The 57,671-nt window shown below is 62.6% G+C and carries 50 protein-coding genes; 22 read left to right on the plus strand and 28 right to left on the minus strand.

All coding sequences use genetic code 11. From position 1 onward, the window contains the following. Positions 1 to 192 precede the first annotated feature (192 nt). Positions 193 to 627, minus strand: coding sequence for an alternative ribosome rescue aminoacyl-tRNA hydrolase ArfB (arfB, locus tag IB277_RS25345; protein WP_034801693.1), 435 nt, complete (start codon positions 625 to 627; stop codon positions 193 to 195). A gap of 203 nt (positions 628 to 830) precedes the next feature. Further along, positions 831 to 2,441, minus strand: coding sequence for a phosphoenolpyruvate carboxykinase (locus IB277_RS25350; protein WP_060608919.1), 1,611 nt, complete (start codon positions 2,439 to 2,441; stop codon positions 831 to 833). Between the two features lie 324 nt (positions 2,442 to 2,765). Between IB277_RS25350 and chvI the strand changes: the two genes are divergently transcribed. The 12 genes from chvI to trxA all read left to right on the plus strand — a co-directional run bounded on the left by chvI (position 2,766) and on the right by trxA (position 20,525). Beyond that, complete coding sequence (gene chvI / locus IB277_RS25355; RefSeq protein WP_034801691.1) at positions 2,766 to 3,491, plus strand: two-component system response regulator ChvI; 726 nt, start codon at positions 2,766 to 2,768, stop codon at positions 3,489 to 3,491. 239 nt (positions 3,492 to 3,730) lie between these two features. Continuing rightward, positions 3,731 to 5,464 carry a sensor histidine kinase gene (locus IB277_RS25360; RefSeq protein ID WP_246812825.1) on the plus strand — a complete coding sequence of 578 codons (1,734 nt, stop codon included), beginning with the start codon at positions 3,731 to 3,733 and terminating at the stop codon, positions 5,462 to 5,464. Beyond that, positions 5,461 to 5,919: an HPr kinase/phosphorylase gene (locus tag IB277_RS25365; protein WP_110819716.1), complete on the plus strand. Its 459-nt coding sequence runs from the start codon at positions 5,461 to 5,463 to the stop codon at positions 5,917 to 5,919. The genes IB277_RS25360 and IB277_RS25365 overlap by 4 nt, the downstream gene beginning before the upstream one ends. Positions 5,920 to 6,075: 156 nt before the next feature. After that, the gene (locus IB277_RS25370) at positions 6,076 to 6,477 is read left to right on the plus strand and encodes a PTS sugar transporter subunit IIA (protein ID WP_034801684.1); all 402 of its coding nucleotides are present in this window, start codon (positions 6,076 to 6,078) and stop codon (positions 6,475 to 6,477) included. Then, on the plus strand, positions 6,477 to 6,767 hold the full coding sequence (locus IB277_RS25375; protein WP_043624332.1) for an HPr family phosphocarrier protein: 291 nt from the start codon (positions 6,477 to 6,479) through the stop codon (positions 6,765 to 6,767). Before IB277_RS25370 ends, IB277_RS25375 begins: the two co-directional genes overlap by 1 nt. A gap of 166 nt (positions 6,768 to 6,933) precedes the next feature. After that, the gene (ahcY, locus tag IB277_RS25380) at positions 6,934 to 8,334 is read left to right on the plus strand and encodes an adenosylhomocysteinase (RefSeq protein ID WP_110819723.1); all 1,401 of its coding nucleotides are present in this window, start codon (positions 6,934 to 6,936) and stop codon (positions 8,332 to 8,334) included. Positions 8,335 to 8,640: 306 nt separating this feature from the next. Next, positions 8,641 to 11,121, plus strand: a complete 2,481-nt coding sequence (locus tag IB277_RS25385) for a PAS domain-containing sensor histidine kinase (RefSeq protein ID WP_192372013.1) — start codon at positions 8,641 to 8,643, stop codon at positions 11,119 to 11,121. Further along, entirely contained in the window at positions 11,121 to 12,632 is a 1,512-nt protein-coding gene (tsaE, locus tag IB277_RS25390; RefSeq protein WP_110819714.1) for a tRNA (adenosine(37)-N6)-threonylcarbamoyltransferase complex ATPase subunit type 1 TsaE, read from the plus strand. The genes IB277_RS25385 and tsaE overlap by 1 nt, the downstream gene beginning before the upstream one ends. A gap of 10 nt (positions 12,633 to 12,642) precedes the next feature. Beyond that, complete coding sequence (locus tag IB277_RS25395) at positions 12,643 to 13,374, plus strand: nucleotidyltransferase family protein (protein WP_090295144.1); 732 nt, start codon at positions 12,643 to 12,645, stop codon at positions 13,372 to 13,374. Positions 13,375 to 13,376: 2 nt separating this feature from the next. Continuing rightward, positions 13,377 to 16,559, plus strand: a complete 3,183-nt coding sequence (gene addB, locus IB277_RS25400) for a double-strand break repair protein AddB (protein ID WP_252160433.1) — start codon at positions 13,377 to 13,379, stop codon at positions 16,557 to 16,559. Continuing rightward, positions 16,549 to 20,115 (plus strand): double-strand break repair helicase AddA, encoded by a 3,567-nt coding sequence (gene addA, locus IB277_RS25405; protein ID WP_110819712.1) that lies wholly within the window; start codon positions 16,549 to 16,551, stop codon positions 20,113 to 20,115. The genes addB and addA overlap by 11 nt, the downstream gene beginning before the upstream one ends. 86 nt (positions 20,116 to 20,201) lie before the next feature. Beyond that, positions 20,202 to 20,525 (plus strand): thioredoxin, encoded by a 324-nt coding sequence (trxA, locus tag IB277_RS25410; RefSeq protein ID WP_034801674.1) that lies wholly within the window; start codon positions 20,202 to 20,204, stop codon positions 20,523 to 20,525. 93 nt (positions 20,526 to 20,618) lie between these two features. Here trxA and IB277_RS25415 read toward each other — a convergent pair whose 3' ends face one another. From IB277_RS25415 to IB277_RS25435, 5 genes are all read right to left on the minus strand, one after another. Continuing rightward, positions 20,619 to 21,962 (minus strand): folylpolyglutamate synthase/dihydrofolate synthase family protein, encoded by a 1,344-nt coding sequence (locus tag IB277_RS25415; RefSeq protein ID WP_110819711.1) that lies wholly within the window; start codon positions 21,960 to 21,962, stop codon positions 20,619 to 20,621. A gap of 157 nt (positions 21,963 to 22,119) precedes the next feature. Further along, on the minus strand, positions 22,120 to 23,034 hold the full coding sequence (gene accD / locus IB277_RS25420; protein WP_034801670.1) for an acetyl-CoA carboxylase, carboxyltransferase subunit beta: 915 nt from the start codon (positions 23,032 to 23,034) through the stop codon (positions 22,120 to 22,122). 50 nt (positions 23,035 to 23,084) lie between these two features. Further along, entirely contained in the window at positions 23,085 to 23,924 is an 840-nt protein-coding gene (gene trpA / locus IB277_RS25425; protein ID WP_034801668.1) for a tryptophan synthase subunit alpha, read from the minus strand. 4 nt (positions 23,925 to 23,928) lie between these two features. After that, the gene (trpB, locus tag IB277_RS25430; protein ID WP_034801666.1) at positions 23,929 to 25,149 is read right to left on the minus strand and encodes a tryptophan synthase subunit beta; all 1,221 of its coding nucleotides are present in this window, start codon (positions 25,147 to 25,149) and stop codon (positions 23,929 to 23,931) included. Continuing rightward, complete coding sequence (locus tag IB277_RS25435; protein WP_090295148.1) at positions 25,146 to 25,820, minus strand: phosphoribosylanthranilate isomerase; 675 nt, start codon at positions 25,818 to 25,820, stop codon at positions 25,146 to 25,148. Before IB277_RS25435 ends, trpB begins: the two co-directional genes overlap by 4 nt. Positions 25,821 to 25,976: 156 nt before the next feature. Here IB277_RS25435 and IB277_RS25440 point away from each other — a divergent pair, with 156 nt between their 5' ends. Continuing rightward, the gene (locus tag IB277_RS25440; protein ID WP_034801662.1) at positions 25,977 to 26,171 is read left to right on the plus strand and encodes a YqaE/Pmp3 family membrane protein; all 195 of its coding nucleotides are present in this window, start codon (positions 25,977 to 25,979) and stop codon (positions 26,169 to 26,171) included. A gap of 25 nt (positions 26,172 to 26,196) precedes the next feature. On the opposite strand, the gene IB277_RS25445 is transcribed toward IB277_RS25440, so the two are convergent. From IB277_RS25445 to IB277_RS25485, 9 genes are all read right to left on the minus strand, one after another. Then, positions 26,197 to 26,949 carry a M48 family metallopeptidase gene (locus IB277_RS25445; RefSeq protein ID WP_110819710.1) on the minus strand — a complete coding sequence of 251 codons (753 nt, stop codon included), beginning with the start codon at positions 26,947 to 26,949 and terminating at the stop codon, positions 26,197 to 26,199. Between the two features lie 109 nt (positions 26,950 to 27,058). Further along, positions 27,059 to 27,478 carry a DUF2852 domain-containing protein gene (locus IB277_RS25450; protein WP_034801651.1) on the minus strand — a complete coding sequence of 140 codons (420 nt, stop codon included), beginning with the start codon at positions 27,476 to 27,478 and terminating at the stop codon, positions 27,059 to 27,061. A gap of 147 nt (positions 27,479 to 27,625) precedes the next feature. Continuing rightward, entirely contained in the window at positions 27,626 to 28,900 is a 1,275-nt protein-coding gene (gene phaZ, locus IB277_RS25455; RefSeq protein ID WP_090295152.1) for a polyhydroxyalkanoate depolymerase, read from the minus strand. Positions 28,901 to 29,233: 333 nt separating this feature from the next. Continuing rightward, positions 29,234 to 30,256: a zinc-binding alcohol dehydrogenase family protein gene (locus IB277_RS25460; RefSeq protein ID WP_090295153.1), complete on the minus strand. Its 1,023-nt coding sequence runs from the start codon at positions 30,254 to 30,256 to the stop codon at positions 29,234 to 29,236. Between the two features lie 26 nt (positions 30,257 to 30,282). Then, positions 30,283 to 31,260, minus strand: coding sequence for an ABC transporter permease (locus IB277_RS25465; protein WP_034801644.1), 978 nt, complete (start codon positions 31,258 to 31,260; stop codon positions 30,283 to 30,285). Positions 31,261 to 31,299: 39 nt separating this feature from the next. Next, on the minus strand, positions 31,300 to 32,853 hold the full coding sequence (locus IB277_RS25470) for a sugar ABC transporter ATP-binding protein (protein WP_110819709.1): 1,554 nt from the start codon (positions 32,851 to 32,853) through the stop codon (positions 31,300 to 31,302). Positions 32,854 to 32,947: 94 nt separating this feature from the next. Continuing rightward, a complete protein-coding gene (locus IB277_RS25475; RefSeq protein ID WP_090295156.1) occupies positions 32,948 to 33,937 on the minus strand; it encodes an ABC transporter substrate-binding protein in 990 nt (329 codons plus the stop codon). A gap of 167 nt (positions 33,938 to 34,104) precedes the next feature. After that, positions 34,105 to 35,124, minus strand: a complete 1,020-nt coding sequence (locus IB277_RS25480; RefSeq protein ID WP_060608954.1) for an aldo/keto reductase — start codon at positions 35,122 to 35,124, stop codon at positions 34,105 to 34,107. A gap of 31 nt (positions 35,125 to 35,155) precedes the next feature. Then, positions 35,156 to 36,661 (minus strand): UxaA family hydrolase, encoded by a 1,506-nt coding sequence (locus tag IB277_RS25485; RefSeq protein ID WP_090295158.1) that lies wholly within the window; start codon positions 36,659 to 36,661, stop codon positions 35,156 to 35,158. Between the two features lie 218 nt (positions 36,662 to 36,879). On the opposite strand from IB277_RS25485, the gene IB277_RS25490 reads away from it, so the two are divergent. Beyond that, positions 36,880 to 37,758 carry a GntR family transcriptional regulator gene (locus IB277_RS25490; protein WP_034801634.1) on the plus strand — a complete coding sequence of 293 codons (879 nt, stop codon included), beginning with the start codon at positions 36,880 to 36,882 and terminating at the stop codon, positions 37,756 to 37,758. 20 nt (positions 37,759 to 37,778) lie between these two features. Then, a complete protein-coding gene (locus IB277_RS25495; RefSeq protein WP_110819708.1) occupies positions 37,779 to 38,867 on the plus strand; it encodes a mannitol dehydrogenase family protein in 1,089 nt (362 codons plus the stop codon). Here the strand turns inward: IB277_RS25495 and hpaI are convergent. Both hpaI and gabD read right to left on the minus strand, forming a co-directional pair. Next, on the minus strand, positions 38,861 to 39,667 hold the full coding sequence (gene hpaI, locus IB277_RS25500; protein ID WP_060608968.1) for a 4-hydroxy-2-oxoheptanedioate aldolase: 807 nt from the start codon (positions 39,665 to 39,667) through the stop codon (positions 38,861 to 38,863). The genes IB277_RS25495 and hpaI overlap by 7 nt on opposite strands. Positions 39,668 to 39,794: 127 nt before the next feature. Continuing rightward, positions 39,795 to 41,249, minus strand: coding sequence for an NADP-dependent succinate-semialdehyde dehydrogenase (gabD, locus tag IB277_RS25505; RefSeq protein WP_090295162.1), 1,455 nt, complete (start codon positions 41,247 to 41,249; stop codon positions 39,795 to 39,797). Positions 41,250 to 41,495: 246 nt separating this feature from the next. Here gabD and IB277_RS25510 point away from each other — a divergent pair, with 246 nt between their 5' ends. After that, entirely contained in the window at positions 41,496 to 42,092 is a 597-nt protein-coding gene (locus IB277_RS25510) for a nitroreductase family protein (protein ID WP_090295164.1), read from the plus strand. A gap of 64 nt (positions 42,093 to 42,156) precedes the next feature. On the opposite strand, the gene gyrB is transcribed toward IB277_RS25510, so the two are convergent. From gyrB to IB277_RS25535, 5 genes are all read right to left on the minus strand, one after another. Next, positions 42,157 to 44,592, minus strand: a complete 2,436-nt coding sequence (gene gyrB / locus IB277_RS25515; RefSeq protein ID WP_034800121.1) for a DNA topoisomerase (ATP-hydrolyzing) subunit B — start codon at positions 44,590 to 44,592, stop codon at positions 42,157 to 42,159. Positions 44,593 to 44,727: 135 nt separating this feature from the next. Then, positions 44,728 to 45,105, minus strand: a complete 378-nt coding sequence (locus tag IB277_RS25520) for a helix-turn-helix domain-containing protein (protein ID WP_034800122.1) — start codon at positions 45,103 to 45,105, stop codon at positions 44,728 to 44,730. Beyond that, entirely contained in the window at positions 45,102 to 45,671 is a 570-nt protein-coding gene (locus IB277_RS25525; RefSeq protein ID WP_192372014.1) for a Smr/MutS family protein, read from the minus strand. The genes IB277_RS25520 and IB277_RS25525 overlap by 4 nt, the downstream gene beginning before the upstream one ends. Then, positions 45,664 to 46,767: a murein transglycosylase A gene (locus tag IB277_RS25530; protein ID WP_090295165.1), complete on the minus strand. Its 1,104-nt coding sequence runs from the start codon at positions 46,765 to 46,767 to the stop codon at positions 45,664 to 45,666. The genes IB277_RS25525 and IB277_RS25530 overlap by 8 nt, the downstream gene beginning before the upstream one ends. Positions 46,768 to 46,782: 15 nt before the next feature. Next, positions 46,783 to 47,487: a Tim44/TimA family putative adaptor protein gene (locus tag IB277_RS25535; RefSeq protein WP_034800130.1), complete on the minus strand. Its 705-nt coding sequence runs from the start codon at positions 47,485 to 47,487 to the stop codon at positions 46,783 to 46,785. Positions 47,488 to 47,617: 130 nt separating this feature from the next. Here IB277_RS25535 and IB277_RS25540 point away from each other — a divergent pair, with 130 nt between their 5' ends. Together IB277_RS25540 and secB are read left to right on the plus strand one after the other, a co-directional pair. Further along, positions 47,618 to 48,115 (plus strand): FxsA family protein, encoded by a 498-nt coding sequence (locus IB277_RS25540; RefSeq protein WP_090295167.1) that lies wholly within the window; start codon positions 47,618 to 47,620, stop codon positions 48,113 to 48,115. Positions 48,116 to 48,296: 181 nt separating this feature from the next. Continuing rightward, positions 48,297 to 48,794, plus strand: coding sequence for a protein-export chaperone SecB (gene secB, locus IB277_RS25545; protein WP_060521526.1), 498 nt, complete (start codon positions 48,297 to 48,299; stop codon positions 48,792 to 48,794). A gap of 62 nt (positions 48,795 to 48,856) precedes the next feature. Here the strand turns inward: secB and dnaQ are convergent, their stop codons facing one another. From dnaQ to IB277_RS25570, 5 genes are read right to left on the minus strand one after another with little or no spacing between them, the layout of a single operon-like run. Beyond that, the gene (dnaQ, locus tag IB277_RS25550) at positions 48,857 to 49,561 is read right to left on the minus strand and encodes a DNA polymerase III subunit epsilon (protein WP_060521525.1); all 705 of its coding nucleotides are present in this window, start codon (positions 49,559 to 49,561) and stop codon (positions 48,857 to 48,859) included. Further along, positions 49,554 to 50,156: a dephospho-CoA kinase gene (gene coaE / locus IB277_RS25555; RefSeq protein WP_090295168.1), complete on the minus strand. Its 603-nt coding sequence runs from the start codon at positions 50,154 to 50,156 to the stop codon at positions 49,554 to 49,556. Before coaE ends, dnaQ begins: the two co-directional genes overlap by 8 nt. Then, a complete protein-coding gene (locus IB277_RS25560; RefSeq protein ID WP_060583740.1) occupies positions 50,156 to 51,013 on the minus strand; it encodes a shikimate dehydrogenase in 858 nt (285 codons plus the stop codon). The genes coaE and IB277_RS25560 overlap by 1 nt, the downstream gene beginning before the upstream one ends. Continuing rightward, positions 51,006 to 51,605, minus strand: a complete 600-nt coding sequence (locus IB277_RS25565; protein ID WP_060521587.1) for a Maf-like protein — start codon at positions 51,603 to 51,605, stop codon at positions 51,006 to 51,008. The genes IB277_RS25560 and IB277_RS25565 overlap by 8 nt, the downstream gene beginning before the upstream one ends. Before the next feature lie 31 nt (positions 51,606 to 51,636). Next, complete coding sequence (locus tag IB277_RS25570; protein WP_034800138.1) at positions 51,637 to 52,458, minus strand: pyruvate, water dikinase regulatory protein; 822 nt, start codon at positions 52,456 to 52,458, stop codon at positions 51,637 to 51,639. A 407-nt stretch (positions 52,459 to 52,865) separates the two neighbouring features. Here IB277_RS25570 and hemE point away from each other — a divergent pair, with 407 nt between their 5' ends. The 4 genes from hemE to mnmE all read left to right on the plus strand — a co-directional run bounded on the left by hemE (position 52,866) and on the right by mnmE (position 57,594). After that, on the plus strand, positions 52,866 to 53,897 hold the full coding sequence (gene hemE, locus IB277_RS25575; RefSeq protein WP_110819707.1) for a uroporphyrinogen decarboxylase: 1,032 nt from the start codon (positions 52,866 to 52,868) through the stop codon (positions 53,895 to 53,897). Then, positions 53,894 to 54,436 carry a protoporphyrinogen oxidase HemJ gene (gene hemJ, locus IB277_RS25580; RefSeq protein WP_089044253.1) on the plus strand — a complete coding sequence of 181 codons (543 nt, stop codon included), beginning with the start codon at positions 53,894 to 53,896 and terminating at the stop codon, positions 54,434 to 54,436. Before hemE ends, hemJ begins: the two co-directional genes overlap by 4 nt. 194 nt (positions 54,437 to 54,630) lie before the next feature. Beyond that, positions 54,631 to 55,896 (plus strand): transcription termination factor Rho, encoded by a 1,266-nt coding sequence (gene rho, locus IB277_RS25585; RefSeq protein ID WP_089044254.1) that lies wholly within the window; start codon positions 54,631 to 54,633, stop codon positions 55,894 to 55,896. Between the two features lie 369 nt (positions 55,897 to 56,265). After that, a complete protein-coding gene (mnmE, locus tag IB277_RS25590) occupies positions 56,266 to 57,594 on the plus strand; it encodes a tRNA uridine-5-carboxymethylaminomethyl(34) synthesis GTPase MnmE (protein WP_110819705.1) in 1,329 nt (442 codons plus the stop codon). Positions 57,595 to 57,671: the final 77 nt, after the last annotated feature.

Genomic DNA, 57,671 nt, shown 5'->3' on the forward strand with positions numbered 1-57,671 from the left:
GTTGAGATCTCCAAAACCCCAACAGGATAAGCCGAAAGGCCGGAAGCGTGGCTGTCCCTCAATCATCATCGCCATCTCAGTGATCCGTTCTCTCAGCGGACGCGGTCTCTTTCATGCCACCTCCTTTTGCGAAAACACTGCTCGATAAGAGAGGGCGCTGCCCGCCAAAAGGCAAGGGAGCCGCAAAAAGAATCAATCGCCTCCAGGCCGGCCCCGGAGCTTCTTGATCTCCCCGCGACCCGACTTCTCCTTGAGACGCCGCTCGACGGAACCGCGCGTCGGCTTGGTCTTCTTGCGCGGCGGCGGCGGGGGTTCGGCAGCCTTCAGGATCAACTCCTTCAGGCGCTCGCGCGCATCCTCGCGGTTGCGCTCCTGGCTGCGAAAGCGGCTCGCCTCGATCATCAGCACGCCCTCTTTCGAGGCGCGCTTGCCGGCGATCTTCAGGGCGTTGGCCTTGATGCGATCGGAAAGCGCCGGAGACGCCTGGACGTTGAAGAACAGCTGAACGGCGGTCGACACCTTGTTGACGTTCTGCCCGCCCGGGCCACCGGCCAGCACGAATTGCTCCGTTAGCTCCCAGCCGGCAAGGACGATATTGTCGTTTATGTAGAGCGGGTCGCTGGCCATGGTTCACCTCGGCCCGATCTATGGCACAGAGCGAACCCGTTGAAAACACTGCGGCGCCGCGCGTCTCATCAGAGGCGCAAAGGTCGCCGTAGCACTTTGGCTCGCCTTAGATCGAAGGGGATTTAAAGGGACACAGAGCGGGCGCGAAAGCGAAAAACCCGGCCACAAGGACCGGGTTTCACGTGAATCATAGCCGACAATGTTTATTCGGCGGCGATCTTCGTACCGGGAGCCGCGTCGCGAACGCTGCCGTCCACATGGCTCTCGAACTTGGCGAAGTTCGTGATGAACATGTCGACCAGGCGGCGGGCCTGTGCGTCATAGGCTGCACCATCGGCCCAGGTCGAGCGTGGGTCGAGGATGCCGTCGTCGACGCCCGGGACCGAGACCGGAACGGCAAAGCCGAAGTTGGCATCGGTGCGCAGTTCCGCAGCGTTCAGCGAACCGTCAAGCGCGGCCGCGAGCAGAGCGCGCGTCACCTTGATCGGCATGCGGCTGCCGGTGCCGTAGGCGCCGCCGGTCCAGCCCGTGTTCACCAGCCAGCAGGTGACGCCGTTCTTGGCGATCAGGTCCTTCAGCAAGTTGCCGTATTCCGACGGGTGACGCGGCATGAACGGTGCGCCGAAGCAGGTCGAGAAGGTGGCTTCCGGCTCGGTAACGCCCTTTTCCGTGCCGGCGACCTTGGCGGTGTAGCCGGAAAGGAAGTGGTACATCGCCTGTTCCGGCGTCAGCTTGGCAATCGGCGGCATGACGCCGAAGGCATCGGCGGTCAGCATGATGATGGTGCGCGGCTGCGGTGCGGTGCCGGTGGCGCTGGCATTCGGGATGAAGTCGAGCGGATAGGCGCAACGGGTGTTTTCCGTCAGCGAACCGTCGTCGAAATCAGGAACGCGGCGCTCGTCAAGCACGACGTTTTCCATGACGGTGCCGAAGCGGCGGGTCGTGGCGTAGATTTCCGGCTCGGCGGCTTCCGACAGGCGGATCGCCTTGGCGTAGCAGCCGCCTTCGAAGTTGAAGACGCCCTGCTCGCCCCAGCCGTGCTCGTCGTCGCCGATCAGCGTGCGGGTCGGGTCGGCCGAAAGCGTCGTCTTGCCGGTGCCGGAGAGGCCGAAGAAGATCGCGGTGTCGCCGGCCGCGCCCACGTTTGCCGAGCAGTGCATCGGCATGACGCCCTTCTTCGGCAGCAGGTAGTTGAGAACGGTGAAGACCGACTTCTTCATTTCGCCGGCATAGGACGTGCCGCCGATGAGGATCAGGCCGTTGGTGAAGTCGCAGGCGATGACCGTCTCGGTGCGGCAGCCGTAGCGCTCCGGATCCGCCTTGAAGCTCGGCAGATCGATGATCGTCAGCTTCGGCAGGAAGGAGCCGAGCGCTTCGCGGGCTGGGCGAATCAGCAGATTGCGGATGAACAGCGAATGCCAGGCGTACTCGGTAACGACGCGCGTCGGCAGGGCGTTGTCGGCATCGGCGCCTCCAACCAGGTCCTGCACATAGAGCGACATGCCCTTGGCGTGCTCAAGCATATCCTTGCGCAGCAGGGCAAAATGCTCCGGAGACATCGGCTTGTTGTTGTCCCACCAGATCTGATCGTCGGTGTTCGCATCGCGAACGACGAACTTGTCCTTCGGCGAGCGACCGGTGTGCTGGCCGGTACGGGCGACGAGCGCACCGTGTGCCGTCAGCTCAGCCTCGCCGCGGCGAAGAGCTTCCTCATAAAGCTCTGCGGCTTCGAGGTTGTACCGAACCGTTTCCAGGTCGATAAAGCCGAGTTTTTCCAAGCCGTTCGCGAGATTGCGAGTGCCGAGTTGCTCCATGGTCAAGCTTCCTTCGTGTTTGGCCATTGGCGTTGAATTTCGCCGGACCTTACTTGCATGCTCGCTCAAAAACAAGGCGACGTCAAAAAAAGAATAATGATTTCAGTATATTAATCGATTTAAAGAAAATTAACGTTTTTTTAATCGGTTGAAATCGGCCTCCCGAACACCGATCTGACGGGACCTATCCTATCGTCACGACAGGTGCTTTTTGGGCTTCGCCACAATTTGTTCCACCTTTATACTCACTAACGCACCCGTGACTCGCGAATGCCGGAGTTTTCGGGGACGGGACCGGCACCTCAAAAGACGGAGTTGAACACGATGCAGACCATCGCGCTTGTCGATGATGACCGGAATATTCTGACGTCCGTATCCATCGCCCTGGAGGCAGAAGGCTACAAAGTCGAGACCTATACCGACGGCGCTTCCGCGCTCGAAGGCCTGCTCGCCCGGCCGCCGCAGCTTGCGATCTTCGACATCAAGATGCCGCGTATGGACGGCATGGAATTGCTGCGCCGCCTGAGGCAGAAGTCGGACCTGCCGGTGATCTTCCTCACCTCCAAGGATGAAGAGATCGACGAACTCTTCGGCCTGAAGATGGGCGCCGACGACTTCATCACCAAGCCGTTTTCGCAGCGCCTTCTGGTCGAACGCGTCAAGGCGATCCTGCGCCGCGCCGCCAACCGCGAAGCCGCGGCCGCCAATCCGAACAATACCGTCAAGGCAACCGACGCGCCGTCGCGCTCGCTCGAGCGTGGGCAGTTGGTGATGGATCAGGAGCGCCACACCTGTACCTGGAAGAGTGAGCCGGTGACCCTGACGGTGACGGAATTCCTCATTCTCCATTCGCTGGCGCAGCGCCCGGGCGTGGTGAAGAGCCGCGACGCACTGATGGACGCGGCCTATGACGAACAGGTCTATGTCGACGACCGCACCATCGACAGCCACATCAAGCGGCTGCGCAAGAAGTTCAAGATGGTCGACAACGACTTCGACATGATCGAGACGCTTTACGGTGTCGGCTATCGTTTCCGGGAGAGTGCCTGAGCCTCGGGGCTTGCCATCGCGCCCAGAGTGGCGCATTTGAAGCGGCGCGATGGTGATGGCCTCATCTGAGGCTCGACACGATCTCCGCCGTCTTCGGATCAAAACCATGGAAGGCGGCGCAACCGGCCGGCAGCGCCGCCGCTATCGAACGATTATGAAGGACAGTCCGCGCGGGAGCGGGACATTTGGTAGAAGTCTTGCACGGCGACATTGAAGACACTGACGGGCGTGCCCAGGCACTGAAGGGCCAGCGCCGCTGGGCGCATCCCTTCACGCTCATTCGTCGTCTCTTCGGCAATGCCGTCTTCTCGAGCCTCACCCGCCGTATCGTCTTCTTCAACCTGGTGGCGCTCGTCGTTCTGGTCGGCGGCATCATGTACCTCAACCAGTTCCGCGAGGGGCTGATCGACGCGCGCGTCGAAAGCCTTTTGACCCAGGGCGAAATCATCGCCGGCGCGATCTCCGCTTCCGCCTCGGTCGATACCAATTCGATCACCATCGATCCCGAAAAGCTGCTGGAGCTGCAGGCTGGCCAGAGTATCACGCCGCTGCCGAGCGACGAGGATCTCGACTTCCCGATCATCCAGGAGCGTGTCGCGCCGGTTCTGAGGCGGCTGATCTCGCCGACGCGCACCCGCGCCCGGCTGTTCGACGCGGACGCCGACCTGCTGCTCGATTCGCGCCATCTCTATAGCGGCGGCCAGGTGCTGCGCTTCGACCTGCCGCCGATCGAGCCGGAGGCGACGGGCATCGGCGAAAAACTCAACAGCTGGCTGAACAAGCTTTTGCAGCCGGGCAATCTGCCGCTCTATAAAGAACCGCCGGGTGGCAACGGCTCGATCTACCCTGAGGTGACCAATGCTCTGACGGGCGTGCGCGGCTATGTCGAGCGCGTTACCGAGAAGGGCGAGCTTATCGTTTCCGTGGCGGTGCCCGTCCAGCGCTTCCGCGCCGTTCTCGGCGTGCTCCTACTTTCGACCCAGGCCGGCGACATCGACAAGATCGTCCAGGCCGAGCGCCTCGCCATCATCCGCGTCTTCGGCGTCGCGGCGCTCGTCAACATCATCCTGTCGCTGCTTCTGTCGTCGACGATCGCCAATCCGCTGCGCAGGCTTGCGGCAGCAGCGGTGCGCGTGCGCCGCGGCGGCGCCAAGGAGCGCGAGGAAATTCCCGACTTCTCCTCGCGCCAGGACGAGATCGGCAACCTATCGGTCGCGCTGCGTGAGATGACGACTGCGCTCTATGACCGGATCGCCGCGATCGAAAACTTTGCCGCCGACGTCAGCCACGAACTGAAAAACCCCCTCACCTCACTGCGCAGCGCCGTCGAGACGCTGCCTTTGGCGCGGACCGACGAATCGAAGAAGCGGCTGATGGACGTCATCCAGCATGACGTCCGTCGCCTCGACCGCCTGATCAGCGATATCTCGGACGCCTCGCGTCTCGACGCGGAACTTGCCCGCAGCGACGCCAAGACGATCGATCTCGAAAAACTCCTCGGCGACCTCGTCGATATCTCGCGCCAGGTCCGCAGCAAGAAGAAGGCGGTGCTGCTCGATTTCGTCATCGACCGCAAGGACAGCCCCAAGGCGCGCTTTGCCGTCAGCGGCTACGACCTGCGCATCGGCCAGATCATCACCAACCTGATCGAAAACGCCCGTTCCTTCGTTCCCGAGGACGGCGGGCGGATCGCCGTGCGCCTCACCCGCTCGCGCTCGCGCTGCCTCGTCTATGTCGAGGACAACGGCCCGGGCATCCAGGCCGAAGACATCGACCGCATTTTCGAGCGCTTCTATACCGACCGGCCGGAAGGCGAGGATTTTGGACAGAACTCCGGCCTCGGGCTGTCGATCTCCAGGCAGATCGCCGAAGCCCATGGCGGCACGCTCAAGGCCGAGAACATCGCCGGACCGGATGGCCATATCACCGGCGCGCGCTTCGTCCTGTCCCTGCCCGCCGAGCCGCACGCGTGACAACGGCCCGCGCCAATGTCCACGGCACCGCAATCGTGCTCGGGACACGCGGCTTCCTGCTTACCGGCCCGTCCGGCAGCGGCAAATCCAGACTGGCGCTCGCCTGCATCACGGCCGCCCGGCAGGCTGGACATTTTGCAGCGCTCGTCGCCGACGACCGGGTGGATCTTGCGCTCGAACACGACCGGATCGTGGCGCGCTGCCCGCCCTCCATTCACGGCCTCATCGAAATCCGCGGCTCCGGCATCGGCACGATCGAAACCGTGCCTGCCGCCGTGATGGACTGGGCCATTCTGCCCGTCGCCGTCCCATTCGACCCGCGGCTACCGCCCGAAGACGAGACATTCCCCCTGCCACTCGGGCGCGTATTGCCGATTGTTCGCGTTCCCGTTGAAGAAGGCGCCCAGGTTCTCAATATTTTGCAGGCGCTCATCGCTGAAAAAATAGGTTTCTAGCTCGATTTACCGTCAGCGCGACCGGAATTTCGGCATTTTTGGCTTGCACTTCCCCTTTTCCTTGCCAAGATGCCCTCCCCAACAGGTGGACGAAATTGCTGCATTGCGATATCTGGCCATCAGTGAATTGCGTGTGCAGTTGGAGCGAAGATACCCATGATCGGACTTGTGCTTGTCACCCATGGCAAGCTGGCTGAGGAATTTCGACATGCGCTTGAGCATGTTGTCGGTCCGCAAAAAGCTATAGAGACCGTCTGCATCGGCCCCGAGGACGACATGGACCAGCGTCGGCAGGATATCCTCGACGCGGTCACCAATGTCGACGAAGGCAACGGCGTCATCATTCTCACCGACATGTTCGGCGGGACCCCCTCCAACCTCGCCATCTCGGTGATGCGCAGCGGCACCGTCGAAGTGATCGCCGGCGTCAACCTGCCGATGCTGATCAAGCTTGCCGGCGTGCGCGGCGAGAGCGACATGGACAAGGCACTTGTCGAGGCCTCCGAGGCCGGGCGGAAATACATCAACGTCGCCAGCCGCGTCCTGAGTGGAAAGTAATGGATCACCGCCCCGACATGTCGCTGACGCGCGAACTGCTGATCATCAACAAGCGAGGCCTGCATGCGCGGGCGTCAGCAAAGTTCGTGCAGACGGTTGAGGCCTATGACGCCGAGATCACCGTTTCGAAGGACGGCATGACCGTTGGCGGAACCTCGATCATGGGGCTGATGATGCTGGCCGCCAGCACCGGCTGCAGCGTTTGCGTGACCGCCAGCGGCGCGCAGGCCGAAGAAGCCCTGAACGCGCTCGACGCTCTGGTCGCCGACAAGTTCGGCGAAGAAATCTGACGGCAATATAAAGATATAAAGACTTCTTTATATCGAGGTTGCTCTCCACCCTGAATCCTGATAGATCGGTCGCACTCTCACCGCGTCGTATAGGCGTGGGAGGCATAATCGCGCCGCGGAGATGGCCAAGGCCGCGCGGCTTGAAGAGATCAGCCCGGAGAACTCCATGACCACCACTCAGGACTACATCGTCGCCGACATCGGACTTGCCGATTTCGGGCGCAAGGAAATTGCGATCGCCGAAACGGAAATGCCGGGCCTGATGGCCTGCCGCGAAGAGTTCGGCGCTTCGAAGCCGCTGAAGGGCGCGCGCATCACCGGCTCGCTGCACATGACCATCCAGACCGCCGTCCTCATCGAGACGCTGGTCGCGCTCGGCGCCGACGTACGCTGGGCTTCGTGCAACATCTTCTCGACCCAGGACCACGCCGCAGCCGCGATCGCCGCCAGCGGCGTTCCGGTCTTCGCCGTCAAGGGTGAGACGCTCGAAGAATACTGGACCTACACGGACAAGATCTTCCAGTGGGCCGACGGTGGCGTCTCGAACATGATCCTCGACGATGGTGGCGACGCCACCATGTACATCCTGCTCGGCGCCCGCGCCGAAGCCGGCGAGGACGTGCTCTCCAACCCGGGCTCCGAGGAAGAAGAAATCCTCGTCGCGCAGATCAAGAAGCGCCTTGCCGCTTCGCCGGGCTGGTTCACCAAGCAGCGCGACGCGATCAAGGGCGTGACCGAGGAAACCACCACCGGCGTCAACCGCCTCTACCAGCTCCAGGCCAAGGGCCTGCTGCCCTTCCCGGCGATCAACGTCAACGACAGCGTCACCAAGTCGAAGTTCGACAACAAGTACGGCTGCAAGGAATCGCTGGTCGACGGCATCCGCCGCGGCACCGACGTGATGATGGCCGGCAAGGTCGCCGTCGTCTGCGGTTACGGCGACGTCGGCAAGGGTTCGGCCGCCTCGCTTTCCGGCGCCGGCGCCCGCGTCAAGGTCACGGAAATCGACCCGATCTGCGCGCTCCAGGCCGCCATGGACGGCTTCGAAGTCGTCCAGCTCGAAGACGTCGTCTCGTCGGCCGACATCTTCATCACGACGACCGGCAACAAGGACGTCATCCGCATGGACCACATGCGCGAGATGAAGGACATGGCGATCGTCGGCAACATCGGCCACTTCGACAACGAGATCCAGGTCTCGGCTCTGCGTAACCTGAAGTGGACGAACATCAAGCCGCAGGTCGACATGATCGAGTTCCCGAGGGGCAACCGCATGATCCTGCTTTCGGAAGGCCGCCTGCTCAACCTCGGCAACGCCACCGGTCACCCGTCCTTCGTGATGTCGGCCTCGTTCTCCAACCAGGTCCTGGCCCAGATCGAGCTCTTCACCAAGGGTGAGAAGTACAAGAACGAAGTCTACGTCCTGCCCAAGGCGCTCGACGAGAAGGTCGCTCGCCTGCACCTCAAGAAGCTCGGCGCCAAGCTTTCGGAACTTTCCGAAGAGCAGGCCGACTACATCGGCGTGAAGACGCAGGGTCCGTTCAAGGCTGAGCACTACCGGTACTGATCCTTACCCGGGCAATCCACAACATCTTGTGGCCGCGTTCTTGACAAGAGAGCGCGGCCGCTTTTTTGGGCCTCTCCCTTCCCGACGATTCGACTAGGAAGTATGCTCTAACCCATTGATTCGTGATGCCGGTGCGGACCTTGGGCATCGCGGATGGGATGTCTTGTCGAATTAGCGGCAAACAGACGGAGACAGACCGGGGATGCAATCGGAACTGACGCGGACCCTTGAACAGGGCCCCGGTGGAACTGTGCAAGGCGCAGCAAGGCCGGCAGCACCCTTCGGACAGACGGGGATGGCAGCGCCATGAACAAAGACCACACAGATTTTCCGGCCATCCGCCGCAAGGGTCCGAAATTCCTGCGCCGCCTTTTGGCCGGCACCGCCCTTTTCACCGCCACGGATGCTCTCGCCCAGGTTGTCCCGCAAAAGGCCGGCATCTTCGGCTCGTCGGAAGTCGTCACCTTTTCCGTGCTGATCGGCGTCATTTCCGCTGCGATGATCTCGGCGATCTGGCTGATCCGCCAGCGCGGCAACATCGAGGCGGAAAACCGCGAGCTTAGGTCCGACCTTTCCGACGCCAACCAGCGCCTCTCGCGCTACCAGGCGCTGGTCGCCGACAAGAACCGCCGGATCGTCATCTGGGACGGGCTTCTCGAACGCGCCGAACTGCTCGGCCAGCTGCCGGCGGAAACCGGCGCGCCTTCCGACGACCGCGACTTCCTGGCCTTCGGCCGCTGGGTCAAGGCGCCGTCTGCAGGCGAGCTCGAAAAATCGATCGAGGCGCTTCGCACCCAGGCCCGCAGCTTCGATCTCGTCATCGAAACGCAGCGCAACGAAGTGCTGGAAGCCCAGGGACGCGTTTCCGGCGGCCGCGCCTTTGTGCGCTTCATCGCGCTCAACAACATGCGGGCGGAGCTCGCCGAACTGAAGCTCGAACACGACCGGCTCAATATCGCGCTTCGCTCCTTCCATACGCTCCTCGACGCAATCGACCTGCCCGTCTGGCAGCGCGGCACCGACGGCGCGCTCGTCTGGGTCAACGAAGCCTATGCCGACGCCGTCGAGGCACCCGATGTCGCCACCGCCGTCGCGGAAAAGCGCGAGTTGCTTGCGACCGTTGCGCGTGAAAAGATCCGGTCGGTCTCGACGTTCGATACGCCTTTCCACGACAAGGTCTCGACCGTCGTGCGCGGCAACCGCACCTTCTTCGACGTCGTCGACGCCCGCAGCGCCGCCGGTTCGGCCGGTATCGCAGTCGATATTTCGGGGATCGAGGCCGTGCGCGAAGAGCTCAACCGCACGCTCAAGAGCCATGCGGAAACGCTCGACCATCTGGCGACGCCCGTCGCGATCTTCGACGGCAACCAGCGTCTGCAGTTCTACAACCAGGCCTTCCAGCGCCTGTGGAACCTCGATATCGGCTTCTTGGAGCGCAAGCCGGACAATGGCGAAGTGCTCGATCGGCTGCGCGCCGGCGGCCAGCTGCCGGAACAGCTCAACTGGAAACAGTGGAAGGCGAACGCACTATCGGTCTACCAGGCGCTCGATACACAGAGCGACCTTTGGCACCTGCCGAACGGACAGACATTGCGCGTCTTTGCCACCGCCCGCCCGCAGGGCGGCGTTACCTGGGTGTTCGAGAACCTGACCGAGAAGGTCGACCTCGAAACGCGCTACAACACCCTCGTCCAGGTCCAGGGCGAAACCATCGATCACCTGGCCGAAGGCGTAGCGGTGTTCGGCCCGGACGGCCGCATCCGCCTGTCGAACCCGGCGTTTCGCGCGATCTGGGGCATCAGCGAGGCTGAAGCCAAACCCGGTACGCATATCAAGGCGATCGAGCAGGCCTGCCTGATCTCCTACGACCAGCCCGACGGCTGGAAGCGTTTCACCCACATCATCACCAGCTTCGACGACGAGCGGCCCTCCAGCCGCGGCATTCTCGAACTCAGGACCGGGCTGATTCTCGACTACGCGGTCATCCCGCTGCCGAACGCCCAGACGATGCTGACCTTCGTCAACATTACCGACAGCGTCCGGGTCGAGCGCGCGCTCACCGAAAAGAATGAGGCGCTGCGCAAGGCCGATGCGTTGAAGAACGACTTCGTCCACCACGTCTCCTACGAGCTGCGCTCGCCGCTCACCAACATCATCGGTTTTGCCGATCTCTTGAAGACGCCGGCTTTCGGCGACCTCAACGAGCGCCAGGCAGAGTATGTCGACCATATCGCCACGTCGTCGTCGCTGCTTCTGACGATCGTCAACGACATCCTCGATCTTGCGACCGTCGACGCCGGCATCGTCCAGCTCGACCTTGCCGACATCAGCCTCACCGATTTCCTCGACGACATCGCGTATCAGATGGCCGACCGTCTGACCGAAAGCGGCGTGACGCTCCGGATCGCCGCACCTGATAATCTCGGCCGGATGGTCGCCGATCAGCAGCGCCTGAAGCAGATCTTCGTCAAGCTGCTCACCAATGCCGCGAACTTCGCCCCCGATGGCAGCGTCATCGAACTGGCGTGCCGCCGCGAGGGCAGCGACTTCATCTTCTCGGTCTCCGACAGCGGCCCCGGCATTCCGCAGGACGTGCTCGACACGGTCTTCAACCGCTTTGAAAGCCACGGTCAGCGCGGCGGCGCCGGCCTCGGGCTTTCGATCGTCGAGAGCTTCGTCAGCCTGCATCACGGCACGGTCTCGATCCGCAGCAAGGAAGGCGAAGGCACGGAAGTGACCTGCCGCATCCCTTCGGCCGACGTGCCGGCCACCGTCGCGGCCGAATGATGCCGGCGATCGAGCGCCATCTTGCAAACGAGGCGGCAACGATCGAGCTTGGTGAGGACCTGGCGCTCGCCCTGAAGCCTGGCGACTGCGTCGCTCTTTCGGGCGATCTCGGCGCCGGCAAATCCACACTGGCGCGCGCCTTTTTGAGGGTCGTCGCCGATGACGACGGCCTGGAAGTGCCGAGCCCGACCTTCACGCTGGTCCAGAGCTACGACTTGCGCATACCCGTCGCGCATTTCGACCTTTACCGGCTGGCCGATTCCAGCGAGCTCGACGAACTGGGCTTCGATGAAGCCCTGTCGCAGGGCATCTGCCTGGTCGAATGGCCGGAACGGGCGGACGACGCCCTCCCCTCACGTCGCATCACGCTTGCGATCACCCACGAGAAGGACGGGCGACGCGTCGATATTTCGGCGCCTGATGACACGCTGCAGCGCATCGCCCGAACGCTTTCGATCCGCGAATTTCTCGATACGAACGGACATTCCAAGGCGCGGCGGCGGCACCTGAGCGGCGACGCCTCGATCCGGGCCTATGAGCGCATTTACCCGGCGGACGGCTCCGTTAGCCGGATTCTGATGGATTCGCCGCGGCACAAGCCGGGCCCGATCCTTCAGGACGGAAAGTACTATCAGCAGCTGGCGCATATCGCCGAAGATGTCGTTCCCTTCGTCGCCGTCGACCAGATGCTCATTGCCCGCGGCTTTGCGGCGCCTGAAATCTACGCCCGCGACATCGACCAGGGCATCCTCTTGATCGAAGATCTGGGCTCGGAGGGCGTCCTCCATGCGGACGGAGAGCCGATCGACGAACGCTACATCGAGAGCGCGCGGCTGCTTGCTCGCCTGCACGCGGAACCGGCCGAGGCCGAGATCAAGGTCGAGCCGACTGTGATCCACCGCATTCCGGATTTCGACCGGACGGCGATGAAGATCGAGACGCGGCTTTTGACCGACTGGTATCTGCCCTGGAAACGCGGCGCGCCGGCAAGCGACGACGAGAAGCGCGAATATGGAGAGATCTGGGACGGCCTGATCGACCTCCTGCAGACATCCGAAACGAACCTGCTGCTGCGCGATTTTCACTCGCCGAACATCATCTGGCGCGGGGAACGCGAAGGTCTGAACCGGATCGGCCTCATCGATTTCCAGGACGCAATGATCGGTCCGACTGCCTATGACGTCGCGTCCTTGGTTCAGGATGCCCGCGTCACCATCCCGCCTTCGCTCGCAAGCCGGATGATGGACGCTTATTTCGCCGAACGGCGCGGGGGTGGTAGCTTCGACGAGGCAATGTTCCTTCGCGACTGGCACCTGATGTCGGCGCAGCGCAACTGCAAGCTCGTCGGCATCTGGGTGCGACTGATGCAGCGCGACGGCAAGCCCGGCTACATGAAGCACATGCCGCGCACTTTCGCCTATCTTCAGGCGGCGCTTTCACATGAATCGCTGAAACCCTTGCACGACTGGTGTATGAAGACCGGAATCCTCGTTTCCGAATCAGCGAACTGACAGAGAATCAATGTCGATCAGCAATGCGATGGTGCTCGCCGCGGGCCTCGGCACCCGTCTTCGTCCGATCACCAACACCATACCAAAGCCGCTCGTCGAGATCGCCGGCAAGCCGATGATCGACTACGTGCTGGACCTCCTGGTGGAGGCCGGCGTCAGCACGGCCGCGGTCAACGTGCATCATTTCGCCGACCTGATGGAAGGCCATCTCAGCCAACGCAGCGCCCCGGAGATCGTGATTTCGGACGAGCGCGAGGCGCTGATGAATTCCGGCGGCGGTCTCGCCAAGGGGCTGAAACTGCTGCCGGAGGGGCCGGTTCTGGTGATGAATGCCGATCTCTTCTGGGTCGGCGAGCCCAAGGGCAAGCCCAGCAACCTGACGCGCCTGGCCGCCGCCTTCGACGCGGAGCGCATGGACATGCTGCTCCTTTGCGTGCGCGACGAGGATACGACCGGCCACAACGGCAAGCGGGATTTCTCGCTGGGTGACGACGGCAAGCTCACGCGCTACGCCGAAGGCCTGCCGAACCCGGTGGTCTATGCCGGCGCGATCGCGCTTCACTCCCGGCTTTTTGCCGACGCGCCCGACGACGCCTTCAATCTCAACATCTACTTCGATCGCGCCGCCGAAGAAGGCCGTCTTTACGGCCTGCTGCTCGACGGTCACTGGATGACGGTCGGAACGCCCGAGGCGATCGGCGAAGCGGAGGCGGCGATCCGCCGCCACCAGCCGGAGGGATGAGCGTGCGTGGCCGCCGGTCCAACGTCTTCACGATCCCGCCCGGCCTCCCCTTCCTGAAGACGCTCGCCGAAAAGCTTTGCGACGGTAGCCTGACGCCGGACTTCCGCTACGACCCGGCCGATCCCCTGCCGCTTGCCGGCGTGACGATCTTCGTGCCGACGCGGCGCTCGGCCCGTGTGCTCCGGTCCGAGTTCGTCGACCTGCTCGGCGGCCGCTCCACCATCCTGCCCACGATCAAGGCGCTCGGCGAGACCGATGACGACAGCGGCTTCTTCGATGCCGAGGTGCCGGCGATCCTCGATCTCGCCCCGCCCCTGCCCGGGACCGCACGCCTGATCGAGCTTGGCCGGCTTATCCTCGCCTGGCGCAACCGGCTGCCGAAGGTGGTGCTCGACATCCATGCGGAGAGCCCGCTGATTGCGCCGGCAAGCCCTGCCGATGCGATCTGGCTCGCGCGCAATCTTGCCGACCTCATCGACGCGATGGAGACGGAAGAACTCGACTGGGACAAGCTCGACAAGCTCGATGCCGGCGAGCACGCCCTCTGGTGGCAGCTGACGCTCGAATTCCTGAAGATTGCCCGCAGCTACTGGCCGGAACGGCTGGAGGAACTAAAACAATCCTCGCCCGCGCGCCACCGCAACGCGATCCTGCAGGCCGAGACGCAGCGCATCGCCGCCGGCAAGATCGAGGGCCCGATCATCATTGCCGGTTCGACCGGCTCCATTCCCGCAACGGCCACGCTGATTGCCGCCGTGCAGAAGCTGCCCAACGGTACGATCGTGCTGCCTGGCCTCGACCAGACGATGAGCGAGGCCGAATGGGACATGATCGTCGCCAACGCCGCCCTTGACGGCAGGCCGGACCCGGCAAGCCGCAGCCACCCGCAATACGGCTTTTACAGGCTGCTGAAACGCATGAGCGTTCTGCGGCCCGACGTGACCGCCCTGGCTGTCGCCGAGGTCGACCTCGAAGTCCGTGCCGAGATCCTGTCGCACGCTCTTCTGCCGGCCAAGGCGACCAATGCATGGACCGCGATGCGCAGCGAGCTGGATCCGGCGTTGCTGCAGCAAGCCTTCCAGGATGCAGCCCTCATCGAAACCGCCAACGAACGCGAGGAAGCGGCCGCGATCGCGGTCGCCTTGCGGCTCGCGCTCGAAGGCAGCGACGAGAGCCAGGCAGCGCTGATCACGCCGGACCGCAATCTCGCACGGCGGGTCGGCGCCGAGCTTGCCCGCTTCGGCATCGAGGCCGACGATTCCGCCGGTACGCCTCTCATCGCGACGCCGCAGGGCAGCCTGCTGCGGCTGCTGCTAGAAGCATGCCTGCGCCCCGGCGATCCCGTGCCGTTCGTCGCGCTTCTCAAGCATCCGCTGGCGCGCTTCGGGCTTTCCCGCGACAGGATGCGCGAAGGGGCCGACGCGCTGGAACGCATGGCACTGCGTGGCAGCACCGCGACGGTCGATCTGCTGGTGCTCGAATCCGTGCTCGACGCGGCGATCGTCCGGCACAAGACCGATCGCCATCCACCGGAATGGCGCATCGGCATCGGGAATGACGCGCTTCAGGCGGCCCGCGACGTGGCGGCGAAGATCGGTCTCGCGGTGGCGCCGCTCGCCTCCGCGCTGACGCGCAGCCGGGACGGCAGCCGCGTGTTTTCGGACGAATTTACCTTTGCCGACTGGGCGATGCGCACCGGCGAGGCCCTGGAAGCGGCCTCAGCCGACGAGCGTGGCGACCTCGGTGGGCTTTGGTCCGGCGAGGCCGCCGATACGCTCGCAACTCTCCTTCGCGGCATCATCGAGACCGACGGCCAGATGACCGCGGACGGGCCGCAATGGTGCGATGTCGTCGAAGCCCTGTCGGCCAGCGCCGCGGTCAAGCCTCGCTCCATGCGCCATCCGCGGGTGTTCATCTTCGGCGCGCTGGAATCGCGCCTGCAGAGCATGGACCTGGTGGTTCTCGGCGGCCTGAACGAAGGCAATTGGCCGGGCCAGACGGCCAACGATCCGTTCCTGTCGCGCACCATGAAGACGGGGATCGGTCTTGAGCCGCCTGAACGACGCATCGGCCAGCTTGCGCACGACTTCCAGATGGCCTGCGGCACAAGGCGGCTGATCTTCACCCGCTCGATGCGCCAGGGCGCAGCACCCACCGTCGCCTCGCGCTGGCTGCAGCGGCTGCTGGCGCTCGGCGGCGAACGGCTGACGCGAGCGCTGCACGCCAATGGCGCCGACTATCTCGCCTGGGCCCGCATGCTTGACGACGGCGGCCGCCAGCCGCTGGCCGAGCGCCCCGCCCCCAAGCCACCGGCGGACCTGCAGCCGCGCAAGTACTCTTTCAGCGAAGTGTCGCGGCTACGGCGCGACCCCTACGCGATCTATGCGCGACGCATCCTTCGGCTGGATCCGCTGCTGCCGTTCAACAGCGACCCCGGCCCGGCCGAGCGCGGCACGCTTTACCACCAGATCGTCGAGCGTTTCGTACGCGCGGGCGTCGATCTGATGTTGCCGGCGGCGGAAGAGGTCATGCACCGGCTGCTGAACGAGGCTTTCGACGAGGCGCGACTGCCCACCCATATCGACACGATCTGGCGGCCGCGCTTTGCCGCGGTCGGCTTGGCCTTCATCAAATGGGAACGGGACCGCGCCCGCTTCATCCGCCGGTCGCGCACCGAAGTGGCGGCATCGATGGAGCTCGGCGTCGCCGACATGCGGCTGACCGGCATTGCCGACCGGCTCGATACGCTGACCGACGGCAGCGTCGAGATCGTCGACTACAAGACCGGCTCGAGCCCATCGACCAAGGAAGCGCGCGTGCTGCTCGACCCGCAGCTCGCGCTGGAAGCCGCGGCCCTCAAGGCCGGCGCCTTTAAGGACGTGCCGCCCAGCCACCCACAGTCGCTGCTCTATGTCCGGCTCAAACCGGGCGCGCGCTTCAAACCGGAAGCGGTCAACAACGAAGGCAGCAAGTCGAAGGAGACGAAGTCGGCCGATCAGCTTGCGGACGAGTCGCTTGCCGAACTCAGGAAGCTGCTATGCGCGCTGCTTTCGGGCAAGCATGGCTTTGCCTCGCGCGTGATTGTTCAGAAAGAGCGCGATTATGGCGGCGAATACGACCATCTGGCACGCGTAGCCGAATGGTCGACGGCCGACAGCGAAGAGGAGGATGGCGATGAGGGATGACGACCTCGGCCCCGAACAGGCGACGCCTCAAAGCTGGCTCGACTGGACCTCGCGCCGGCAGTCGCTGGCTTCGGACCCGGACCGCTCCGCCTGGGTGTCGGCCAATGCCGGCTCCGGCAAGACCCACGTGCTGACCCAGCGGGTGATACGGCTGCTGCTTGCCGGCTGCCGCCCCTCGGCGATCCTCTGCCTCACCTATACCAAGGCGGCGGCCTCCGAAATGTCGAATCGCGTGTTCGAACGGCTGGCCGAATGGGTAACGCTCGACGACGCGACGCTCGAAAAGCGGATCGAGGCGATTGAGGGCGAGCGGCCCGGGCGCTTGAAGCTGCAGGAGGCGCGGCGCCTGTTCGCCCGCGCGCTGGAGACCCCGGGCGGCCTGAAGATCCAGACGATCCATGCCTTTTGCGAGGCGCTGCTGCACCAGTTTCCGCTGGAGGCCAATGTCGCCGGCCATTTCTCGGTTCTCGACGATCGCGCGGCTGCGGTTCTGCTTGCCGATGCGCGCCGGCTGCTGCTGACCGCGACCGCGGCCAAGGACGATCCGGCTCTTGCCCACGCCTTTGCCACCGTGCTCGACATCGCCGACGATACCGGCCTGGAAAAGCTGCTGGCCGCAATCGTCGAAAACCGAACCGCGATCCAGGTCTTCCTCGAACATGCCGACGGGCTCGGCGGCACCGAGGCCGAGCTGCGCCGGGCGCTGAAGCTTTCGCCGGGGGAAAGCGTCGACGGCGCCATGGCGACGATCTGGCCCTTGGCGGGCTTGAACGGCGCGGCGCTCGAACGGTACTTCTCGCTCGCCACCAGCGTCGGCGGCACGAAGGTGCTCGACTTTGCGGAGGGGCTGAGGACCGTTTCGAAGATGACGGATCTCAGCGCGCGCTATGACGGGCTCAGGCATCTGTTCTTCACCGGCACGGGCAAGCCGCGGGCGCAATCCGCCTTCCTCAACAAGGCGATGCAGCAGGCTGCCCCCGATCTCATTGACCTCGTGGACGAGGCCTATCGCCATGTCGTCGCCTGCATCGATCACATCAGCATCCTCAGGATGTTCGAGGCGACGCTGGCGGCGCTGACGCTCGCCGGGCGGCTGAATACCGACTACGAGGAACTGAAGCGACGCCGCAGCCAGCTCGATTTCGAGGACCTGATCAACCGCACGGCGGCGCTCTTTGCCCGCGGCGACGTCAGCGCCTGGGTACACTACAAGCTCGACCAGGGCATCGACCATATCCTCGTCGACGAGGCGCAGGACACCAGCCCGGCGCAGTGGACGATCATCCAGGCGCTGGCTTCCGACTTCTTCTCGGGCGAGAGCGCACGCGGTACTGCCCGCACGATGTTTGCTGTCGGTGACGAGAAACAGTCGATCTACTCCTTCCAGGGCGCCCGTCCGGAGCGGTTTTCGCGCGAGAGCCAGGAGACCGAACGGCGGGTGCGCGACGGCGGCAAGGCTTTCGAGCCCATCCGCCTGCAGCTCTCCTTCCGCTCGACCGTCGACGTGCTTTCGGCCGTTGACGCCGTCTTTGCCAATCCGGCGCATGCGCGAGGCCTCAGCGCCCGCAACGAGCCCGTGGTGCATGCTTCGAACCGCATCGGCCATCCCGGCGCCGTCGACATCTGGGACGTGATTGCCGCCGAACCGGTGGATACAGACGAGGAATGGACCGCCGCCTTCGACGCAACGCCGGAGAGTGCGCCGGTCAACATCCTCGCCCGCCGGATCGCAGCCACGCTGGAAAGCTGGATCGGCAAGGAGACGATCGTCGAGAAGGGCGTTCGCCGGCCGATGCGCCCGGGCGACGTGATCGTACTGGTCCGCAAGCGCGACGCCTTCGTCAATGCTCTGACGAGAGCACTCAAGCGCCGCAACAACATTCCGGTCGCCGGCGCCGACCGGTTGGTGCTCACCAAGCATATTGCCGTCCAGGACCTGCTCGCCCTCGGGCGGTTCGTGCTGTTGCCGCAGGACGACCTGTCGCTGGCCGCGCTGATGAAAAGCCCGCTGTTCAACCTCGGCGAAGACGCGCTGTTCGAACTCGCGGCGCGGCGCGGCGAAGGCGAAAGCCTCTGGGAGAGGCTGCAGCATGAAGCCGATGACGGTATCCTGTTTCACCAGACGGCGCGAACGCTGAAATCCTACATGGCGCTCGCAAGCCAGCTGGCGCCGCATGACTTCTATGCCCGCGTCCTCGGCGTGCATGGCGGCCGCGCCGCCTTTCTCGCGCGGCTTGGCACCGAGGTCAGCGACATTCTCGACGAGTTCCTGACCTTCGCGCTCGACCAGGAAAGAAGCGGCCTGCCCGGCCTGCAGGCCTTCGTCTCGACGCTGGAAATGGAAGCGCCGACGGTCAAGCGCGAGCAGGACAAGGAACGCGACGAAGTCCGGATCATGACCGTGCACGCGGCCAAGGGCCTGGAAGCGCCAGTCGTCTTCCTCGCCGATGGCGGCGGGGCGGCGTTCAGCAACCAGCATGTGCCCTCTCTTCGCTTCCTGGAGCTTGCCCAGAGAGACGGCACCGTCCTGCCGCTTCCGGTGTGGCGCGCGCCGGGCGCGGAATCGAACTCGCTCATCACCGCCGACGGCGAGCGGCTGAAGACGCTGGCTGAGGAAGAATATCGTCGCCTGCTCTATGTCGGCATGACCCGCGCCGCCGACCGCCTGATCGTCTGCGGTTATCGCGGCCAGCGGGCCGTTACCGATACATGGCACGCTATGGTTCAGGCGAGCCTTGCCGGAGACGAGAGCGGCCGCGGCCACCCGACCAGTTTTCACGCCGGCGGCGAGGAATGGTCCGGCCATGCCTGGCGCGAGAAGCAGCTCGAACGCGATCTGCCCTCCGGCGATGCGCGCTCGGCCGATTCGGGCCGTCCCGCCACCGCCCTGCCAAAGGCGCTTTCGACGCCACTGCCGCCGCAAAAACGGCTGCCGCGGCCGCTCAGTCCTTCCGGCGTCGGCATCGCGGTTGACGAGGACGATGGCGATGCGCTCGTCGGCTCGGCTCTTTTCTCAGAAAAGGCCCCGGCAAACCTCTCGATGCTGCGCGGCGCCATCCTGCACCGCCTGCTGCAGGTTCTGCCCTCGATGGCGGGAGACGATCGCCGGGCCGCGGCCGAACGCTATCTCGAGCGATCCGTGCCCAGTTGGCCTTCAGAACAACGCGCCGCACTGATCGCCAGCATCGAAACCGTGCTCGACCATCCGGACCTCGGCGCAGTTTTCTCGGTGAGCAGCCGGGCCGAGGTTTCGGTCATGGGTACGCTGACGCTCGGCAAGCGTGAGCACGCGGTTTCAGGCCGGATCGACCGGCTGGCCGTCCGCGATGGCGTCGTGACGATTGCGGACTTCAAGACCAACAGGCAGGTGCCGGCATCGCCTAACGACATTCCCTTCGCCTACACGGCGCAGCTTGCCATCTACCGCGCGCTCCTGCAGCCGCTTTATCCGGCGCATGCGTTTCGGTGTGTGCTGATCTTCACCGAGGGGCCGGCAATCCACGTCGTTCCCGACCAGGCACTCGACAGGAGCCTTGAAGACCTCGCAACAAAGTGAGATACCCGATATTGAAAATCCAGCGGTGCCTTCTCACATGAGACACAACATCTGGATACTGCCATTCCGAACGCAAGGAGCAGCCTATGGCTACTGTAAAGGTCGATACGTCCAATTTTCAGCAGGAAGTGCTGAACTCCGCCGAGCCGGTGGTTGTCGATTTCTGGGCTGAATGGTGCGGCCCGTGCAAGATGATCGCCCCGAGCCTCGAGGAAATCTCGAACGAACTCGCCGGCAAGGTCAAGGTTGCCAAGCTCAACATCGACGAAAACCCGGAACTGGCCGCCCAGTACGGCGTTCGCTCGATCCCGACGCTCGCCATGTTCAAGGCCGGCGAAGTGGCTGACATCAAGGTTGGCGCCGCCCCGAAGACGGCCCTGTCCTCGTGGATCTCCACGGCGGTCGCTTAAAGCGAGTTCACTGCTGAAAACGTTGAAAGCCCGGCATGCCGGGCTTTTTTCTTGTCTTAAATCTGGAAGCGGGATGGCGGTCCCAGCTGCCGATCACTTCGGCGGCGTGCCGTTGTCGGCAAGCACATCGCCCACCAGATAGAGCGAGCCACCGATCAGGATGCGCGGCGGCGCCGGATCTTCGTCGACCAGATTGGCGATGACCGTCAGCGCCTCGGCAACGGACGAGACCGCCGAAGCCTCGAAGCCGACCGATGCGGCATCACTGGCCAGCGCCACAGGATCAAGCCCAGCATCGGAACCGCGGATCGGAACGGTGAAGACCTGCTCGGCGAGATCGAGGAAGGCGCGGAAGTAGCCGATCGGCTCCTTGGTGTTGATCATGCCGATGATCAGGAACAGGGGGCGCGATTCGCGCTCCTCGAAGGTCGCCATTGCCTCGGCGATCACCTGACCGGCGCCGGGATTGTGGCCGCCGTCGACCCAGATCTCCGCGCCATTGGGCCCGTAATGCGTGAGCTTACCGCTGGTCAGGCGCTGCAGGCGTCCGGGCCATTCGACGCCCGCGAGGCCCCTCTCGATCGCCGCTTCGGAAACATCGAAACCGGCGGCCCGCACCGCGCGGATGGCGGCTGCGGCATTGGCATACTGGTGGCGCCCCGGCAGCTTCGGCAGCGGCAGATCGGCGAGCCCGCCTTCGTCCTGATAGACGAGGCGACCGAACTCCTCATGCGCCATGAAATCCTGGCCATAGACAAACATCGGGCAACCGAGGCGTTCCGCCGTCGAGACGAGCACGTCACGGGCGGCCTCTTCCTCCTGCTGGCCGATTACCACGGGGCAGCCACGCTTCATGATGCCGGCCTTTTCGGCGGCTATCAGCTCCACCCGATCACCGAGATGGGCCTGATGGTCGAGCGAGATCGGCATGACGACCGAGACGGCCGGCCGGGCAATAACGTTGGTCGCGTCGAAGCGGCCGCCGAGACCAACCTCGATGATCGCCACGTCGGCCGGGTGCTCGGCAAAGAGCAGGAAGGTGACGGCGGTCAGGATCTCGAAGACGGTGATCTTCTCGCCGCCATTGGCTTCGGCGACGCGACGCACGGCATCGGCGAGAACGGGATCGCTGACGAGCCTGCCCTTGCCACCCTTGACGCCCAGGCGATAGCGCTCGTGCCAGTTGACGAGATGCGGCGACGTGTGGACGTGAACGCTGAGGCCGGCTGCTTCGAGGATCGCCCGCGAAAACGCGGTCGCCGAGCCCTTGCCGTTGGTACCGGCGACATGGATCACCGGCGGAAGACGATCCTGGGGATTGCCGAGGGCGGCGAGAAGCCGGGTGATCCTGTCCAGCGACAGGTCGAAGCCCTTGGGGTGAAGGGCGAGAAGTTTTTCGATCTCGTAGCCCGCTTCGCTGGCTTCCACCGCTGCCATCTCTTAACCCCGCCCCGACACGCTCGGCTGCTACAGCGCGCGCCTTATAGGCCGTCTACCGATCGCTGTAACGCCTTGAGTTGCAGCATCCCCACACACAAGAAATCGCGGAGATGCATTATTTTGTTCTACGCAGTTCGACCAGCCCAGCGCTTATTCAAGCGCTGGCAGCGACCGGCAAGGCGGCCGGCTGCGTGCCGCCGTTGAGCTTCGAGGCTTCCGCCGGCTTCTTCATCAGGATTTTCAGGACCCGGGCGAGCGTCGACGGCAGATCATGGCGCTTGACGACCATGTCGACCATGCCGTGCTCCAGCAGGTATTCCGACGTCTGGAAACCTTCCGGCAGTTTCTCGCGCAGCGTCTGCTCGATCACGCGCTTCCCGGCAAAGCCGATTTCCGCGCCGGGCTCGGCCATGTGAATGTCGCCGAGCATCGCGTAGGATGCGGTGACGCCACCGGTGGTCGGGTTGGTGAGTACGACGATATAGGGGAGGCCGGCTTCCTTCAGCATGTTGACGGCAACCGTGGTGCGCGGCAGCTGCATCAGCGACAGGATGCCTTCCTGCATGCGGGCGCCGCCCGAAGCCGGGAAGATGACCAGCGGGCACTTCTCGGCGATCGCCCGTTCGAAGGCCTTGATGATCGCCTCGCCGGCAGCCATGCCGAGCGAGCCGCCAATGAAGTTGAACTCGTGCACGACGGCGACGAGTTTGACGCCCTGGACGCGGCCGAGACCGGCGACGATCGTGTCTTCGAGTTCAGTCTTGGCGCGGCTGTCGCGCAGACGATCGACGTATTTCTTGGAATCGCGGAACTTCAGCGGGTCCTGAGCAACCTTCGGCTGCGGAAACGCTTCAAAGATGCCGCCGTCGAACAGGTCCTTCAACCGCGCCTTGGCCGGCATCTTCATGTGGAAGCCGGACTGCGGGATGACCCACTTGTTTTCCTCGAGATCGCGATGGAACACCATCTCGCCGGTTTCCGGGCACTTGATCCAGAGATTTTCCGGAACTTCCCGGCGGCCCAGCATCGAGTTGATCTTCGGCCGAACGTAGTTTGTGATCCAGTTCACTTAGTAACTCCTGAAGATTTCCTTCGGGTTGTGCGCGCTAATATAGGCAATTATTCGGCTGCTGCGAGACGTGCGGACCGCACGCCTGCCGAGAGCCCTCTCACCAGCGCTTCGACACCCGGAACCGTCGCATCGGTCGCCTTGCCCTCTTCGGTCAGGCTCGACGCGATCTGGTTGACGATCGCCGTACCGACGACCACGCCATCGGCAGATGCTCCGATGGCCCTTGCATGTTCCGCCGTCTTGACGCCGAAACCGACGCAAACGGGCAGATTGGTGTGTGCCTTGATACGCCCGACGGCGCCGGCGATCAACGACGGATCGGGCAGAGCCGAACCGGTGATGCCGTTCATCGACACGTAATAGACGAAACCGGAGGTGTTTTCGAGGACCTTCGGCAGGCGACGGTCGTCCGTGGTCGGCGTCGCCAGGCGAATGAAGTTGATGCCCTTCTCCAGCGCCGGGATGCAGAGTTCGTCGTCCATCTCCGGCGGCAGGTCGACGACGATCAGGCCGTCAATGCCGGCGGCCAGCGCATCCGTCAGGAAGCGGTCGACGCCGTAGATATAGATCGGGTTGTAATAGCCCATCAGCACGATCGGCGTGCGCTGGTCGTCCTCACGGAAACGGCGGGCGATCTCAAGCGTCTTTGCGAGCGTCTGTCCGCTTTTCAGCGAGCGTTGACCGGCCAGCTGGATCGCCGGGCCGTCGGCCATCGGGTCTGAGAAAGGCATGCCGAGTTCGATGACGTCGGCGCCGGCCTTCGGCAGCGCCTTCATGATTGAGACCGACGTCTCGAAATCCGGATCGCCGCCCATGAAATAGGTGACGAGGACCGGACGTCCTTCGGCCGCAACATCGGCAAATCGCTTGTCCATGCGTGCGGTCATGATCTTACTGCCCCATTCCCAGTAACTTGCCGACGGTGAAGATGTCCTTGTCGCCGCGGCCGGAGAGGTTCATCAGGATGATCTCGTCCTTGCCCATTTTTGGCGCGCGCTTGATGACTTCGGCAAGCGCATGCGACGGCTCGAGCGCCGGAATGATGCCTTCGAGACGGGTCAGCGTCTGGAACGCCTCAAGCGCTTCGTGGTCCATGATCGGCACGTATTCGACGCGACCGACATCGTTCAGCCAGGCGTGCTCCGGGCCGATGCCGGGATAGTCGAGACCGGCCGAAATCGAATGCCCTTCCTTGATCTGGCCGTCGCCGTCCTGCAGCAGATAGGTGCGGTTGCCATGCAGCACGCCGGGCGAACCGGCTGTGATCGAGGCGCAATGCTCGTCGCCTTCGATGCCCTTGCCGCCGGCTTCGACGCCGACGATCTTGACGCTCTCGTCATCGAGGAACGGATGGAAGATGCCGATTGCGTTGGAGCCACCGCCAACGGCGGCAATGACGAGATCCGGCAGCCGGCCTTCGGCGGCGAGCATCTGCTCCTTGGCTTCCTGGCCGATCACCGCCTGGAAATCGCGGACCATCTCCGGATAGGGATGCGGGCCGGCAGCCGTGCCGATCAGGTAGTAGGTGTTGTCGACATTGGTGACCCAGTCACGCAGCGCCTCGTTCATGGCGTCCTTGAGCGTGCCGCTGCCGGCCGTCACCGGCTTTACCTCGGCACCCAAGAGCTTCATGCGGAAGACGTTCGGCGCCTGGCGCTCGACGTCGGTCGCGCCCATGTAGACGACGCAGGGCAGGCCGAAGCGGGCAGCGACGGTTGCCGAAGCCACGCCATGCTGGCCGGCACCGGTCTCAGCGATGATGCGCGTCTTGCCCATGCGCTTGGCAAGCAGGATCTGGCCAATGCAGTTGTTGATCTTGTGCGAGCCGGTGTGGTTCAGCTCTTCGCGCTTGAAGTAGATCTTGGCGCCGCCAAGCTCCGCCGTCAGACGTTCAGCAAAATAGAGCGGGCTCGGGCGGCCGATATAATGCGCGCCGAGATGCTCCAGCTCCGCCTTGAAGGCCGGATCGTTCTTCGCGTTGTCCCACTCGTTCTGGAGATCGAGGATCAGCGGCATCAGGGTTTCGGCCACGAAGCGGCCACCGAAGATACCGAAACGGCCGTCCTCGTCCGGGCCACCCCGGAAGGAATTCAACTTTGGCGCCTGGTTCACGTCCTGCTCCCTGACCGTGGCATGCCCGCCTCCGCCTGGCGAACGGCATTGAAAAACGATTCCATGAGCTTCAGATCCTTGACGCCCGGCGCGCTCTCGACGCCGGAGGAGATATCGATGGCACGCGCGCTGGTCTGCGCCATGGCCTCGCCAATGTTGTCGGCGTTAAGACCACCGGAAAGCATGTAATCGACGCTTCCGTCAAGCGCATCGAGAAGCTTCCAGTCAAAGGAAACGCCGTTGCCACCGGGCAAATCGGACCCTTTTGGCGGCTTGGCATCGAAGAGGAAGCGATCGGCAATGCCGATATAGGCATCGATCTTTTCAAGGTCAGATGCTTCGCGCACCGAAAGGGCCTTCATGACGGTAAGGCCATACATCGCCTTGACCGTCAGCAGTCGCTCCGCGTCCTCGCTGCCGTGAAGCTGCAGGATATCCGGATTGAGGGCCGAGACGATCTCGTCAAGCTCGTCATTGTCGGCATTGACCGTGACGGCGACGATCTTCGCCTGGCCGCGAATCCTGTCGGCGATGCGGCCGGCATCGTCGGGCTCGATGTTCCTGGGGCTCTTCGGGAAAAAGATGAAGCCGACATGGGATGCGCCGAGCGCGACAGCACGCTCGGCCGCTTCCGCGGTCTTCAGCCCGCATATCTTCACTTGGGTTTTCATGAGAAGCGACCTTGCATGAAATGCCGCGCGAGTCGAGCCAAAAACCGACGCAAAAGCGGTCACTCAGCGCCCCTGCACCCGTCCTTTGGCGGGTGCGCGCCCCTTGCGCGGCAGGCGCGCTTTCACCATATGCATTTTACCACAACGGAGAGACTGATGCGCCTGTTGCTCGCGCTTATCCTGCCTTGGCTGCAGTTTTTTACCATCGGCCGCCCCTTTGCTGGCCTCATTTGCCTGATCCTGCAGTTGACCCTGATCGGCTGGGTTCCGGCGGCGATCTGGTCGGTCTATGCGCTCAGCCAATACAAGACCGACGAGAAGATCCGCGAAGCGCTGCGCCACCGCGCATAACGCGCCGCTCGTCGCCCTCCAAGATTCAATCGAAGTCGATCGCGTGAAGCATCGTGCCGTTGCGGCGGAGCCATCGCTTGGCATCGTCCGTATCCGGACACAGCCTCCCACACAGCGCCCAGAAGTCGGCCCCGTGATTCATTTCCTGCAAATGTGCCACTTCATGCGCAGCGAGATAGGCGATGACCTTTGGCGGCGCCATGACGATGCGCCAGGAAAAACTCAGCGCCCCGTCGGCTGAGCATGATCCCCAGCGGCTGCGCGTGTCCTTGAGCGAAAGCGACTTTGCCCTCCGGCCGATACGGCCGGTATAGATCGCCACCAACCGGTCGAGATCCTGGCGCGCTTCCTTCTTCAGGAAATCGACGATGCGCCGTGTGAGATGTTCCTCGCCACCGCTGACGCGCAGCACCGGTTCGTCATCGATCACGATCGCTTCCGTGAGCCCACGGATCTTGCCGGTGCGCTCGATGCGGTGGGCAACGCCGCGGATGAGGATGGAACCGCCCTCCTCGATCTGGCTTTCGCCGGAGAAGCGGGCGAGCTTGGTCATCAGCCAGCCCTGGTGCCGTGTCAGGAAGGCATTCACCTCGCGCTCGGGGAGGCCCTGCGGCACCGTCATCTTCAGGGCCCGCCCGCCTGGCTCGATGCGCAGCGTCATGCGCGTCGCGCGCGCGTTTTGCTTGATCGTCAGCGGCAGGGACTTGCCGGCGACCTCGATCTGCCGCGTTGTTGCGGGTGGTGCAGGTTGAATGCGCCGCTTTAAGGAAGGGAACATGCAGGCTTTCTAACCGATTCGCGGGGCTTTCGCCTACTGTTCGCTGGTTGGATGCGTGCCGAGAGTGATCCGGCGTTTCATGTGAAACGCCGGAAGCGGTTTCGTCAGGTTAATGGGCTTCGACAATCGGACCCGAGCCACCATTCTTGCGATCGCGCATGAAGCGGTCGAACTCTTCCTGGTCCTTGGCGCGGCGAAGCTCGCGCACATAGGTGTCGAATTCTTCGCGCATCTCGTCGAGCTTGCGGCGCTCCTCTTCGAGGCGAGCCAGTTCAGCTTCGCGCCAGTCGTCGAAAGCGACGTTGCCGGTACGATGCGTCCAGTTGGAACGGCGGCCGCCGCGCTTGAAAGCCGAGCACATGCCATCCACCGTATCGTTTGCGTCTTTCTTGAACGTCTTGAGCTTTTCGCCAAAGAGAATGTACGCGAGCATGGCCAGGCCGAGCGGCCAGAAGACCACAAAGCCAAGCACCATCAGAGCGATGGTCGCGGGCGTCCAATCCGGACGGATCATTGCAGATTGGTTCATCTTCAGGATTCCTCGCAATCATCCGGGCCGCCCATGCGACCCGATGAAAACGATGTGGGAAGGCGCCCCTGGCTCTGCAAGACGCCTCCCTCCGGAATCCGACAAACCCTTGACTCTACGCGGTCAAAACGACCCCAAGAGCCGGGATCAGGCCGACTTTCCGCCCTTGATCAGCTGCTTTACCGGTTTTGCGTGGCGCGCATGCTCGCGGTGGAACGAGACGATGCGCGGCGCGATTTCGCGGCGGAAGCGAGAGCCGTTGAAGACGCCGTAGTGACCGACATCCGGCTGCATGTAGTGCATGCGCATATGATCCGGGATGTTGGTGCAGATGGTCTGCGCCGCCTTCGTCTGGCCAACGCCCGAGATATCGTCGTTCTCGCCTTCGACCGTCAAGAGCGCGACCTTCTTGATCGCGGTCGTGTCGACGCGCTTGCCGCGATGCATCATCTCGCCCTTCGGCAGCGCGTGCTGCATGAACACCACCTGCACGGTCTGCAGGTAGAATTCGGCCGTCAGGTCCATGACCGCGAGATATTCATCATAGAAGTCACGGTGCTTCTCGGCGGCATCGCCGTCGTTTTTCACCAGATGGGCGAAGAACTCCTTGTGGGCGATCAGGTGCCGGTCGAGATTCATCGACATGAAGCCGGAAAGCTGCAGGAAGCCCGGATAGACCATGCGCATGAAGCCTGGCTGCGGCCACGGCACCGGCATGATGACATTGTCACGGAACCATTCGATCGAACGTTCTTCCGCCAGCTGGTTGACGCCGGTCGGGTTGATGCGGGTGTCGATCGGACCGCCCATAAGCGTCATCGTCGCCGGCGACAGCGGATCGTCGGCAGCTTCCATCAGCGCGACGGCGGCAAGCACCGGCACCGCGGGCTGACAAACGCCGATCACATGCGTGTCGGGCCCGAGGAAATGCAGCATCTGGATGACGTAGTCGATGTAGTCATCCAAATCGAAGGTGCCTTCGCTGAGCGGCACCATGCGGGCATCGATCCAGTCGGTGATGTAGATATCGGAATGCGGAAGCAGGGCTTCCACCGTGCCGCGCAACAGCGTCGCATAGTGGCCGGACATCGGCGCGACGATGAGCACCTTCGGATCGGGTGCGCGGCCCTTGGGAAGCGCACGCTCGAAATGAATGAGGTTGCAGAATGGCGCCCGCCAGACGATGCGTTCGTAGATCGAAACCGATTGACCATCGACCACAGTCTCGGGAAGACCGAACTCCGGCTTGCCATAACGGCGGGTGGAGCGCTCGAACACTTCGAGACCGGCGGCGGCGGCGCGACCGAAATAAGTGTGCGAGACGGGGTTCATCGGATTGCTGAACGCGAGACGCATGGCGTCGGCTGCCGTGCGCCACGGCGCCATCATTGCGTGGTTCAGTTCATAGAGCTGGTAGAACATGGGAAGCGTACCCCTTGGTTCAATCAACGACAACGCCGCTCCCGGTCGGACGCAAGCTTGCGATTGTTTGTCTTGGTGTCCGCAATCGCTGCCAGACTACCATTTTTCTTGTGCAGCGCAACAAATATACCCGTCTCGCCTCGATACAAGGCCTGAAGCCAGAATGAATCTGGATTCCTGACGATTTGCAAACGAGCTCGCTCGAAACTGGCCGTTTTCCGCTGTTTTCGTGCATTGAGGCACGCTGCCTGACGTTTTCAGGAAAATCTGGCGCCTCGCCGCAGCAAAATATGGGTACGCTCCCCTGTGGCGATGCAGCAAAGCCGCCATCACTCAGGTGGCCGCCACTTGGATGACTGCCTTCACCAGACCCGTCTTTTCCTCCGCCCATCGCGGCAGATCGGCAACCGCGCCATCGAGCGTGGTGCGGTGGGTGATCAGCGCGTCGATAGGAACAAGGCCGGACGCGATCGACGCGACGACGTGGTCGAAATCCTGCCGGGTCGCGTTGCGGCTGCCGATCAAGGTCATCTCGCGCTTGTGAAACTCCGGATCGGAGAAGCGGATCTCGTCCTTGACGACACTGACGAAGACCAGGGTACCGCCATGGGCGACGTGGGCGAAGGCCGCCTGCATCGAACCACCGTGCCCGGTGGCGTCGAAGACGACATCGAAACCGTCGCCGTCCGTCGCAGCGGCAATGCGCGCCGCCGCATCAACATCCACGACGATGCCCTTGGCAAAGCCGAGCTTGCGAGCGGCAAAGTCCAGCCGCTCGGTACTGGTGTCGGCGAGCACCACGTCATGGCCGGCGATGCGCGAGAAGATCGCCGTGCCGAGTCCGATTGGCCCGGCACCGATAACCAGCGCCCGTGCCCCTGCATCCGTCGATGCCCGGCGGACCGCGTGGGCGCCGATCGCGAGGAACTCGACCGTTGCCGCGGCCTCCGGCGACAGACCCTCCGCCGGATAAAGATTACCCTCCGGCACGACGATCTCCTCGCAAAACGCACCGTCGGTATGGACGCCGAGAACCTTGATGGCCGTGCAGCAGTTCGGTTTGCCCTTTCGGCAGGCAATACAAGCGCCACAGGAGAGATAGGGGTTGACCACGACCGGCGTGCCGGGCGCTATCGTCGTCCCTCGCCCGCCAGAAATCACCGTTGCCGAGATCTCGTGGCCCATGACCCGCGGATATTCGAGGAACGGATGTTTGCCGGCGAAGATATGGTAGTCCGTGCCGCAGATGCCGACATGGCTGACGGCAAGGCGGACCCAACCGTCCGGCACGGTTTCGATTGGTGTGCGATCGACGACCTCCAGCCGACCGGGTTGTGGGCAGAGCACGGCTTTCATGGCAATTCTCTCGAGTACGGCGGCGCCTAGCGGGCGCTGCGGCGACGCAATTGGTCGAAATAGACGATGACGATGATCAGCGCGCCGGTGATGATGCGCTGCCAGAACGAGTTGACGTTCAACAGGTTGGCGCCGTTGTTGATCGTTGCGAGGATGAAGGCGCCGAGCAGCGGCCCGTGCACCGAGCCGACGGCCCCAAAGAGGCTGGTGCCGCCGATGACCGACGAGGCGATCGCCTGCAGTTCCCAACCCTCGGCCTGGGTGGCGTTGCCGATGCCGATGCGCGAGGCAAGCAGCAGGCCAACGAAGGCGGCGCAGGTCGACGACAGGATGTAGGCGAGATAGATCGTGCGGTGGACGTTGACGCCGGAGAGACGGGCGGCCTCACTGTTGGAGCCGACGGCGAAGAGATAGCGGCCGAACCGGCTCAAATGCAGGAAGACATAGGCCGGGATCGCCACCACGATCACCATCCAGAACAGGCTGGGAACGCCCAGGAAATCCGCCCGCGAAAAATTGGTGAAGGCCTCATTGGTGATCGAAATGGTCGAGCCATTGGTGATTAAGAGGCCGATACCGCGGAGCGAGGTCAGGGTCGCCAGCGTGATGATGAAGGGCGGCAGGCCCATGCGCACGATGCCGAAGGCGTGGAATGCGCCGATCAGGACACCGAAGGCTAGCGTGAGGATGATGGCGATCCAGAGCGGCACGCCGGCGGCCAGCAGCCAGGCGACGATAACGCTGGTGAAGCCGACCACGGCACCGACCGAAAGGTCGATGCCGGCCGTGATGATAACGAAGGTCTGGCCAACCGCAAGGATCGCCGTCATCGCCCCCTGGCGCAGCAGGTTGCTGATGTTGTTAGGCGTCCAGAAACTGTTGGTCGCGAAGCCCAACAGCAGCCAGAGGAACAGAAGCAACCCCAGGAGGGTAAGGCCGAACAGAATGCTCACGCCCTTGCGTGGTGCCGCGCTGGCGCCGCTCTCCACCGTTTCCGCACTCATCGTCTTCCTCCCTGCATCCTCAAGTTTGTTTTTATCGGTTCAAACGCCAATTGCCTGCGTCAGCACTTCCTCATGGCTCGCGGCGCGATAGTCGTGGCTGGCGACCAGCCGCCCGCGCCGGAACACGTGCAGCCGGTCCGCCAGTTCGTAGACCTCGGGCAGATAGGACGAGATCAGGATGATGCCCGCCCCGTTCTCCAGAAGCCGCGCGAACAGGCGATAGATTTCCGCCTTGGTTCCGACATCGACGCCGACCGTCGGCTCGTCGAAGATGAAAAGCTTGGCGCCGTGGCTCAGCCACTTGCCGATGACGATCTTCTGCTGGTTGCCGCCGGACATGGCGGAGGCCAGCACCCGGCGTGACGGCGTCTTGATCTTCAGGTCGCGAATCTGGCGGTCGGCGTTTTCCCGTTCCTGCTGGCCATTGATCGTCAGACCGCGTGTCAGCCGGTTGAAAACCGGCAGATTGATGTTGAGGCCGATCGGCAGGTTGAGGCAGAGGCCCTGGTCGCGCCGGCTTTCCGGCGCAAGCGCAATGCCGAGGTCCATGGCCTTACGCTCGCTGGCGATCTCAACCTTGCGGCCTTGCCAATAGACCTCACCGGCGGTCGGACGATGGCGGCCATAAAGGCCGAGCGCGAACTCGCTGCGTCCTGCGCCGATCAGCCCATAGAGGCCGACGATCTCGCCGGCGCGCACGGTCAGCGACACATCCTGAAAGCCGGGGCCGCTCAAGTTGCGCGTCTCGACGATCATCTCGCCGGGCGGAAAATGCTCCTTGTGATAGATCTGCTCGATCGTGCGGTTGATCATCAGCGCGATCAGTTCCGCCTCATTGGTCTCGCCGATCTTGCGGGTGCCGACATGGGTGCCGTCACGCAGCACCGAGACACGGTCGGCAAGCTCGAACACTTCCTCCATGCGATGGCTGATATAGACGATCGTCACGCCTTCGGCCTGCAGCCTTCGGATCAGCCGGAAGAGCTGTGCCGATTCCTGGCGGGTGAGATAGGCGGTCGGCTCATCGAAGATCAGAAACTGCGTGCCGCGCATGGCCGCGCGTGCCGTGGCGACAAGCTGCTGCTGGCCGATCGTCAGGCTACCAAGAACGGCACCGGCCGGCAGGTTAAAGCCGAGATCATCCAGCACGCTTTGTGCCGCATCGGTCATGGCGCGCTTGCGCATCAGGCCGTTGCGATTGATCTCGTCGCCGAGAAACATATTGGCCGCGACCGACAGGTGCGCGCAAAGTACGACCTCCTGGTGCACGGCATTGATACCGCGCTCAATCGCCTCCTGCGGCGTGCCAAGCTGAACGGGTTTTCCGCACCAGAAGATTTCACCGGATGTGCGCTTGATGACGCCGGTCAGAAGCTTGATCAGCGTCGACTTGCCGGCCCCGTTCTCACCGACGATCGCGTGAACTTCACCGGAAAGAAAGGTCAGAGACGCCGGCTTCAAGGCTTCGACGGCGCCATACTTCTTCTGCAGGGCGCGCAGCTCCAGGATAGGCTCGCCTTTCGGAACCGGATGGCGTGTCGCCACATGCAGTCCTTCGGTCCTCCCGTCGCGTGCCTCTTGCAAATCGGTCATCTGCGCATTCCTCCCATCGCAGAGATCGCTTGCGGCCGGTCCTCGTTCCGGCCGCAAGCGGGCGCGGCAGGCTCAACGCCCGCCGCAGCCGTCGTCACTTGACCTTCGGGTTCAAGAGAGCGTCGATCTTCGGCTCGGCCATGTTGGCCTTGGTCACCAGATTGGCGCCGGTATCGACATTCGCCTCGACCTTCTCCTTCTTCGAGACCGCGAGCGCCGTCTTCACGCCATCATAACCCATGCGATAGGGATCCTGAACGACGAGACCGGCCAGAACGCCTTCCTTGAGGAAGCCGACCGTCTTGTCGTCGCTGTCGAAGCCAATCACCTTGATCTTGTCGCCGAGCTTGTTTTCGGCAATTGCCTGGCCGACACCCTGCGCCATGATCAGGTTGGACGCGAAGACGCCGACAAGGTTGGGATTGGCGGTGATCAAGTCGGTCATGATGTTGAGGCCGGTGGTCGCCTGGCCGTCGGCATATTTGTCGACGACGACCTTGAAGCCCGGATACTTTGCCTTGACCTGATCGAGGAAGCCTTCGCGGCGCTGGTCGAGCGAGCCGACGCCCGGAAGGCTGGTGATGATGGCGATTTCACCCTCTTCCTTGCCGCTCATTTCCTTGACCGCCGCAGCGAGACCATCGGCAGCGATGCGGCCGCCCTGGACGTTGTCGGTGGTGAGGAACGACGAGAAGGCCTTGGAGTCGGCACCGGAGTCGATGCCGATGATCGGAACGGCCTTTGCCGCCTCATCGATCGGCTTGCCGAGCGCCTTGAATTCCGTCGGCGAAATGACGACGGCAGCCGGCGCGCCCGCAACCGCGTTCTCGAGAATGCTGATCTGGCCGTTGATATCGGATTCGGATTGAGCGCCGAGTTCCGGTACGTTGACGCCGAGATCCTTGCCGGCGGCGCGGGCGCCAGCGAGCACGATCTGCCAGTAGAAGGACGTGGTATCCTTGACGATGATCGGGATCGTCACGTCCTGCGCGAAGGAGGCGACCGGCGACATGCCGGCGATCATCGCGGCGCCGGCCAAGACGGTAAAGGCGCGACGGGTAAGGCTGCTTTTCAGAATGCTCATCCCAGGTTTCTCCTCTTGGTGCACCGTGTTCCACTTCTTGGAGATCGATCGCAGGTGCTGGCTTATCGACCTTTTATCGATAAAAAACATATTGGAATGCTAATACGACAATCCCGGCTTGGCAAGCTGCCGGAACAGCATTTTAGACGGCGCTTTAGTGCCGTCCGTTAAACCCGAACCGGCTCGTCCCCGAGCTCCGGTGCGACCAGTGTGAAGGGCTCGAAGGCGGCGAAATCGGCGGCGGAAAACCGGTGCTCGACGAGCGCCATGTTGCGCGCCAGGCTCTGCGGCTTGGCGGTGCCGAGCAGCACCGAGGCGACCTGCGGACTGGCGAGCGGAAACTGCATGGCGGGTGCGGCAAGCGGCACGTTCATGCCGCGGGCGACCGCGTCCATGGCACCGACCTTTTGCCGGATATCTTCCGTTGCCGGCATGTAGTCGAAATGCGCGCCTTCGACCGGTCCCGTCGCCAGGATGCCCGAATTGAAGACCCCGCCGACGACGAGCGAAGTCTGCTTCTTCTCGCAGAGCGGCAGCAGTTCGGCGACAGCCGATCGGTCTAGCAAGGTATAGCGCCCAGCGAGCAGGATGCAGTCGAGATCGGCCTGGCGCAGGACGTCGAGACAGACCGGCACCTCGTTGACGCCAAGACCATAGGCCGCAATCGTTCCCGAGGATTTCAGCTCCTCCAACGCCTTGAGGCCGCCCTCCAGCAATTGCCGCAGATAGATCGCATTGCGGGCGGCGCCATGGGTATAGACGCCGATATCATGCACATAGAGGATATCGATGCGGTTGAGCCCGAGCCTGGCGTAGCTGAACTCGACCGAGCGCATGATGCCGTCATAGCTGTAGTCGTAGGTGACGTCGAAATTGAGCGGCTTCACATAGGAATAGTCCGGCACCTCGTCTTGCGGCACCGGATGCAGGAGACGGCCGACCTTGGTGGAAAGCACGAACTGGTCGCGCGGCTTATCGCGCAGGAAGTCGCCGACGCGGCGCTCGGCAAGGCCGAGGCCGTAGAAGGGCGCAACGTCGAAGTAGCGCATGCCCGACTGCCAGGCAGCGTCCAGGGTCGCCATCGCCGACTCGCGGGTGCATTCGCGGTAGAGGCCGCCAAGACCGGCGGCGCCGAAGCTAAACTCGGTCACCGATAGGTCGGTTCGACCGATCCGTCTCGTCTGCATTTCCCCGTTTCCTCCTCCAAGGCCTACGTAATTAGAGCGTTGCGCCCAGATGCCAGGGCACGAACTCATTATCGCCGTAGCCGAAAAGCTCGCTCTTGGTCTTGCGGCCCGAAGCGGTCTCGATGATCAGGTCGAAGATCTCGCGGCCAAGCCCGGCAATGTTCGCCTCCCCCGAAGCGATCACGCCGCAATCGATATCCATGTCCTCTTCCATCGCCCGGTAGAGCGCCGTGTTGCTGGTAAGCTTGATCGACGGCGCGGGCCGACAGCCGAAACAGCTGCCGCGACCGGTGGTAAAGGCAATGACATTGGCGCCGCCGGCGACCTGGCCAGTGGCCGATACCGGGTCGTAGCCAGGCGTATCCATGAAGACGAGCCCGTGCTCGGTGACGCGTTCGGCATAACGGTAGACCGCGTTCAGCGGCGAGCGGCCGCCCTTGGCGACGGCACCGAGCGATTTTTCGAGGATCGTGGTCAGGCCACCACGTTTGTTGCCCGGCGAAGGATTGTTGTCGAGCGAGGCGCCATGCATCGCCACATAGCTCTCCCACCAGGCAATCAGCCCATCAAGTTTCAGCGCCACTGCTTCGTTGACTGCACGGCTGCGCAACAGGTGCTCGGCGCCATAGATTTCCGAAGTCTCGGAGAGGATCGCCGTGCCGCCGGCCGCGGCAAGGATATCGACCGCAGCACCCAGCGCCGGATTTGCGGTGATGCCCGAAAGCCCATCCGAACCGCCACATTGCAAACCGACGATGATCTCGCTGACCGGGATCGCAATACGACGTTCCTTGCCGACTTCGGCCGCAATTTCCTCGAGAATGCCCAGCGCCTTTTCAACGGATCGACGCGAGCCGCCGGCTTCCTGGATGTTGAAATGACGTTTCTCCGCGCCGCCGCCGCTCTGACCATAGAGCGTCAACTGGTTGACCTCGCAGCCGAGGCCGACCATCAGAACGCCGCCGAAATTGACATGGCGGGCGTAGCCGGCGAGCGTGCGGTGCAGATTGGCCATGCCGTCGCCGGTCGAGGACATGCCACAGCCCTGATCGTGCACGATCGGCACGAAACCATCGATACCCTCATATCTCGGGAGAATGCGCCTGTTCGCCTCCTCGGCGATGGCGCGACAGACCGTGGTGGAACAGTTCACGCTGGCGACGACACCGATGTAGTTGCGCGTCGCTGCCCGGCCATCACCTCTTCGATAGCCCATGAAGGTGCGGGCCTTGTCGGCATCGCTTGCCGCTTCCGGCACCCCCTGTGGGCTGATCGCCAAGCGATCCTTGTCGAAGGCGAGGTTGTGGGAGTGCACGTGGTCGCCCGGCGCGATATCGGCGGTCGCCCGGCCGATCGCCTGGGCGTATTTCAAGACCGGCTCGCCGGCGCGGATCGGGCGGATCGCGATCTTGTGGCCGGCATCGACTTTCGCTGCTGCATGAACATTGTTCGGCAGGGCGTCGCCAGCGGCAATGGCCAGCGTCGCCACGACGACATTGTCCTCCGGTGCGAGCAGGATGGTGGACGGCGCAGACACCCGGTTTCTCCCAAATGATTTTCGTTCTGTCTTTTATCTACAATAGACAGATAGCCGTCAATGGGTATTATAGCGAAAACATCGGCGGCAGGCCGAGACGCCGCGGAGCGACTTGGGAGGAACAGATGTGGATGACAGACGCAGACAAAACCGGAGCGACGAGATAGAGGAGCCTTCCGCGTAAGCGCAGAAAACTTCGAACGATCCGGACGTCGCCCATGGCAAAGCAGAACACCGTCTTCAAGGATGCCTATAACCGCTGCCTGAAGTTGCTGGCGGACACATCCTCGCTGCCCTCCGAGCCAGAACTCGGACAGATGCTCGGCGTCAGCCGGACGACGGTGCGCGCGATCCTCAGCCGCTTCGAGGAACTGCAGCTGATTGCCTGGGACAAGCGCAAAAAGAGCGTGCTGCGACAACCCCGGCCCGACGATTATTTTCCGACGGAAGAGACGGATTCACTCGCCGAGATCATCGAGCGCAGCTTCATGCGCCGGATTCTCGCCGGCGGCGCCGAGCCGGGCATGCAGATCAACGAACTGGAACTGGCGCGCGACATTGGAACCGGCACGACCAGCGTGCGTGAATTCCTGATCCGCTTCAGCCGCTTCGGCCTGATCGAGAAGCGGCCGAACAGCCATTGGATCCTCAAGGGTTTCACCCGCGAATTCGCGCTGGAACTGACGGAAGTGCGCGAGATGTTCGAACTGCGCTCGGCCGCGCGCTTTGTCTCTTTGCCCGACAACCATCCGGCGTGGGATGAGCTTCGGGAGATCGAGGCTCTGCACCGGGACATCCTCGCCGACATCGACAATCGCTACCGGGAGTTCTCCGAGCTCGACGAGCAGTTTCACCTGCTGGTACACAAGGCATCGAGCAACCGGTTCATCGTCGATTTCTACGACATCATCGCGATCGTCTTCCACTATCACTACCAGTGGAACAAGACGAATGCCCGCCAGCGCAACGCCCGCGCGCTCGAAGAACACCTCGCCTATATCGAAGCACTGCGTTCGCACGACCCGGCCAAGGCGGAACAGGCCTGCCGGCGACACCTTCAGTCCGCTCGCGAAACCCTGCTCCAATCCATTCCATAGCCAGCTATCGGAGCCTATGCATGCCGACGCCGATCGTGCAATTCGGGACGAGCCGTTTCCTTCAGGCGCATGCCGACCTCTTCATCAGCGAAGCGCTGAAAAAGGGGGAAGCGCCCGGTCCGATCACGATCGTGCAAACGACAGGTTCGAGCGAACGGTCTGGACGCCTTACAGCCCTTGCCCGGCCGGAAGGCTTTCCCGTCATCATCCGTGGCATCCAGGAAGGCGAGACGATCAACGCGACGCAGCGAGTGACAAGCGTGGCGCGCGCGCTTTCGACCGCCCAAAACTGGAGCGAGATCCGGGCGATTATCGCCGAGGAAGCCGAAATCCTGATCTCCAACACCGGCGACACGGGTTACCAGGTCGGCGACAACGACCTGATAACCGACATTCCGCTTTCCTTTCCGGGTAAGCTGCTCCTGCTCTTGAAGGCGCGTTTCGACGCGGCCCGACGCCCGCTGACGATTCTTCCTTGCGAGCTCGTGTCGCGCAACGGCGACGTGTTGAAGGCGCTGATGCTGCGGCTCGCGGCGGAGCGGATGGGAAACAGCGCCTTTATCGACTGGCTGGACAAGGATGTCGTCTGGGCCAACACGCTGGTCGACCGCATCGTCTCCGAGCCGCTCGAGCCTGCTGGTGCAATTGCCGAACCTTATGCGCTCTGGGCGATCGAAAACCAGTCCGGCCTGCGGCTCCCTTGCATCCATCCGTGCGTGAAGCTCGTGGATGACCTGACGCCTTACGAGAAGCTGAAGCTTCACATTCTCAATCTCGGCCACACGGTGCTCGCCGAGCTCTGGCTTAGGCAAGGTCGCGGCCAGAACGAGACCGTTCGGAAAATCCTGGCCGACCCCGGCATCGCCGCGCACTTGGACAAAATCTACCAATCCGAAGTGATCCCCGCCTTTGCCGCAAAAGGCCTGGAGAGCGAAGCGGCAGACTACGTGACCGCGACGCTGGAACGCTTCAGAAACCCGTTCCTCAACCACCGCCTAGGCGATATCGCCAATCATCATCGCGAAAAGATCGAACGGCGGATCGTCGATTTGCGGCGTTGGAGCCCCGGCGTAGCCATGCCCGAGCTCCAGGCAATCTGCGATCAGTAGCCGGATTCCTGCTTTTTCGGAACCGACGTCGCCTCGCCGAGAAACTCCTGGCGTAATGCCGTCGTCGCGCGCACGAGCGAGGTGACATCCGTGCCGATCGCCATGAAATCGGCGCCCATCTCGCGATAGTCTCGCGCCTGTTCGAGATCGAGCGTCATGATGCCCCGCGCCTTGCCGGCCTTCTTGATGCGCTCAAACGCGTCGGCGATCGCCGCGCGCACCTCCGGATGACCCGGCTTGCCAAGGTAACCCATGTCGGCCGCCAGATCGGAGGGGCCAATGAACAGGCCGTCGACGCCATCGAGCGCGGCAATCTCGTCGATGGCGGCAAGACCTGCGCGGCTCTCGATCTGCAGGATCAGGCAGATTTCGTCGCCGGCGGTCTGAAGATAGTCGCCGATGCGGCCGAACTCCGAGGCCCGCCCGAGGGCGGCGCCGACGCCGCGAATACCATGGGGCGGATAGCGGGTGGCGCGCACCAACTGCTGCGCTTGCGCCAGGCTCTCGACCATCGGGATCAGGAGGGTCTGCACGCCGGTATCGAGGATCTGTTTGATCAGCACGGTATCGCCCACCGGCAGGCGAACCATCGGGTGGCTCGCCGATGCGGAGACGGCACGAAACTGTGCGGACAGCAGCGGGATATCGTTCGGCGCATGTTCGCCGTCGATGAGCAGCCAGTCATAGCCGCTGCCGGACACCACTTCGGCCGCATAGGGGCTGGCTAGCGCCACCCAGAGCCCAAGCTGGAAGCGGTTTTCGCGCAGGGCTGCTTTGAAAGGGTTCTTCGGTGCCGGCATGGGTCGTCTCCTCCTGCTATGCGACGGGACGAGCGATGCCTCAATCCCGCAATCACGAGATTTCTACCGGCAAAGAAAAAAACCGGCCAGAACTTTCCGGCCGGTTTTTCAGATTGGGTACCGTATCTTACGCAACGCCGCCGAGGCAGACGTATTTGATCTCGGTGAACTCCTCGATGCCGTAGCGCGAGCCCTCGCGGCCAAGTCCGGAAAGCTTGACGCCGCCGAACGGCGCTTCCGCCGTCGAGATCAGCCCGGTGTTGACGCCGACCATGCCGTATTCCAGCGCTTCGGCGACCCGGAACACCCGCGCCAGGTCCTTGGCGTAGAAGTAGGACGCGAGACCGAACTCGGTGTCGTTGGCCTGCTCGACGACATCCGCCTCGTCGGTGAAGCGGAAGAGCGGGGCGACCGGCCCGAAGGTTTCCTCGCGTGCAACCGCCATCGCCTGGGTGACGTCGGCCAGAACCGTCGCTTCATAGAAGGTGCCGCCGAGCGTGTGACGCTTGCCGCCCTGGATCACCCGCGCACCCTTGGACGCCGCATCGGCGATATGCTCCTCGACCTTTTCCAGCGCCGCCTTGTCGATCAGCGGGCCAAGGATCACGCCTTCGTCGAGACCGTTGCCGATCTTCAGCTTGGCGACCGCCTTGGCGAGCTTGTCGGAGAAGGCATCATAGACCTTGTCCTGCACATAAATGCGGTTGGCGCACACGCAGGTCTGGCCGTTGTTGCGGAACTTGGCGATCAGCGCGCCTTCGACGGCGGCATCGAGATCGGCATCGTCGAAGACGATGAACGGCGCATTGCCGCCGAGTTCCAGCCCGAGCTTCTTGATGGTGGCAGCACTCTGGCGATAGAGCTCGGCCCCCACTTCTGTCGAGCCGGTGAAGGTCAGCTTGCGCACGACCGGGTTCGAGGTCATCTCGGCGCCGATCTCACGGGCAGAACCGGTGATGACGCTGAAGAGGCCCTTCGGCAGGCCTGCACGCTCGGCCAGAATGGCGATCGCGATCGCCGAGAACGGCGTCTGGGCAGCCGGCTTCAACACCATGGCGCAGCCGGCGGCAAAGGCCGGGCCGGCCTTGCGGGTGATCATCGCATTGGGGAAGTTCCAGGGCGTGATCGCCGCGACGACGCCGATCGGCTGCTTCATGACCAGGATGCGCTTGTCGGGCTGATGGCCGGGGATCAGGTCGCCATAGATGCGGCGCGCCTCTTCGGCAAACCACTCGACGAAGCTTGCACCGTAGACAATCTCGCCGGTCGCCTCAGTGAGCGGCTTGCCCTGCTCCAGCGTCAGGATGCGGCCGAGATCGTCCTTGTTCTCGATCATCAGCTCGAACCACTTGCGCAGCACGCCGGCGCGGTCCTTGGCCGTGCGCGCTGCCCAGGTCTTCTGGGCCACGCGCGCGGCCTCGATCGCAGCCCTGGTTTCCTTGGCGCCGAGCTTCGGCACCCGGCCGATGATTTCGCCCGTCGCCGGGTTGTTCACCTCGATCGCGTTTGCCGCGTCCGCCTCGATCCACTCGCCGCCAACGAGGGCTGCCTGGCGAAACAATGATGGGTCTTTAAACGACATGATCCGTCCTCTCTCAAATCCTACAGAACTTATACAACTTTTTTTTTGGAAACGGCAATGACCTCGAGTCGCCGTTTCTGCAATTTCCTGAGGCGCACAAGGCGCGCGGGCGCTCACGTTTCCATGTATCCAACCCGTTTCTTCGCCATCCGTCCTCATGTAGCGTTCGAAACGAATCAAACCATGGGCCGCCAGTCGGTCCAGCGGCATTCCCAGGTTCACGCGACACCGAGAAGAGGCTTGTCCATGACGGCGACCGACAACAGAAAAGCTGACCATCCGATCGATGCCATGTTCATCGAGCGCTGGTCGCCCCGCGCCTTCACCAATGAGGAAATCGACGAAAAAACCCTGCTTTCCTTCTTCGAAGCGGCGCGTTGGGCGCCGTCTGCCAGCAACCGTCAACCCTGGCGCTTCATCTATGCGCGCCGCGGCACAGATCGCTTCCCGGTGCTGCTCGACACGCTCGACGAGGGAAACCAGCGCTGGGCGAAGAACGCGGCAGCACTTCTGATCGTGATTTCAAGAACGCATAATGCAGCGCAGAACGGCGAGATGCGGCACGCCTATACCCACGCCTTCGACACTGGGGCGGCCTGGTACAGCCTCGCTTTGCAGGCCTCGCTCGCGGGCTGGCACACCCATGGCATGGCCGGTATCGATCGCGACAAGGCGATGCACGCCCTGAATGTTCCCGAACACTACCGGGTCGAAGCCGCCGTTGCGATCGGCCGGCTTGCCGATTCCTCGACGTTGCCGGACGATCTGCGCGCACGCGAAATCCCGAGCCAACGCCAGCCGGTCGGCGAATTCGCCTTCGAGGGCCAGTTCAAGGGCGAATGAAGCGCCAACGAAAAATCCCGGCTCTGAGGCCGGGATTTTCTTTATGTCTCTGCATGGGCCTCGATCAGATGTCGAGGTTTGCGACGCTCAGCGCATTCTCCTGAATGAACTCGCGACGCGGCTCAACCTCGTCTCCCATCAGACGCGAGAACAGGCCATCCGCGTCGGTGGCGTCGGTGACCCGGACCTGCAGCAGCGAGCGGACGTTCGGATCGAGCGTCGTTTCCCAGAGCTGCTCGGCGTTCATCTCACCCAGACCCTTGTAGCGCTGCATCGACAGGCCCTTGCGCCCAGCGGCAAAGATCGCGTCGAGAAGCGCACGCGGGCCGCTGACCTCCTGCGCGCCGTCACGGCGACGCAATACCGGCGGTGCCGAGTAGATCTCTTTCAACTTTGATGCCAGTTGGTCGATATAGCGGGCATCGGACGAACCGATCAGCGCCATGTCGAGTACGGCGAATTCCTTGACGCCGCGAACCATGCGTTCGAACCGCAACCCGCCTTCGCTGGTAACTGTGCCGGTCCAGCCGCGCTCGGTTTCCTCGGCGATCACGTCGAGACGCCGCGCGATCTCGGCGGCGGTCTTTTCGTACTCGTCGCGCTGGCCGTTGAGCTCGACGTTCAGCGCGCCGGCGATGGCCGCCTGCTCGACGATCGCCCGATTATAGCGCGAGTGAAGCCCGTTCATGAGGTTACGCAAGCGCAGGGCATCGGTGATCACCTCGCGCAGGTCCTGCCCGGCACGGACTTCGCCCGATTCAAGCTGCAGCGTCGCTTCCTCGAGACCCATCGAAATCAGGTAGTCTTCGAGCGCCTGCTCGTTCTTCAGATACTGCGCCGACTTGCCGCGCGTCACCTTATAGAGCGGCGGCTGGGCGATGTAGATGTGGCCGCGCTCGATCAGTTCCGGCATCTGTCGGAAGAAGAAGGTGAGCAGCAGGGTGCGGATGTGGGCGCCGTCGACGTCGGCGTCCGTCATGATGATGATCTTGTGATAACGCAGCTTGTCGGCGTTGAACTCGTCCTTGCCGATCGACGTGCCGAGCGCGGTGATCAGCGTACCGATTTCCTGGCTCGACAGCATCTTGTCGAAGCGCGCACGCTCGACGTTGAGGATCTTGCCGCGCAGCGGCAGGATCGCCTGGTTTTCGCGCGACCGGCCCTGCTTGGCCGAACCACCCGCCGAGTCCCCTTCCACCAGGAAGACTTCGGACTTTGCCGGGTCACGCTCGGAGCAGTCCGCCAGCTTGCCCGGCAGCGACGAGATGTCGAGCGCGCCCTTGCGGCGCGTCAGTTCGCGCGCCTTGCGGGCAGCTTCGCGGGCGGCAGCGGCTTCGACCACCTTGCCGACGAGGATCTTGGCTTCGGTCGGATGTTCTTCGAACCAGGTGCTGAGCGCCTCGTTGACGAGGCTTTCGACCACCGGTCGCACTTCCGACGACACCAGCTTGTCCTTGGTCTGCGACGAGAATTTCGGATCGGGAACCTTGACCGAGAGTACGGCCGTCAGGCCTTCGCGGCAGTCCTCGCCCTGGAGCGTGACCTTTTCTCTCTTTGTAATGCCGGACGTATCGGCATAGGACGTGACCTGCCGGGTCAACGCGCCACGGAAGCCCGCCATATGCGTGCCGCCGTCGCGCTGCGGGATGTTGTTGGTGAAGCAGAGCACGTTTTCGTGATAGCTGTCGTTCCACCACATCGCCACTTCGACGGTGATGCCGTCCTTCTCGCCGCGGATCGATACCGGCTTGTGCACCAGCGGCTTCTTCGCGCGGTCGAGATAGGCGACGTAGGCCTCAAGACCGCCCTCGTACATCATCTCGTCCTGGCGGATGTCCGAATGGCGCTTGTCGGTGAGGATGATATGAACGCCTGAATTCAGGAACGCGAGTTCGCGCAAGCGGTGCTCGAGCGTGTTGTAGTCGAACTCGGTCTTGGTGAAGGTCTCGCTGCTCGGCAGGAACGTCACCTCGGTCCCGGTCTCATCGCCGGCGTCGCCGGTAACGGCGAGAGAGCCGTCAGCGACACCGTGGGTGAAGCTCATCTCGTGAATCTTGCCTGCGCGCCGGATCTTCAGCTTGAGCGAAACCGAAAGCGCATTGACCACCGACACGCCGACGCCGTGCAGGCCGCCCGAAACCTTGTAGGAGTTCTGGTCGAACTTACCGCCGGCGTGCAGCTGGGTCATGATGACCTCGGCCGCCGAGACGCCCTCTTCCTTATGGATGTCAGTCGGGATGCCGCGACCGTTGTCGGTTACCGTCACCGAGCCGTCCGGATTGAGCGACACCGTCACGATGTCGGCATGGCCCGCAAGCGCTTCGTCGATCGCGTTGTCCACCACCTCGTACACCATGTGGTGCAGACCGGAGCCGTCGTCGGTGTCGCCGATATACATGCCCGGCCGCTTGCGTACGGCATCCAGGCCCTTCAGCACCTTGATGGAATCGGCACCATATTCGGCGCTGGCGCCGGTTTCGGTCTCAGGATTGTCGGTCATTCAGCTACGGGTCTTTCCAGGTTCTTCGGACATGGTGATTCGTTGCGAATCACGTCTCGGACGCCTCTTGGACTATAGAAAATTTGTCCAGGGTTCCAAATCCCGGACCGCCGCGCGGCGGCCGGAAACAAGCATTCATCCCCTGTCATTATCAGGAAATGTGGCTTTTTCCAAAACATCTTGCAGCTTGCGGATCGTCTCCGGAGACAAAGCGCGAATTTGTTCGCTCAATCGGTTGGCAAAGGCCGTGTGCTCCGGCGTCAGACCCGACGTGTCGAGCACCGTTTTTGGCGAGGAGACGTTGGCAATGCGGAACAGATCCTCCGCCTCGTCCCAGATCACGTTGAAGTAACCGGTGACGCGCTGGAGGAAGTCGAAGCTCGGCGCACCGCGCTTTCCATGCTCGAGCGCCGAGAGATAAGCGGCCGAGACGCCGATCGCCTTTGCCATCTCCTTCTGCGACACGCCCTTGCGGCGCCTGAGGTCGCGCAGAGCCTGGCCGAAGGGCGTCATAGCGCGCTGCCTCTCACCCGCGCCAGGCGGACGTAGAGCGCGCCGTCGCCGCCATGGTTACGGGCGGCCGGCTCATAGGACGAAATCAGCGGCCGGAATTCGGGAAGCGAGAACCAGAGTGGCACCGCCCGCTTCAAGGCGCCGTCGCTGCCGAACGAGGTGCCCTTGCCGGTAATGACGAGCACATGTCGCAGCCCCCGCTCGTGCGCCCGCAGCAGAAACTGCAGAAGAAGTCCGTGCGCTTCGCTCTGGATCATGCCGTGCAGGTCGATCCGGCCCTCAAGCACCAGGTGCCCCTTTGCCAGCTTGCGCTTGACCGGCCGCTCCAGTGGATGATGCACTTTTTCGCCGAGCTTCTTCGTCAGCGCTATGCCCAGCTGCTCGAGAGCTGTTGCCGGCTGTTGCGGCCGCTGCTTGCCCTTCGCCTCTTCCGGAGGTTTTGCCTGTTCGTCCTCGGCCAGAATCTCCATCAGGTCGGCGAGCCGACCGGGCATCGGTCTCGCCGAACGGGCAACCTTTCCCCAGAGAATGCGATCCTCGGCCGAAAGTTTCTTGTCCTTAGCCATGGCCGTAACGGGCCGCGGCCGCCTTGGGAACGAAGACGTAAAAGTCGGCCGCGTTGCGGACCGCTCCGGCCCGCTCACCGGCCTCGAAACCGGATCCGGTAAAGATATCGCCGCGGGCTGGGCCAACGATCGCCGAGCCCGTATCGAGCGCCAGCATCAGACGCTGGAAGGGTTTTCCGTCATCGAGCCGCGTCAGGCTCTCGCTCGCGATAAAAAAAGGAACGCCAAAGGTGTGGATCAGCCGATCAACTGCCAATGAGCGGTTCGGTTCGAGCGAGACCTTGGCGGCGGCAATCGGCCCCAGCCGCTCGTCCTCGACGTCTGCCTCGCGGAAGAAGATGAATGACCGGTTGTGCCAGAGAACCTCATCGACCTCTTCGGGATGCGCTTCCAGCCAGTCGCGAATACTCATCATCGAAACGGTGGCGGCATCGATCTTGCCGCGCTCGATCAGCAATTTGCCAACGGCTGAGAAATAGTGCCCGGTCTTGGCCGAATAAGTGACACGGCGACGCGAACCGTCCGGGAAGCGGAGCCGTGCGGCACCCTGCACATGAACGAAGAAGACCTCGACCTTGGACTTCGCATAGGCGATCTCCAGGCCGCGGCCGGCCAGATGGCCCTGCTCGATCGCTTGCCTGTCCGGATACTCGCTGATCCGGCCACCCTCGGAGAGACCGAAGGCGAAGTAGGGATCCATGCCCTCCGGCCGGTTGCCATCGTGAACATCGACCAGATCGTCCGGTCGGCGGTAGAGCGGATAACGATAGGTCTCGTCCGCTTCGGTGCGGACATCGATCTCGGGCTCGTAAAAGGCCGTGACAAAACCGGAACCCGTTTCGGGCACGATCCGGAAGGGGACGAAATGCGCTTCGAAAAACGCCCGTGCGTTCTCTCCGCTACCAACCTGCTGCCGCGAGGCGGAGAAGGCCGGCAAAAGATCGTCGACTGAAATCCCGAGAGAACCCGTGCGATAGGGTTTGGCCGTCGAGACATGCTGGTGACAGCGACGCATCGCCTCGATCACCGCGGTCGGATCATCATGCTGCCAGCCCGGAAGCTCGGCGAAACGGGCTGGCTCAAATCGATAGGACATCGGTACCGCGTCCGCTCAGTTTTCGGATTCGGTGGCGATCAGCTTCCAGTTCGGATCCCGCGAACGAATGTCGCGCGCGAAGGTCCAGAGATCGTTGACCTCCGCAACCGACTCGGCGTCGCCGTCGATCAAACCGCCCTGCTTGTCATAGGTCGCCGAAATCAGCTGGCTGACGATGCGAACGGTGATGTTCTCTTCGCTGTCCTTCACTTCGGCGTGAATGATATCTGCCTTGTCGATGCCGACGAAGGTGGACTTGACGACTTCGCCCTTTCGCTCGCGATCGGTGATCGCCGCGTCGAAGCCCTCATAGACCTCGCGGGACAGCAGATTCTTCAGCGTCTTTCGGTCGCCGTCCGCGAAAGCCATGACGATCATCTCGTAGGCCATCTTGGCGCCGTTGACGAATTCCTTGGGATCGAAACCCTGATCCGCGTCGCTCAGCGCCCGCAGCTGGGTGTTGAGCGTCGTTCCGGTCTTGGCGAAAGCGTCGATCATTTCGTAGCGGTTTGCTTCTTCGTCCGCATTCTCGCGGCGCGGCAGTTGCACGACCTTGCCCTTGTCGCCGTTTTCCGGCCCCTGGCTCATGTCGCGTGGCGAATACGGATCAAACGGCGGCCGCTCGCTCCCGGTCCGGCGGCCTAAGACGCTGCGCAGTTGCAGGAAAATGACCACCGCGGCGATCAGGAAAAAAAACGTGATGAAGTCAAAAGAGCCCATTTCCACCCGGAACCGCTGTTAGAATTTCTCGTGGCTATTCCATATAGTCCGCAAGGATAGATCATTCAAATGGCGATGTCGCACCCTTAGACGGGGATGTGACACCAGGTTTCATTTTCGGGCAGCATCGATGCGTTCATTTCTTATCCCCTTTGCCATCCTAGGGCTTCCGCTGGCCGAGATCGCCGGTTTTGTCGTCGTCGGCCGGGAGATCGGCCTCCTGATGACGTTGCTGCTGGTTCTTGCCAGTGCATTTGTCGGCGTTATCCTGCTGAGAGTCCAGGGATTTACCGTCATTCGGCGAATGCAGGACGCCACGCGTAAAGGTAGCGACCCGGGCCGGGAGGTGCTTGGCGGCGCATTGCTGTTCGTCGCGGCGATCCTGCTGGTGGTGCCGGGCTTCGTCAGCGACGTGATCGGCCTCCTGCTGTTTCTGCCTTTCGTTCGAAATGCGGTTGCCGGTTTCCTGCGCAAGCGAATGACGATCGTGACCGCGGCATCCGGTGCCGGCTGGACACGGCCGCACGAACCGCGCCCCTCGCCGCGCGTCATCGATCTCGACGAGGGCGAATTCTCGCGAACGGACGACGAGGATCCGCCACAGGTCGGCGATCGCCGCCAGCCCTAGCCAAGAGGCCACGGTGACAGAATGCGCGAACGGCACTCTATCGCCCATATTCCGGAGCATGCTTTCAGCTTTCCGCTTGGAGCAGAAACCCAGCGCCCGCTGGAAAGCGCCGGGCCCGCAGGGTTGTAAGCCCTAGGCCGAAATGCTAGATGGCCTCACCTATTTTTGTCGAGGAACCCTTATGACGACTGATACCGCATCCAACGGCAACGGCAGCGCGCAGCAGAGCCCGACGCTGAACATCCTCGCCCAGTATATCAAGGACCTTTCCTTCGAAAACCCGGGCGCGCCGCGTTCGCTGCAAGCCCGTGACAAGGCGCCGTCGATCAATATCAACGTCAACGTCAATGCCAACCCGCTCGCAGAGAACGATTTCGACGTCGTGCTCTCGCTGAACGCAGAAGCCAAGGACGGCGACCGCGTCCTGTTCAACGTCGAGCTCGCCTATGGCGGCGTCTTCCGCGTTGCCGGTTTCCCGCAGGAGCACATGCTGCCGCTGCTCTTCATCGAGTGCCCGCGCCTGCTGTTCCCGTTCGCCCGTCAGATCGTTGCCGACGCAACCCGCAACGGCGGCTTCCCGCCGCTGATGATCGATCCGATCGATTTCGCGCAGATGTTCGCTCAGCGCATGGCCGAAGAAAAGGTCCGCGCCCAGGTTTCGAACGAAACCGCAAACTGATCGAATTTCAGATTGCTGAAACGAAAAGCCCGGCCAATGTGCCGGGCTTTTTCGTATCTGCCTTAGTCCTGGGGGTCGTATTTTGCCCAGATCGCCTTGGCGCCGATCTTCGCGATCAACGCCGCGTGGGCGGCGAGGTCCGCCTCCGAGAGCCGGTTCGGCAAAGGACGCGGCCGCTGGCCGATAAGGATCGGCGCGTCGTCGAGTTCGATTGCCTGATCGGTCGATCTGCTGGACACAAGGCCGAGTGCTGCCTGACGGCCGCCGATCATCTCGATGTAGACTTCCGCCAGCAGTTCGGAGTCGAGAAGCGCGCCGTGCTTGGCGCGGTGCGAGTTGTCGATACCGTAGCGACGGCAAAGCGCGTCCAGCGAGTTCGGCCCCATCGGGTGTTTGCGGCGGGCAAGCGCCAGCGTGTCGGTCACACGCTCGATGGCGATCGGCGGCATGCCCAGACGCGCAAACTCGGCGTTGATAAAGCCCATGTCGAAGGTGGCGTTGTGAGCGACCCAACGGGCGTCGCCGAAAAACTCGAGGATCTGGTCGACCACATCGGCAAATGGCGGCTTGTCCTTCAGGGACTCGTCGGTGATCCCGTGGATGGCGAGCGCATCCGGGTGAACCTTGCGGTTGCCGGGATTGATATAGATGTGCAGCGTACGGCCGGTCGGAAATTGGTTCTCGAGCTCGACACCGCCGATTTCGATCACCCGGTCCTCGCGATTGTCGAGGCCTGTCGTTTCCGTATCGAAGATGATCTCACGCATCCGCGTCTCCGTTGCTGGCTGCGAGTTGGTCGACGACGGCCTTCACCTGGCCCCGGGTGACGTCGAAACTGTCGCTGGTATCGATGATGTAGTCGGCGCGTTTACGCTTTTCGCTGTCCGGCACCTGACGCGCAAGGATCATCGCAAGTTTTTCCTCGGTCATTCCTGGGCGCTTCAGCGCCCTTTGGCGCTGCAGCTCGGCCGAACAGGTCACGACGACGACGCGATCGACCCGCTTGTCCGCACCCGTTTCAAACAGGAGAGGAATGTCGAGGACGACGAAGGGCGCGCTGGCGGCCTGGTTTTCCGCGAGGAACTCCTGCTCCTTGCCGCGCACCAGCGGATGGACGATCGCCTCAAGCTCGCGCAGCCGTTCCGGCGCCTGCATGAGCTGGCGCGAGAGTTCGGTGCGATCGACTTTTCCATCTTTCGTGCTTCCGGGAAACGCCCCTTCCACCGGCGCCACCGCCTCGCCGCTATAGAGCTGATGCACGACCTCGTCGGCATCGTTCACCGGCACGCCGAAGTCGCGAAACATCTGGGCGGTCGTCGACTTGCCCATGGCAATCGATCCGGTGAGCCCAAGGATAATCATCAGTGCCTGTCCATGTCGTCGATAATCAATTGTCGAAGGTCGGCGTCCACCATCGGCCGACAGCCGAACCAGAGTTCGAAGCCGGGCACCGCCTGGTGCAGAAGCATGCCCAAACCGTCGACGATCGCAAGGCCCTGCACCTCTGCCTGCGCCAGGATCGGCGTCTTCAACGGAACATAGACAATATCCGTGACGACTGCGCTCGAAGCCATAACGCCGAAGTCGATCGCCGGTGCTTCGCTGCCGTCCATGCCGAGCGAGGTGGTATTGATGAACAGGCCTGCGCCGGTCATCACGTCCTTGAGTGCGCCCATCGGATGGGCTTCCACCGCCGGACCGAACCGGTCGGCAAGTTCCTGCGCCCGTTCGACGGTGCGATTGACGACATGGATCGTCTTGATGCCGCGATCACGAACAGCCTGGATGATCGCCCGGCTTGCGCCGCCGGCGCCGAGAATGACTGCCGTCGACGTCCGGTCCCAGCCGGCCGCCCGCTCGTCGAGGTTGGCAACAAAGCCGCGGCCGTCGGTATTGGTGGCATGCACCTTTCCGTCCTGAACCCACAGCGTGTTGGCGGCGCCGAGTTCCTGGCTGAGCTCATCCGGCTGATCCACCAGCCGACAGGCCACTTCCTTGTGGGGGATGGTCACATTGCCACCGCAGAAACCGGATGTCCCGTCCTTGAGGCTGGCAATGAAGGCGGCGAATTCTTCCGGCTTGACCTCGTGCGCTCGATAGCTGCCGGGCAGACCGAGCTGTTTCAGCCAATAGCCGTGGATCAGCGGCGACCGGGAATGCTTGATCGGATAGCCGGTGACGAAGGCGTGGTTAACAAATGTTTCACGTGAATCACGCATCGATCGTTCCCAGTTCACGGAGTTTGGCAAGCAGCGGCAGCATCGGGAGACCGAGGATGGTGAAGTAGTCGCCCTCGATCTTTTCGAAGAGCTGGATGCCCTCGCCTTCCAGCTGGTAGGCGCCGACGCTCGAAAGCGCCTTTTCGCCGACACGCTCTAGATGACGCTCGACGAAATCTGCCGTCAGCGGGCGCACGGTCATGTGGGCGGAAGACACATGGCGCCAGATGACATCTTCGCCACGCAAAAGGACGACGGCACTGTTCAGGCGGTGCGTCTGGCCGGAGAGCGAAAGCAGATGTGCGGCAGCTTCCGCCATGGTCTTCGGCTTGTGGTAGACCCGCGACCCCAATGACATTGTCTGATCGGATCCGATCACCAGCGCGTCTGCGAAATACCTGGCGACATCGCGTGCCTTTGCTTCCGCCAGTTCGAGCGCAACGGTTTCGGGCGCAGCGCCTTTATCCTCGAGCGGCTTTTCCAGCGCCCGCTCATCGATCTCGGCTGCCTTCGCTTCAAAGACCAGGCCGGCATTCTCCAGGAGCGCCCGGCGAAACGGGCTGGCCGAAGCCAGGACGAGCGAAGATGTCATCATTCAAGTTCCCGAATTGTTCGAATCCGCTCTAACGCAGACGTGGACGCAGGGCAACGATTGCCGCTGCCGTTTCCTCTATCGAACGGCGGGTGACATCGATGACCGGCCAATTGTTGCGCGCACAGAGCGACCGGGCATATTTCAGTTCCTCGGTGATCGAGGCCTTGTCGGTGTACTCATCGCCGTGAAAGCCTTGCGTCGTTCCGAGCACCCGGTGCTGGCGCACTTGCGAGATACGGTCGGCCGTCGCGATCAACCCGACGACGAGCGGCTTCGTCGCTTCCATCAATCTTTCAGGCAACGGTACGCCGGGGACGATCGGGATGTTCGCTGTCTTGATGCCACGGTTGGCGAGATAGATGCTGGTCGGCGTCTTCGACGTCCGGCTGATGCCGATGAGGACGACATCCGCGTCGTCGAAATCCGCCGGCAGCTGACCGTCGTCATGGTCCATGGTGAAATTGAGCGCATCGATGCGCGCGAAATATTCCGCATCCATCACATGCTGAGCACCGGATCTCCGCCGCGACGGGGATCCCAGATAGGACTGAAAGAGGTCGATGATGGGATCCAGCACGGAGACGCAAGGGACGCCCATCTCGCGGCAACGGCGATCGATGATGTCGGCGAGTTCGCGGTCGACGATCGTATAGAGAACGATGCCCGGTGCGCCGTCGATCGCGTCGAGAACCTGCAGCAGCTGTTTGCGGTTCCGGATCAGCGGATAGACGTGCTCGAGCGCATGCGAGCTTTGAAATTGGGCCGCGGCGGCGCGCCCGGCAGCAATCAGAGTCTCGCCCGTTGAGTCCGAAATCAGGTGAAGGTGGAAGTAGTTTTTCTTGTTCTCCACGCAATTCTCCTGGTGCTGTTGATAAGCCGGGATGAAACACAGCTAACGACGGGGCCTGGATCCAGGCAAGTGGAAAACAGCCGAGTTATTCACAATTGGGGCTGCGGCGGACATTGTTTCGCGGCGGATGTGGACAAGACTCACGGCGCGGACAAAGTGTCACGCATATCAACTGCTTTTCCACAGGCGCGTCAAAAATCGAACGCGACTTAAAGAACTGATTTAAAATGCCTTTCTGAGATTGACCACGTTGTTTTTCCAGAGATCGAACTCATTCTCCCTTCGCTGGGCGTCGTGATCGCCGGTCGTGGACAAGTCAGTGCGTTGTTTTAATCCTTGATACCCACCGACTCTAAGAAATAGAAACCTTCTAAATATCTTTGATTTTAAATTGGGAGAGACGATCCGTGACCGAAACACGCAGAAAGGTTCTGGAGGTTTTGGCGGGGAAGACGGTGTCACCTCCTCCGATCTGGCTCATGCGCCAGGCGGGACGCTACCTGCCCGAGTACAGGGCAACGCGCGCCGTAGCCGGAAGCTTCCTCGATCTTTGCTACACGCCCGATCTCGCAGTCGAGGTCACGTTGCAGCCGATCCGTCGCTACGCTTTCGATGCCGCCATTCTCTTCTCCGACATCCTGGTCATTCCCGATGCGCTGAAACGCAACGTGCGCTTCGAGGAAGGCCATGGGCCACGGATGGATCCGATCAATGATGATGGTATCCGTCTCCTGAAGCCTGAGGGCATCGCTGAACACCTCCAGCCGGTCTTTGAGACGGTTTCGCGGTTGCGCGCAGAGCTTCCCTCGGAAACGACGCTGCTCGGCTTCTGTGGCGCTCCCTGGACGGTGGCGACCTATATGATCGCCGGACAGGGGACCCCGGACCAGGCCCCTGCCCGTCTCTTCGCGTATCGCAATCCCGAAGCCTTTGATCATCTGCTCGCCTTTCTGGCGGATGTATCGGCTGAATATCTCGTGCGACAGATCGATGCCGGCGCCGATGCGGTGCAGATCTTCGATTCCTGGGCAGGTGTTCTCGGTGAGGAGGAATTCGCCCGCTACGCCGTCAAGCCGGTGCAGCGGATCATCGCCTCCGTTCGGGCGCAGCGGCCGCAGGCAAGGATCATCGCCTTTGCGAAGGGCGCGGGGCAGCTGTTGAACGGATATCGGCAGGCGACCGGTGCTGACGCGATCGGTCTCGACTGGACCGTTCCGCTTTCCTTTGCGAAGGATCTGCAGAAGGAAGGGCCGATACAGGGCAATCTCGATCCGATGCGGGTCGTTGCCGGCGGCGTGGCGCTTGAGGAAGGCATTGACCGCATTCTCGACGCACTCGGTCACGGTCCGCTGATCTTCAATCTCGGCCATGGCATAACGCCGCAGGCCGATCCCGATCATGTCTCGGCGCTGGTTGCCCGGGTTCGTGGAGCGCGGTGATGGCGGAGAAGCAGACCGACCGGGCGCCGGGCAACAGGGCGCGGCTCAGGGCAGCGATCGCGCTTGGTGCGTTCGTGGCGCTTCTCGTCGGTCTGTTCGTCTGGCGCCCGGATGATCTCTATCTCTGGATCAAGGCGCTGCATGTTATCGCCGTGATGTCCTGGATGGCGGCGTTGCTCTACATGCCCAGGCTGTTCATCTACCACACGGATGCGGAGCCCGGCTCCGCCCAGTCGGAAACCTTCAAGATGATGGAGTTGCGGCTCCTGAAAGTCATCATGAACCCGGCCATGATGATTTCCTGGGTGCTCGGGCTTTATCTGGCCTGGAGCGTTTATGGCTTCCAGGGTGGCTGGCTGCATGCCAAGCTTCTGTTCGTGGTCCTGCTGACCGGTGTCCACATGCGTTTCAGCCGTGCTGTGCGCGCCTTTCAGCGCGACGAGAACAGGCACGATGCGCGCTATTGGCGGTTGATGAACGAGGCGCCTACCCTCTTGATGATCCTCATCGTCATCATGGTCGTCGTGAAGCCATTCTGAATTTAATCGATTTGCGGCCTGTCATAGGCGTTTCTAATTTGCGACAGCCCCTTGCAGGGTTTCACGTGAATCGCTATTTTCTGCCATCTCCTCTTCATGGCTTGTGACAAAGACAAGAGCCTGCCCCTTCCTGCTGCAGCTCCCTAACGAATACTCGCCATCTCCCCACTACCCATACCAAACATGGATCCTTCATGGCTGAAATGAAGCTACAAGAACTCAAGAACAAGACGCCGACCGATCTGCTCGCTTTCGCCGAGGAGCTCGAGGTGGAGAACGCCAGCACGATGCGCAAGCAGGAGCTGATGTTCGCAATCCTCAAGATGCTCGCGGCCCAGGATATCGAGATCATCGGTGAAGGCGTCGTTGAAGTGCTCCAGGACGGCTTCGGCTTTCTGCGCTCGGCGAATGCAAACTACCTCCCCGGTCCGGACGATATCTACATCTCGCCCTCCCAGATCCGCCGCTTCTCGCTGAAGACCGGCGACACGGTCGAGGGTCCGATCCGCGGACCGAAGGAAGGCGAGCGCTACTTCGCCCTCCTCAAGGTCAACACCATCAACTTCGATGACCCGGAAAAGATCCGTCACAAGGTTCACTTCGACAACCTGACGCCGCTTTACCCGAACGAGCGCTTCAAGATGGAACTCGACGTTCCGACCTCGAAGGATCTGTCGGCCCGGGTCATCGACCTGGTTGCGCCGCTCGGCAAAGGCCAGCGCGGCCTCATCGTCGCTCCGCCGCGCACCGGTAAGACTGTTCTCCTGCAGAACATCGCCCATTCGATCACCGCGAACCATCCGGAATGCTACCTGATCGTTCTCCTGATCGACGAACGTCCCGAAGAAGTGACGGACATGCAGCGCTCGGTGAAGGGCGAAGTCGTGTCCTCGACCTTCGACGAGCCGGCGACCCGCCACGTACAGGTCGCCGAGATGGTGATCGAAAAGGCCAAGCGCCTCGTGGAACACGGTCGTGACGTCGTTATCCTGCTTGACTCGATCACCCGCCTCGGCCGCGCCTACAACACCGTTGTTCCGTCATCGGGCAAGGTCTTGACCGGTGGTGTCGACGCCAATGCTCTGCAGCGCCCGAAGCGCTTCTTCGGTGCCGCCCGTAACATCGAAGAAGGCGGCTCGTTGACGATCATCGCGACGGCGCTGATCGACACCGGCAGCCGCATGGACGAAGTCATCTTCGAAGAGTTCAAGGGCACCGGTAACTCGGAAATCGTGCTCGACCGCAAGGTGGCCGACAAGCGTATCTTCCCGGCGATGGACATTCTCAAGTCCGGTACGCGTAAGGAAGACCTGCTCGTTCCGCGCCAGGACCTCCAGAAGATCTTTGTGCTGCGCCGTATTCTGGCGCCGATGGGGACGACCGACGCGATCGAGTTCCTCATCGACAAGCTCAAGCAGACGAAGAACAACGGCGATTTCTTCGACTCGATGAACACCTAAGACGCGTTCATCATCCGACTTCGGGACCGGTCGACCACGCGTCGGCCGGTTTTCTTGTTTCAAAACCTTAGCCGGATTCTCCGGTCACTCGATTCGGTTTCGCAACAATCTCCGACTAGGCCCGCAATCAGACAGACACCGTTTCTGCTGATTCACGTGAAACACGTGCGCACCGTGAAATACGAGGATGCGGCGAGGCCTTGAAATTTCGGCATTCTTTCGGCATAAGCACGCCGACCCATTGAGATAGCGTTTGCCCCGCGTGAGCGCGCTCCGCGAAGCGGAACGATCCGGTCCGGAACTTCGACGATCCCCATTGCATCGACCATCGACGCGCCCTGCGTGTCCGCGGTCTTTTCAGGTGAGCCCATGACAGCGACGCACACGATTTATGCGCTTTCCAGCGGATCTCTTCCCGCCGGCGTCGCAGTCGTGCGTATCAGCGGCGGGCGCACCGAAGCGGTGTTGCAGGCGTTGTGTGGTGGTGTGCCAACACCTCGGTCGGCGACATTGAGATCGATTCGGTCCCGTAACGGCGATGTCATCGACAGCGGCCTTGTTCTCTATTTTCGCGGACCTGCCTCCTTTACAGGAGAAGACTGCGCCGAGCTTCAGATCCATGGTGGTCGGGCGGCAGTAAACGCCTTGCTAGAGGAACTCTCGAAGCTCGAGGGTTTGCGCCATGCGGAAGCCGGTGAGTTCTCGCGCCGCGCCTTCCAGAACGGCAAGCTTGACCTGGTCGAGGTGGAGGGTCTCGCCGACCTGATTGCTGCGGAAACCGAGATGCAGCGCCGGCTCGCGATCGAACACTCCGGCGGTGGACAATCAAAGATCTATGCCGGCTGGGCGAAGCGCTTGACCCATGCGCGAGCGATGATCGAGGCCGAGCTCGATTTTGCCGATGAAGACGATGTGCCGGGCTCGGTCAGCGAGCGCATCTGGCAGGATATGTCCATGCTATCGCAAGAGATAGCAGCACATATTGCCGATGCGCCGATCGCGGAGATCATCCGCGACGGCCTGAAGATCGTCATCGCCGGTGCGCCGAACGCCGGCAAGTCGAGTTTGCTCAATGCACTGGCCCAGCGTGACATTGCAATCGTCACCGAGATTGCCGGTACGACCCGCGACGTTCTCTCCGTGGATCTTTCCTTAGCCGGATTCTCGGTAAAGCTCTACGATACTGCGGGGCTGCGGGAAACCAACGAGAAGGTAGAGCAAGAAGGTATTCGTCGCGCACGAGAAATTATCGAGCGAGCGGATCTGATCTTGCTGTTGGCCGATGCGCCGGACGGTTTTGATGTCATGTCCGACTTCCCATGCGACACGACGCCCGTGCTGCGCGTCGGAACCAAACTTGATCGCGACAGTGATGGCTGGCGCGAGGGGGCCGCGGATGTGTTGGTCTCGACGAAAAGCGGCGAAGGCATGGAGGGTCTGCTGGACGCGATCGCGGCGCATCTGCCGGATCTCAGTGGGCGGACCTCGCTGTCGCTGCCTTCGCGGCGGCGCCATGTCGATAGTCTCCGGCAGGCGCAGCGGTCGATCGACGACAGCTTGGCAAGGCAGGACTTGGGGCTGGATATACGCGCGGAACTGTTGCGCCTTGCTGGCGACGCAATTGGACGGATAACCGGCCGCGTGGATGTTGAGAACCTTCTCGATGTGATATTTTCTGAATTCTGTATCGGGAAATAACCAGTAGGCCAGAGCAATACAACGTGTGCGAGTCCTTCGTTGTGTTTCACGTGAAACGATTCGTGCCGGGTCAACCC

The organism is Ensifer sp. ENS07 (assembly GCF_014852185.1).
GTDB classification, from domain to species: Bacteria; Pseudomonadota; Alphaproteobacteria; order Rhizobiales; family Rhizobiaceae; genus Ensifer; species Ensifer adhaerens.

Coding starts and splice junctions, on each gene's coding strand:
- IB277_RS25440 (WP_034801662.1), top strand. CDS start 25,977: ATGCGCCTGTTGCTCGCGCTTATCCTGCCTTGGCTGCAGTTTTTTACC.
- IB277_RS25480 (WP_060608954.1), bottom strand. CDS start 35,124: ATGCAGACGAGACGGATCGGTCGAACCGACCTATCGGTGACCGAGTTT.
- IB277_RS25520 (WP_034800122.1), bottom strand. CDS start 45,105: ATGACGCCCTTCGGCCAGGCTCTGCGCGACCTCAGGCGCCGCAAGGGC.
- dnaQ (WP_060521525.1), bottom strand. CDS start 49,561: ATGCGTGAGATCATCTTCGATACGGAAACGACAGGCCTCGACAATCGC.
- IB277_RS25540 (WP_090295167.1), top strand. CDS start 47,618: ATGCGTTCATTTCTTATCCCCTTTGCCATCCTAGGGCTTCCGCTGGCC.
- IB277_RS25375 (WP_043624332.1), top strand. CDS start 6,477: ATGGATCACCGCCCCGACATGTCGCTGACGCGCGAACTGCTGATCATC.
- IB277_RS25475 (WP_090295156.1), bottom strand. CDS start 33,937: ATGAGCATTCTGAAAAGCAGCCTTACCCGTCGCGCCTTTACCGTCTTG.
- mnmE (WP_110819705.1), top strand. CDS start 56,266: ATGACAGCGACGCACACGATTTATGCGCTTTCCAGCGGATCTCTTCCC.
- IB277_RS25350 (WP_060608919.1), bottom strand. CDS start 2,441: ATGGAGCAACTCGGCACTCGCAATCTCGCGAACGGCTTGGAAAAACTC.
- IB277_RS25525 (WP_192372014.1), bottom strand. CDS start 45,671: ATGGCTAAGGACAAGAAACTTTCGGCCGAGGATCGCATTCTCTGGGGA.
- IB277_RS25460 (WP_090295153.1), bottom strand. CDS start 30,256: ATGAAAGCCGTGCTCTGCCCACAACCCGGTCGGCTGGAGGTCGTCGAT.
- arfB (WP_034801693.1), bottom strand. CDS start 627: ATGGCCAGCGACCCGCTCTACATAAACGACAATATCGTCCTTGCCGGC.
- trpA (WP_034801668.1), bottom strand. CDS start 23,924: ATGACCGCACGCATGGACAAGCGATTTGCCGATGTTGCGGCCGAAGGA.
- IB277_RS25370 (WP_034801684.1), top strand. CDS start 6,076: ATGATCGGACTTGTGCTTGTCACCCATGGCAAGCTGGCTGAGGAATTT.
- IB277_RS25560 (WP_060583740.1), bottom strand. CDS start 51,013: ATGCGTGATTCACGTGAAACATTTGTTAACCACGCCTTCGTCACCGGC.
- IB277_RS25495 (WP_110819708.1), top strand. CDS start 37,779: ATGCCGACGCCGATCGTGCAATTCGGGACGAGCCGTTTCCTTCAGGCG.
- IB277_RS25490 (WP_034801634.1), top strand. CDS start 36,880: ATGGCAAAGCAGAACACCGTCTTCAAGGATGCCTATAACCGCTGCCTG.
- IB277_RS25510 (WP_090295164.1), top strand. CDS start 41,496: ATGACGGCGACCGACAACAGAAAAGCTGACCATCCGATCGATGCCATG.
- ahcY (WP_110819723.1), top strand. CDS start 6,934: ATGACCACCACTCAGGACTACATCGTCGCCGACATCGGACTTGCCGAT.
- addA (WP_110819712.1), top strand. CDS start 16,549: ATGAGGGATGACGACCTCGGCCCCGAACAGGCGACGCCTCAAAGCTGG.
- gyrB (WP_034800121.1), bottom strand. CDS start 44,592: ATGACCGACAATCCTGAGACCGAAACCGGCGCCAGCGCCGAATATGGT.
- IB277_RS25465 (WP_034801644.1), bottom strand. CDS start 31,260: ATGAGTGCGGAAACGGTGGAGAGCGGCGCCAGCGCGGCACCACGCAAG.
- IB277_RS25450 (WP_034801651.1), bottom strand. CDS start 27,478: ATGAACCAATCTGCAATGATCCGTCCGGATTGGACGCCCGCGACCATC.
- IB277_RS25415 (WP_110819711.1), bottom strand. CDS start 21,962: ATGGCAGCGGTGGAAGCCAGCGAAGCGGGCTACGAGATCGAAAAACTT.
- IB277_RS25565 (WP_060521587.1), bottom strand. CDS start 51,605: ATGACATCTTCGCTCGTCCTGGCTTCGGCCAGCCCGTTTCGCCGGGCG.
- hpaI (WP_060608968.1), bottom strand. CDS start 39,667: ATGCCGGCACCGAAGAACCCTTTCAAAGCAGCCCTGCGCGAAAACCGC.
- IB277_RS25535 (WP_034800130.1), bottom strand. CDS start 47,487: ATGGGCTCTTTTGACTTCATCACGTTTTTTTTCCTGATCGCCGCGGTG.
- IB277_RS25385 (WP_192372013.1), top strand. CDS start 8,641: ATGAACAAAGACCACACAGATTTTCCGGCCATCCGCCGCAAGGGTCCG.
- IB277_RS25530 (WP_090295165.1), bottom strand. CDS start 46,767: ATGTCCTATCGATTTGAGCCAGCCCGTTTCGCCGAGCTTCCGGGCTGG.
- coaE (WP_090295168.1), bottom strand. CDS start 50,156: ATGATTATCCTTGGGCTCACCGGATCGATTGCCATGGGCAAGTCGACG.
- secB (WP_060521526.1), top strand. CDS start 48,297: ATGACGACTGATACCGCATCCAACGGCAACGGCAGCGCGCAGCAGAGC.
- phaZ (WP_090295152.1), bottom strand. CDS start 28,900: ATGTTCTACCAGCTCTATGAACTGAACCACGCAATGATGGCGCCGTGG.
- tsaE (WP_110819714.1), top strand. CDS start 11,121: ATGCCGGCGATCGAGCGCCATCTTGCAAACGAGGCGGCAACGATCGAG.
- chvI (WP_034801691.1), top strand. CDS start 2,766: ATGCAGACCATCGCGCTTGTCGATGATGACCGGAATATTCTGACGTCC.
- IB277_RS25445 (WP_110819710.1), bottom strand. CDS start 26,949: ATGTTCCCTTCCTTAAAGCGGCGCATTCAACCTGCACCACCCGCAACA.
- IB277_RS25435 (WP_090295148.1), bottom strand. CDS start 25,820: ATGAAAACCCAAGTGAAGATATGCGGGCTGAAGACCGCGGAAGCGGCC.
- gabD (WP_090295162.1), bottom strand. CDS start 41,249: ATGTCGTTTAAAGACCCATCATTGTTTCGCCAGGCAGCCCTCGTTGGC.
- IB277_RS25470 (WP_110819709.1), bottom strand. CDS start 32,853: ATGACCGATTTGCAAGAGGCACGCGACGGGAGGACCGAAGGACTGCAT.
- IB277_RS25395 (WP_090295144.1), top strand. CDS start 12,643: ATGTCGATCAGCAATGCGATGGTGCTCGCCGCGGGCCTCGGCACCCGT.
- rho (WP_089044254.1), top strand. CDS start 54,631: ATGGCTGAAATGAAGCTACAAGAACTCAAGAACAAGACGCCGACCGAT.
- trxA (WP_034801674.1), top strand. CDS start 20,202: ATGGCTACTGTAAAGGTCGATACGTCCAATTTTCAGCAGGAAGTGCTG.